The organism is Cupriavidus sp. Met-2 (assembly GCF_049843575.1).
Taxonomy (GTDB): Bacteria; Pseudomonadota; Gammaproteobacteria; order Burkholderiales; family Burkholderiaceae; genus Cupriavidus; species Cupriavidus metallidurans.
Genome location: NZ_JBBHZL010000001.1, coordinates 737,353 through 792,479, shown reverse-complemented (window position 1 = coordinate 792,479; position 55,127 = coordinate 737,353). Strand labels below are relative to the sequence as shown.

Annotated in this window: 60 protein-coding genes (2 of these 60 only partly in view); 36 read left to right on the top strand and 24 right to left on the bottom strand. The window is 65.1% G+C overall.

Going from position 1 to position 55,127, the window contains the following annotated elements; translation table 11 throughout:
- Positions 1-10, top strand: partial view of an FKBP-type peptidyl-prolyl cis-trans isomerase gene (locus WD006_RS03755; protein ID WP_008645218.1) — the 3' portion only. The gene continues 338 nt to the left of window position 1, outside the view; only the last 10 of its 348 coding nucleotides appear in the window; its start codon lies off the left edge, out of view; the stop codon is at positions 8-10.
- A 71-nt stretch (positions 11-81) separates the two neighbouring features.
- Here the strand turns inward: WD006_RS03755 and WD006_RS03750 are convergent, their stop codons facing one another.
- The 6 genes from WD006_RS03750 to WD006_RS03725 all read right to left on the bottom strand — a co-directional run bounded on the left by WD006_RS03750 (position 82) and on the right by WD006_RS03725 (position 4,370).
- Positions 82-309: a sulfurtransferase TusA family protein gene (locus WD006_RS03750; protein WP_008645216.1), complete on the bottom strand. Its 228-nt coding sequence runs from the start codon at positions 307-309 to the stop codon at positions 82-84.
- A 12-nt stretch (positions 310-321) separates the two neighbouring features.
- On the bottom strand, positions 322-918 hold the full coding sequence (locus tag WD006_RS03745) for an NUDIX domain-containing protein (protein ID WP_029308293.1): 597 nt from the start codon (positions 916-918) through the stop codon (positions 322-324).
- Positions 919-985: 67 nt separating this feature from the next.
- Positions 986-2,017 (bottom strand): threonine aldolase family protein, encoded by a 1,032-nt coding sequence (locus WD006_RS03740; protein WP_029308294.1) that lies wholly within the window; start codon positions 2,015-2,017, stop codon positions 986-988.
- 40 nt (positions 2,018-2,057) lie between these two features.
- Positions 2,058-2,246: a 4-oxalocrotonate tautomerase gene (locus WD006_RS03735; RefSeq protein WP_008645213.1), complete on the bottom strand. Its 189-nt coding sequence runs from the start codon at positions 2,244-2,246 to the stop codon at positions 2,058-2,060.
- A gap of 19 nt (positions 2,247-2,265) precedes the next feature.
- A complete protein-coding gene (locus WD006_RS03730; protein WP_029308295.1) occupies positions 2,266-3,039 on the bottom strand; it encodes a class II aldolase/adducin family protein in 774 nt (257 codons plus the stop codon).
- 86 nt (positions 3,040-3,125) lie between these two features.
- Positions 3,126-4,370, bottom strand: coding sequence for a YbfB/YjiJ family MFS transporter (locus WD006_RS03725; RefSeq protein ID WP_035832985.1), 1,245 nt, complete (start codon positions 4,368-4,370; stop codon positions 3,126-3,128).
- A gap of 197 nt (positions 4,371-4,567) precedes the next feature.
- Here WD006_RS03725 and WD006_RS03720 point away from each other — a divergent pair, with 197 nt between their 5' ends.
- From WD006_RS03720 to WD006_RS03705, 4 genes are all read left to right on the top strand, one after another.
- Positions 4,568-5,980 (top strand): NfeD family protein, encoded by a 1,413-nt coding sequence (locus tag WD006_RS03720; protein ID WP_035832987.1) that lies wholly within the window; start codon positions 4,568-4,570, stop codon positions 5,978-5,980.
- A gap of 36 nt (positions 5,981-6,016) precedes the next feature.
- Positions 6,017-6,772, top strand: coding sequence for a slipin family protein (locus tag WD006_RS03715; protein ID WP_011515639.1), 756 nt, complete (start codon positions 6,017-6,019; stop codon positions 6,770-6,772).
- Positions 6,773-6,926: 154 nt separating this feature from the next.
- Positions 6,927-7,373: a hypothetical protein gene (locus tag WD006_RS03710; protein ID WP_029308298.1), complete on the top strand. Its 447-nt coding sequence runs from the start codon at positions 6,927-6,929 to the stop codon at positions 7,371-7,373.
- 34 nt (positions 7,374-7,407) lie between these two features.
- Positions 7,408-7,545, top strand: coding sequence for a hypothetical protein (locus tag WD006_RS03705; RefSeq protein WP_017511209.1), 138 nt, complete (start codon positions 7,408-7,410; stop codon positions 7,543-7,545).
- Positions 7,546-7,594: 49 nt separating this feature from the next.
- Here WD006_RS03705 and WD006_RS03700 read toward each other — a convergent pair whose 3' ends face one another.
- Genes WD006_RS03700 through WD006_RS03685 form a run of 4 tightly spaced genes read right to left on the bottom strand, consistent with a single transcriptional unit; the run spans position 7,595 to position 11,126 of the window.
- The gene (locus tag WD006_RS03700; protein ID WP_425647958.1) at positions 7,595-8,791 is read right to left on the bottom strand and encodes a betaine/proline/choline family ABC transporter ATP-binding protein; all 1,197 of its coding nucleotides are present in this window, start codon (positions 8,789-8,791) and stop codon (positions 7,595-7,597) included.
- Positions 8,788-9,438 (bottom strand): ABC transporter permease, encoded by a 651-nt coding sequence (locus WD006_RS03695; RefSeq protein WP_008645203.1) that lies wholly within the window; start codon positions 9,436-9,438, stop codon positions 8,788-8,790. The genes WD006_RS03700 and WD006_RS03695 overlap by 4 nt, the downstream gene beginning before the upstream one ends.
- 10 nt (positions 9,439-9,448) lie before the next feature.
- Positions 9,449-10,399 (bottom strand): glycine betaine ABC transporter substrate-binding protein, encoded by a 951-nt coding sequence (locus WD006_RS03690; RefSeq protein WP_029308300.1) that lies wholly within the window; start codon positions 10,397-10,399, stop codon positions 9,449-9,451.
- 10 nt (positions 10,400-10,409) lie between these two features.
- The gene (locus tag WD006_RS03685) at positions 10,410-11,126 is read right to left on the bottom strand and encodes an ABC transporter permease (protein ID WP_011515635.1); all 717 of its coding nucleotides are present in this window, start codon (positions 11,124-11,126) and stop codon (positions 10,410-10,412) included.
- Between the two features lie 644 nt (positions 11,127-11,770).
- Between WD006_RS03685 and WD006_RS03680 the strand changes: the two genes are divergently transcribed.
- The 6 genes from WD006_RS03680 (at position 11,771) to WD006_RS03655 (ending at position 18,260) form a co-directional block, all read left to right on the top strand.
- A complete protein-coding gene (locus WD006_RS03680; RefSeq protein WP_008645198.1) occupies positions 11,771-12,694 on the top strand; it encodes a pirin family protein in 924 nt (307 codons plus the stop codon).
- A gap of 322 nt (positions 12,695-13,016) precedes the next feature.
- Entirely contained in the window at positions 13,017-14,585 is a 1,569-nt protein-coding gene (locus WD006_RS03675) for an ABC transporter ATP-binding protein (protein ID WP_029308301.1), read from the top strand.
- Positions 14,578-15,672 carry an ABC transporter permease gene (locus WD006_RS03670; protein ID WP_008645196.1) on the top strand — a complete coding sequence of 365 codons (1,095 nt, stop codon included), beginning with the start codon at positions 14,578-14,580 and terminating at the stop codon, positions 15,670-15,672. Before WD006_RS03675 ends, WD006_RS03670 begins: the two co-directional genes overlap by 8 nt.
- An 18-nt stretch (positions 15,673-15,690) precedes the next feature.
- The gene (locus WD006_RS03665; protein ID WP_029308302.1) at positions 15,691-16,611 is read left to right on the top strand and encodes an ABC transporter permease; all 921 of its coding nucleotides are present in this window, start codon (positions 15,691-15,693) and stop codon (positions 16,609-16,611) included.
- Positions 16,612-16,691: 80 nt separating this feature from the next.
- Positions 16,692-17,834 carry a BMP family ABC transporter substrate-binding protein gene (locus WD006_RS03660; protein ID WP_029308303.1) on the top strand — a complete coding sequence of 381 codons (1,143 nt, stop codon included), beginning with the start codon at positions 16,692-16,694 and terminating at the stop codon, positions 17,832-17,834.
- Positions 17,835-17,966: 132 nt separating this feature from the next.
- Positions 17,967-18,260 (top strand): YkvA family protein, encoded by a 294-nt coding sequence (locus WD006_RS03655; protein ID WP_008645191.1) that lies wholly within the window; start codon positions 17,967-17,969, stop codon positions 18,258-18,260.
- A 24-nt stretch (positions 18,261-18,284) separates the two neighbouring features.
- Here the strand turns inward: WD006_RS03655 and WD006_RS03650 are convergent, their stop codons facing one another.
- From WD006_RS03650 to WD006_RS03640, 3 genes are read right to left on the bottom strand one after another with little or no spacing between them, the layout of a single operon-like run.
- A complete protein-coding gene (locus WD006_RS03650) occupies positions 18,285-18,707 on the bottom strand; it encodes a methylglyoxal synthase (protein ID WP_008645189.1) in 423 nt (140 codons plus the stop codon).
- A 1-nt stretch (position 18,708) separates the two neighbouring features.
- Positions 18,709-19,497 (bottom strand): SDR family oxidoreductase, encoded by a 789-nt coding sequence (locus WD006_RS03645; RefSeq protein ID WP_029308304.1) that lies wholly within the window; start codon positions 19,495-19,497, stop codon positions 18,709-18,711.
- Between the two features lie 44 nt (positions 19,498-19,541).
- Entirely contained in the window at positions 19,542-20,429 is an 888-nt protein-coding gene (locus tag WD006_RS03640) for a DMT family transporter (RefSeq protein WP_029308305.1), read from the bottom strand.
- A 243-nt stretch (positions 20,430-20,672) separates the two neighbouring features.
- On the opposite strand from WD006_RS03640, the gene WD006_RS03635 reads away from it, so the two are divergent.
- The 3 genes from WD006_RS03635 to WD006_RS03625 all read left to right on the top strand — a co-directional run bounded on the left by WD006_RS03635 (position 20,673) and on the right by WD006_RS03625 (position 22,704).
- A complete protein-coding gene (locus tag WD006_RS03635; RefSeq protein WP_029308306.1) occupies positions 20,673-21,662 on the top strand; it encodes a Bug family tripartite tricarboxylate transporter substrate binding protein in 990 nt (329 codons plus the stop codon).
- A 91-nt stretch (positions 21,663-21,753) separates the two neighbouring features.
- Entirely contained in the window at positions 21,754-22,404 is a 651-nt protein-coding gene (gene upp, locus WD006_RS03630; RefSeq protein ID WP_008645177.1) for a uracil phosphoribosyltransferase, read from the top strand.
- Positions 22,405-22,551: 147 nt separating this feature from the next.
- Positions 22,552-22,704, top strand: a complete 153-nt coding sequence (locus WD006_RS03625; protein ID WP_008645176.1) for a DUF3149 domain-containing protein — start codon at positions 22,552-22,554, stop codon at positions 22,702-22,704.
- A gap of 108 nt (positions 22,705-22,812) precedes the next feature.
- Here WD006_RS03625 and WD006_RS03620 read toward each other — a convergent pair whose 3' ends face one another.
- Positions 22,813-24,348: a helicase HerA-like C-terminal domain-containing protein gene (locus WD006_RS03620; RefSeq protein WP_029308307.1), complete on the bottom strand. Its 1,536-nt coding sequence runs from the start codon at positions 24,346-24,348 to the stop codon at positions 22,813-22,815.
- A gap of 255 nt (positions 24,349-24,603) precedes the next feature.
- On the opposite strand from WD006_RS03620, the gene WD006_RS03615 reads away from it, so the two are divergent.
- From WD006_RS03615 to rng, 8 genes are all read left to right on the top strand, one after another.
- Positions 24,604-25,329: a YebC/PmpR family DNA-binding transcriptional regulator gene (locus WD006_RS03615; RefSeq protein ID WP_011515625.1), complete on the top strand. Its 726-nt coding sequence runs from the start codon at positions 24,604-24,606 to the stop codon at positions 25,327-25,329.
- 84 nt (positions 25,330-25,413) lie between these two features.
- Positions 25,414-26,682 carry a phosphoribosylamine--glycine ligase gene (purD, locus tag WD006_RS03610; RefSeq protein WP_011515624.1) on the top strand — a complete coding sequence of 423 codons (1,269 nt, stop codon included), beginning with the start codon at positions 25,414-25,416 and terminating at the stop codon, positions 26,680-26,682.
- Positions 26,683-26,816: 134 nt separating this feature from the next.
- Positions 26,817-27,728, top strand: a complete 912-nt coding sequence (hemF, locus tag WD006_RS03605) for an oxygen-dependent coproporphyrinogen oxidase (protein ID WP_011515623.1) — start codon at positions 26,817-26,819, stop codon at positions 27,726-27,728.
- 4 nt (positions 27,729-27,732) lie between these two features.
- Positions 27,733-28,440 (top strand): nicotinate-nucleotide adenylyltransferase, encoded by a 708-nt coding sequence (locus tag WD006_RS03600; protein WP_011515622.1) that lies wholly within the window; start codon positions 27,733-27,735, stop codon positions 28,438-28,440.
- Between the two features lie 45 nt (positions 28,441-28,485).
- Positions 28,486-29,232 carry a ribosome silencing factor gene (gene rsfS / locus WD006_RS03595; protein ID WP_029308308.1) on the top strand — a complete coding sequence of 249 codons (747 nt, stop codon included), beginning with the start codon at positions 28,486-28,488 and terminating at the stop codon, positions 29,230-29,232.
- A gap of 34 nt (positions 29,233-29,266) precedes the next feature.
- Positions 29,267-29,746: a 23S rRNA (pseudouridine(1915)-N(3))-methyltransferase RlmH gene (rlmH, locus tag WD006_RS03590; protein ID WP_029308309.1), complete on the top strand. Its 480-nt coding sequence runs from the start codon at positions 29,267-29,269 to the stop codon at positions 29,744-29,746.
- Between the two features lie 116 nt (positions 29,747-29,862).
- A complete protein-coding gene (locus WD006_RS03585) occupies positions 29,863-30,465 on the top strand; it encodes a Maf family protein (RefSeq protein WP_011515619.1) in 603 nt (200 codons plus the stop codon).
- Positions 30,466-30,598: 133 nt separating this feature from the next.
- The gene (gene rng / locus WD006_RS03580; RefSeq protein ID WP_029308310.1) at positions 30,599-32,056 is read left to right on the top strand and encodes a ribonuclease G; all 1,458 of its coding nucleotides are present in this window, start codon (positions 30,599-30,601) and stop codon (positions 32,054-32,056) included.
- Here the strand turns inward: rng and WD006_RS03575 are convergent.
- Both WD006_RS03575 and WD006_RS03570 read right to left on the bottom strand, forming a co-directional pair.
- Complete coding sequence (locus tag WD006_RS03575) at positions 32,043-33,299, bottom strand: multidrug effflux MFS transporter (protein WP_029308311.1); 1,257 nt, start codon at positions 33,297-33,299, stop codon at positions 32,043-32,045. The genes rng and WD006_RS03575 overlap by 14 nt on opposite strands.
- Positions 33,299-34,642: an MFS transporter gene (locus WD006_RS03570; protein ID WP_011515616.1), complete on the bottom strand. Its 1,344-nt coding sequence runs from the start codon at positions 34,640-34,642 to the stop codon at positions 33,299-33,301. Before WD006_RS03570 ends, WD006_RS03575 begins: the two co-directional genes overlap by 1 nt.
- Positions 34,643-34,922: 280 nt before the next feature.
- On the opposite strand from WD006_RS03570, the gene phnC reads away from it, so the two are divergent.
- The 5 genes from phnC to WD006_RS03545 all read left to right on the top strand — a co-directional run bounded on the left by phnC (position 34,923) and on the right by WD006_RS03545 (position 38,778).
- Positions 34,923-35,777 carry a phosphonate ABC transporter ATP-binding protein gene (phnC, locus tag WD006_RS03565; protein ID WP_024570712.1) on the top strand — a complete coding sequence of 285 codons (855 nt, stop codon included), beginning with the start codon at positions 34,923-34,925 and terminating at the stop codon, positions 35,775-35,777.
- 125 nt (positions 35,778-35,902) lie between these two features.
- Complete coding sequence (gene phnD, locus WD006_RS03560) at positions 35,903-36,883, top strand: phosphonate ABC transporter substrate-binding protein (protein ID WP_008645163.1); 981 nt, start codon at positions 35,903-35,905, stop codon at positions 36,881-36,883.
- A gap of 82 nt (positions 36,884-36,965) precedes the next feature.
- Positions 36,966-37,778 (top strand): phosphonate ABC transporter, permease protein PhnE, encoded by an 813-nt coding sequence (gene phnE, locus WD006_RS03555; RefSeq protein WP_029308312.1) that lies wholly within the window; start codon positions 36,966-36,968, stop codon positions 37,776-37,778.
- Complete coding sequence (locus WD006_RS03550; RefSeq protein WP_011515613.1) at positions 37,775-38,314, top strand: phosphonate degradation HD-domain oxygenase; 540 nt, start codon at positions 37,775-37,777, stop codon at positions 38,312-38,314. The genes phnE and WD006_RS03550 overlap by 4 nt, the downstream gene beginning before the upstream one ends.
- Complete coding sequence (locus tag WD006_RS03545) at positions 38,311-38,778, top strand: GNAT family N-acetyltransferase (protein WP_029308313.1); 468 nt, start codon at positions 38,311-38,313, stop codon at positions 38,776-38,778. Before WD006_RS03550 ends, WD006_RS03545 begins: the two co-directional genes overlap by 4 nt.
- A 152-nt stretch (positions 38,779-38,930) precedes the next feature.
- Here WD006_RS03545 and phnN read toward each other — a convergent pair whose 3' ends face one another.
- The 4 genes from phnN to phnF all read right to left on the bottom strand — a co-directional run bounded on the left by phnN (position 38,931) and on the right by phnF (position 42,296).
- The gene (gene phnN, locus WD006_RS03540) at positions 38,931-39,518 is read right to left on the bottom strand and encodes a phosphonate metabolism protein/1,5-bisphosphokinase (PRPP-forming) PhnN (RefSeq protein WP_011515611.1); all 588 of its coding nucleotides are present in this window, start codon (positions 39,516-39,518) and stop codon (positions 38,931-38,933) included.
- Positions 39,515-40,249 (bottom strand): DUF1045 domain-containing protein, encoded by a 735-nt coding sequence (locus WD006_RS03535; protein WP_029308314.1) that lies wholly within the window; start codon positions 40,247-40,249, stop codon positions 39,515-39,517. The genes phnN and WD006_RS03535 overlap by 4 nt, the downstream gene beginning before the upstream one ends.
- Complete coding sequence (locus WD006_RS03530; RefSeq protein ID WP_029308315.1) at positions 40,246-41,469, bottom strand: alpha-D-ribose 1-methylphosphonate 5-triphosphate diphosphatase; 1,224 nt, start codon at positions 41,467-41,469, stop codon at positions 40,246-40,248. Before WD006_RS03530 ends, WD006_RS03535 begins: the two co-directional genes overlap by 4 nt.
- A gap of 92 nt (positions 41,470-41,561) precedes the next feature.
- Entirely contained in the window at positions 41,562-42,296 is a 735-nt protein-coding gene (gene phnF / locus WD006_RS03525) for a phosphonate metabolism transcriptional regulator PhnF (protein WP_029308316.1), read from the bottom strand.
- A gap of 183 nt (positions 42,297-42,479) precedes the next feature.
- On the opposite strand from phnF, the gene phnG reads away from it, so the two are divergent.
- The 8 genes from phnG (at position 42,480) to WD006_RS03485 (ending at position 49,068) form a co-directional block, all read left to right on the top strand.
- Positions 42,480-42,968: a phosphonate C-P lyase system protein PhnG gene (phnG, locus tag WD006_RS03520; RefSeq protein ID WP_011515607.1), complete on the top strand. Its 489-nt coding sequence runs from the start codon at positions 42,480-42,482 to the stop codon at positions 42,966-42,968.
- A gap of 1 nt (position 42,969) precedes the next feature.
- Positions 42,970-43,587 (top strand): phosphonate C-P lyase system protein PhnH, encoded by a 618-nt coding sequence (gene phnH, locus WD006_RS03515; RefSeq protein ID WP_011515606.1) that lies wholly within the window; start codon positions 42,970-42,972, stop codon positions 43,585-43,587.
- Between the two features lies 1 nt (position 43,588).
- Complete coding sequence (locus tag WD006_RS03510; RefSeq protein WP_011515605.1) at positions 43,589-44,710, top strand: carbon-phosphorus lyase complex subunit PhnI; 1,122 nt, start codon at positions 43,589-43,591, stop codon at positions 44,708-44,710.
- Entirely contained in the window at positions 44,707-45,594 is an 888-nt protein-coding gene (locus tag WD006_RS03505) for an alpha-D-ribose 1-methylphosphonate 5-phosphate C-P-lyase PhnJ (protein WP_008643729.1), read from the top strand. Before WD006_RS03510 ends, WD006_RS03505 begins: the two co-directional genes overlap by 4 nt.
- Positions 45,591-46,367, top strand: coding sequence for a phosphonate C-P lyase system protein PhnK (gene phnK, locus WD006_RS03500; RefSeq protein ID WP_029308317.1), 777 nt, complete (start codon positions 45,591-45,593; stop codon positions 46,365-46,367). Before WD006_RS03505 ends, phnK begins: the two co-directional genes overlap by 4 nt.
- Positions 46,368-46,369: 2 nt before the next feature.
- Positions 46,370-47,095, top strand: a complete 726-nt coding sequence (gene phnL / locus WD006_RS03495; protein ID WP_011515602.1) for a phosphonate C-P lyase system protein PhnL — start codon at positions 46,370-46,372, stop codon at positions 47,093-47,095.
- A 19-nt stretch (positions 47,096-47,114) separates the two neighbouring features.
- On the top strand, positions 47,115-48,314 hold the full coding sequence (locus WD006_RS03490; RefSeq protein WP_029308318.1) for an alpha-D-ribose 1-methylphosphonate 5-triphosphate diphosphatase: 1,200 nt from the start codon (positions 47,115-47,117) through the stop codon (positions 48,312-48,314).
- Positions 48,315-48,549: 235 nt separating this feature from the next.
- Positions 48,550-49,068: a hypothetical protein gene (locus tag WD006_RS03485; protein ID WP_011515600.1), complete on the top strand. Its 519-nt coding sequence runs from the start codon at positions 48,550-48,552 to the stop codon at positions 49,066-49,068.
- A 30-nt stretch (positions 49,069-49,098) separates the two neighbouring features.
- Here the strand turns inward: WD006_RS03485 and WD006_RS03480 are convergent, their stop codons facing one another.
- Both WD006_RS03480 and msbA read right to left on the bottom strand, forming a co-directional pair.
- Positions 49,099-49,683, bottom strand: coding sequence for a peroxidase-related enzyme (locus tag WD006_RS03480; RefSeq protein WP_011515599.1), 585 nt, complete (start codon positions 49,681-49,683; stop codon positions 49,099-49,101).
- A gap of 84 nt (positions 49,684-49,767) precedes the next feature.
- Positions 49,768-51,534 (bottom strand): lipid A export permease/ATP-binding protein MsbA, encoded by a 1,767-nt coding sequence (gene msbA, locus WD006_RS03475; protein ID WP_035820263.1) that lies wholly within the window; start codon positions 51,532-51,534, stop codon positions 49,768-49,770.
- A gap of 96 nt (positions 51,535-51,630) precedes the next feature.
- Between msbA and WD006_RS03470 the strand changes: the two genes are divergently transcribed.
- The gene (locus WD006_RS03470) at positions 51,631-52,413 is read left to right on the top strand and encodes a glycosyltransferase family 2 protein (protein WP_011515597.1); all 783 of its coding nucleotides are present in this window, start codon (positions 51,631-51,633) and stop codon (positions 52,411-52,413) included.
- Here WD006_RS03470 and WD006_RS03465 read toward each other — a convergent pair.
- Positions 52,346-53,608 (bottom strand): glycosyltransferase, encoded by a 1,263-nt coding sequence (locus tag WD006_RS03465; RefSeq protein ID WP_035832992.1) that lies wholly within the window; start codon positions 53,606-53,608, stop codon positions 52,346-52,348. The two genes, WD006_RS03470 and WD006_RS03465, sit on opposite strands and share 68 nt — an antisense overlap.
- A protein-coding gene (dnaE, locus tag WD006_RS03460; protein WP_425647943.1) for a DNA polymerase III subunit alpha crosses the window boundary here: on the bottom strand, positions 53,601-55,127 show its 3' end. Its footprint extends 1,977 nt past the window's final position; the window shows 1,527 of its 3,504 coding nt (coding positions 1,978-3,504); its start codon lies beyond the right edge, outside the window; the stop codon is at positions 53,601-53,603. Before dnaE ends, WD006_RS03465 begins: the two co-directional genes overlap by 8 nt.

Genomic DNA, 55,127 nt, shown 5'->3' with positions numbered 1-55,127 from the left:
CGCGGTCTGAGGCAGAACCCGCCAATAAAAAACGGACGCCTTGGCGTCCGTTTTTTATTGCGCATGAAGCACAACCGGGAATCAACGGCGCTTCATGTAGAACACAAAAACCTTGTCGACCTCGGCGTGCGACAGCAACTCATTGCCCGTCTGCTTCGCGAATGCCTGGAAATCGCGCGTGGCACCCGGATCAGTGGCCAGCACCTTGAGCACTTCGCCACTGGCCATGTCAGCCAACGCCTTCTTGGTCCGCAGGATCGGCAGCGGGCAATTCAGGCCGCGGGCGTCCACTTCTTTCTGGAAATCCATTCCTCACACCTTCTATTTCTGATAGATGCCGTATTGTAGCGAAGCGCCGAGCAGGCTGAAGTCGGTCGGGCGACGCGGATCGGGAATGTCGTCACCGGTGGCGCGATCATAGAATCGCACCGGCATTCCGCGGCGCTCCAGGAAATCGGCCACGGCAAAGCCGGTACCTGCATTCCAGATCCGCATCTTCTCCGGTGCCACGAGCTTGTACTCCGCCAACTCCTCCGACAGCCGGATACTCCCGGTCGCCTGAACGTGGTAGGCAATGATCAACTCGTTCTTGCGCATGAAGTCGTAGACACCAATCAGCGATGCCGACACGGTATCGAGATTGGTCTCTTCCTTGAGCTCGCGTGCCACGCCCAGTTCCGGCGTTTCGTCACGTTCCATAAAGCCGGTCACCAGCGCGAACATCTTCTCGGGCCACACGGCATTGCGTGCCAGCAGCAGCTTGCCCTCGTACTCGACCACAGCCGCCAGCACCGGCAACGGATTGTCCCAATGCACGAATCCGCAGCCATCCCGCAGGCAAACATGGCGATAGCGTCCAGACATTGGCAAATGCTCAAGTTCCGAACCGCATTGCGGGCAAAAACGATAGTTATGCATCGGGGGTCTCCTGTCTTCTGTCTCGTGTCTCGTTATCGTTGGTGAATGCTGGATGCGTAACTGCCCTTCAACCCGAGCAGGCCGTGCGGATATCGGCGGCAAACGCTTCCACGGTGTCTGGCTGCAGGTCCCACGCGCACATCAGCCGGCACCCGCCTGCGCCGATGAAGGTGTAGAACAGCCAGCCCCGGGCGCGCAGCGCCTCGATGGCCGGCAACGGCAGCTCGGCAAAGACGGCGTTCGCCTCGGTCGGGAACATGATGCGCACGCCAGGAATATCGGCGATGCGCTGGTGAAGCAGCGTCGCCATGGCGTTGGCGTGGCGCGCGTTATTCAGCCACACGTCGTTTTCGAGCATGCCGAGCCATGGCGCCGAAATAAAACGCATCTTCGACGCCAGTTGCCCCGCCTGCTTCACGCGGTAGGCAAAGTCCTCCGCCAGCTTGCGGTCGAAGAAAACCACGGCCTCCCCCACGGGCAAGCCATTCTTGGTGCCGCCAAAGCAGATCACATCGACGCCCGCACGCCAGGTGATTTCTGACGGGTGCACACCGAGCGATGCCACCGCATTGGCGAATCGCGCGCCATCCATATGCACGCGCAACTGGCGCCGCTTGGCGATGGCCGCAATGGCACGCACTTCCTCCACCGTGTAGACGGTGCCCACCTCAGTGGCCTGCGTCAGCGAGACGACACGCGGCTTCGGATAGTGGATATCGGCGCGGCGAGTGACCAGCGCCTCCACCGCATCGGGCGTCAGCTTGCCGTTCTCGCCGGGCGCGGTGAGCAGCTTCGACCCATTCGAGAAGAACTCGGGGCCGCCGCACTCGTCCGTTTCGATATGGGCGAGTTCATGACAGATCACCGAGTGGTAAGACTGGCACAGCGACGACAGCGCAAGCGAATTGGCCGCCGTGCCGTTGAAGACGAAGAAGACCTCGCAATCGGTCTGGAACAGATCGCGGATGCGATCGCAGACCTTTTGCGTCCAGCTGTCGTCGCCGTAGGCCTTCTCATGGCCGCTGGCGTTGGCCTCGAGAAAATACTTAAGCGATTCCGGGCAGAAACCCGCGTAATTGTCCGAGGCGAACTGCTGCATGGTGGAGACTGCGGAGGTCATCGTTCAGCCTTGCTAGAAGTTACTTCTTGTCGGCCCAGAGTTCGCCACCGGTAGCCCAGTTCTCGCGCTTGACGTCGGTGATGATGATGTCGACCGCGCCCGAGGAGCAGCCAAGCGTCTCGCACGTGACACGGGTAACTTCCTCGACAAACTTGCGCTTCTGCTCGACGGTGCGGCCTTCAAACATTTCTACGTGGAAAGTGGGCATTCGTGACTCCTTTGGAATGTCAGTTCTTGTAAGAGGGATCGATTTTATCGAGTTTGCGCAGCAGTGCGGGCCATTCCATCGCGCCCTCGACGGCGCCACCGTCATAAAGCTGCAGAGAGGTCTTGTCCGCAATGGCCGCTGACGGCTGGACGGTAGCGCTGCCGAGCTGCGCGCCGAGCTGGATCTCGCACGCCTTGATCAGCGTGGCCATCAACACGTAGGCCTCCGCTACCGTGCGGCCCACGGTCAGCGTGCCGTGGTTGCGCAGCAGCATGGCCGGGTGCCCGCCCAGCGACCCGGTAAGCCGCCCGCCCTCGGCCGGCGAGAACGCCAGCCCTTCGTAATCGTGATAGGCAATCCGCCCGTGGAAACGCATCGCATGCTGCGAAAGCGGCAGCAATCCCTCGGCCTGGGCCGACACCGCGATACCAGCGGTGTTATGGAGGTGCATCACACAGTGTGCATCGGGGCGGGCCGCATGGACTGCGCCGTGCAGCGCAAAGCCTGTCACGTTGACGGGATGGACGGTTTCGCCGACCACTTCGCCCCGGCTGTTGATCTTGACGAGATCGGACGCGCGAATCTCCTCGAAGGCAAAGCCAAACGGATTGATCAGGAAGTGATCGGGTTCGCCGGGCACGGTGGCCGAAATATGGGTGTAGATCAGGTCATCCCAACGTTCCAGCGCGACCAGCCGGTAGGCGGCGGCAAGGTCCACGCGCACGCGCGCTTCTTCGTCGCTGATCGGGAAAGCCGGGCCCGCGGCACGGCCGGGCTGCAAGGCAAAAGACATGGGGCAAAGGCTCCGCGCCGCCCTGCAACGCCTGCGCGGGTGCGTCCGGTCGAGTGAGCGGCGGAGCCGATACTGTAGCGCAGTCCTCAGGCGCCGGCATGGGCCGGTTTGCCACCCACCGGCAGCGCGCGCCACATCCAGACGTAGATCAGCGCGCCCAGCAGCAACGCTCCGGCCGCCACCGCCAGCGACGCCGAAAATCCGCCCGTGCGGGCCACCAGCGCGGTGGCCAGCGGCGGCCCCGCGATCTGGCCGAGCGCGTATGCCGCCGTCATCAGGCCGATCAGCTTCGAGGCACGCTGGCCCCACAGGCGCCGCGCTTCACGCATCGCAAACGACACCAGCGCCGTGAACGGCAGGCCCACCAGGAGGCTGCTGAGCGCGAATCCGGCCACGGTCGGCCAGACCGCCGCCACGCCCACGCCGATGGCCTGCATTGTGTACAGCATCATCATCATGCGGCGGTTGTCGTGGTGCATGCCCACGCGCGTGACCAGATACGCGCCCACCATCACCCCTGCTCCCAGGATCGGCCAGAACAGGTCTGCCCAGACACTGCCCGGCATGGCCTGGCGTGCGATCACGGGCAGGAATGTCGCGGTGATGATGTAGCCGAATCCGGCCAGGCCGTAAGCCAGCGTCAGCGCCCAGGTTTCAAGGTCGAGTTTTGGCGTGGGCGCCGGCGCGAGAGTTGGCGCGCTGCCACCGCACGGCGTGTGTAACGCAGGAGGCGGCGAACCGAACACACGCCACACCAGCGCCAGCATGACGGCGCCAAGCACCGCGAACGTCATCCATCCCCAATTGGCCAGCCAGTGCCCCGCCACCATGCCGAACGCCGACACCCCCGTGATCACGATGCCGACCCCCGGCCCGCAGAACATCAGGCCACCAAGGGTCGGATGGTCGAGTTCGGCGAGTCGCTGCATGCACCACGCGGTCGCGTAGACCATCACCACCGCGCTGGCGATACCGGCCAGCGTGCGCCAGGCGAGCCACGCCACCATGCCGCCCGGGAGCGCCATGGCCAGCGTCAGCACCACGGTCAGCACCAGCGCGCCGCGCACCATGCGCACCGGGTCGGGCCGGATGAACAGGCATAACAATGCACCCAGCAGGTAGCCGATGTAGTTCAGCGTCGCCAGCGCGCTGCCCTCGGCCAGGGACACGGTGCCGTCGTGCAGCATCATCGGCAGCAGCGGCGTGAAGGCGAAGCGCCCGATACCCATGGCCAGCGCCAGCGAGACAAGCCCGGCCAGCGCCACGGCCCACGCGCCAGCGGTTTGCCGGGTCAGCAATCCGGAGGAAATATCGGCATTTGCGGAAGGCATGTGACGGAATCCGGGCTGGTGCCGCATTCGGCGGATTTGACAATGTCGCCAATGCTACGCCTGAATCGTCATACCTGCCGGCAGCCGGCAAGCCCGCGCCGGAACGCGCCGGCACCAATGCGCGATGGCGGAATGTGGCCGGTCGCCTACACTGGAAGTGGCGCGGCCACGGCATTCACTGCGGGCCGCTCCCCGCCATGACACTCGCACCGATCCGAGACTGGCTGGCCCGGGTGCGCTGGCTCGCACTGGGGCACGCCCTCGGGCTCACCTTGCTGGCGATTACAGGCGCGCACGCGCAGTCCGCGTCATCCGCATCCACCGCGCCTGCCGTGCCACCGGTCTACGTCATCCCCATCCGGGGCGCCATCAGTCCGGCCAGCGCCAGCTTTGCCGTGCACGGCATCGAGCACGCCAGCAAGCATGGGGCGCAACTCATCGTGATTGAGATGGATACGCCAGGCGGCCTGGACAAATCGATGCGCGACATCATCCAATCCATCATCGCGTCGCCCGTGCCGGTTGCAACATACGTCTATCCCGGCGGCGCGCGGGCGGCCAGCGCGGGCACCTACATCCTCTACGCCAGCCATATCGCCGCAATGGCGCCCGGCACCAACCTGGGCGCGGCCAGCCCCGTCGCGATCGGTATTGGCGGCCCGAAACCGGAAGCAGGTCCGGCACCCGCATCGGCACCTTCCAGCGCTCCGGCGGCCGAGGACACGATGACACGCAAGCAGATGCATGATGCGTCCGCCTACATCCGAGGGCTGGCGCAGTTGCGACACCGCAATGCCAACTGGGGCGAGCGCGCGGTAAGAGAAGCGGTGAGCCTCTCCGCCGACGAAGCCGTGGCGCAGCATGTGGCGGACTTGATCGCCGCCGACCTTCCGGTACTGCTCAGGCAAGTGGACGGCAAACGCATCGAGGCCGCGGGCGCCATGCGCACCCTGCACACGGCGGGCGCGCCCGTGGTCACGCTGGAACCCGACTGGCGCAGCCGCCTGCTCGCCGTCATCACGGACCCGAGCGTCGCGCTGATCCTGATGATGATCGGCATCTACGGTCTGATCTTCGAGTTCTCCACGCCGGGCATGGTCGTGCCGGGCATTGCCGGCGCGATCTGCCTGCTGTTGGGCCTGTTCGCGCTGCAGATGCTGCCCGTCAACTACGCTGGGTTGGCGCTGATAGCGCTTGGCGTCGGCTGCATGACCGCAGAGCTGTTCCTGCCGACGTTCGGCGCGCTGGGCGTTGGCGGCATCATCGCCTTTGCATTCGGCGCCGTGATGCTGATCGACACCGACGTGCCCGGCTTCGGCGTGCCGCTATCGCTGATTGCCACCCTGTCCACGGTGTCGGCGGTCTTCCTGTTCGGCATGTCGATGGTGCTGTTGCGCGCGCGCCGGCGGCCGGTTGTCAGCGGTGCGGACGCGCTGGTTGGCAGCATCGGCGTGGTAATCGACGATGCCCCGGCAGACGGATGGGCAACGGTCCATGGCGAACAATGGCGTATCCACAGCGCTGCCCCGCTGGTACGTGGTCAACGCGTGCGCGTGACGGCGCGGCGTGGGCTGGTGCTCGACGTGACAACCGCGGGCGACCCGTCATGAGCATTCCCACTGAAACAAGAACGGAAGGAGTCTGATATGGCTTTCGGATTCAGCTTCGGCGGCTTGATCTTCCTGCTGGTTCTGCTGGTGATCTCCGCATTTCGCGTGCTGCGCGAGTACGAGCGCGGTGTGGTCTTCATGCTTGGGCGCTTCTGGCGCGTCAAGGGACCTGGACTGGTGCTGATCATCCCCGCCATCCAGCAGATGGTGCGCGTGGACCTGCGCACCGTGGTACTGGACGTGCCCCCTCAGGACGTGATCTCGCACGACAACGTATCCGTCAAGGTCAACGCGGTGATCTACTTCCGGGTGGTCGACCCGGAACGCGCGATCATCCAGGTGGCCAACTTCCTGGAGGCCACGAGCCAGCTCGCGCAGACCACGCTCCGCTCGGTGCTGGGCAAGCACGAGCTCGATGAAATGCTGGCGGAAAGGGAGAAGCTGAACCTCGACATCCAGAAGGTGCTCGACGCCCAGACGGACGCATGGGGCATCAAGGTATCGAACGTCGAGATCAAGCATGTCGACCTCAACGAGACGATGGTCCGCGCGATCGCACGGCAGGCCGAGGCCGAACGCGAGCGGCGCGCCAAGATCATTCATGCCGAAGGCGAATTGCAGGCATCGGAAAAGCTGCTAGAAGCCGCGCAGATGCTGGCGCGTCAACCGGAGGCGATGCAACTCCGCTACCTGCAAACGCTCACCCAGATCGCTGGCGACAAGAGTTCGACCATCGTCTTCCCGTTGCCAATGGGCGTGCTGTCGGCACTTGCCGGCGGAGGGTCGAAATAGCACATTTTGATGCGATTGATTGGCCTCAAGAGTTTGCGCTGGACGCCACAATCGTTCACAACTTCCCTATTGGCATGAGCCGGATCGAGGCCTAGCATCGGCCTCGCCGTCTGCACCTTTGCTGACGGTTTCCTCCACTCATTTCAAGGGCACCATGGCAAGGACAATCGAGCTGTTCGGCTGGTTTGTGTTCAACGTCGCGATTCCATTGCTCGCGCCGTTAGCACTGCTGCCGCTAGCCAAGCTGCCCCACTTCTTCCGGGAAGAAAGTCACGGCATCGTCCGGCGTGCGATCGAAGGCGGACAGCTACTCTGGGCTGCAATCCCGATGAGCGCCAGCGCCTGCTACCTGCTGGCTTCCGCGCTGGATGAGTCCCACTGGAACCGCCAGACCATGTGGATTGGCATTGCGATGCATGTGTTCCTGATCGTCTTCGCAGCCGTGCTGGTACTGCTGGGCGCGATGGAAGCCAGCGCCGCAGTCACGCGTCCACGCGATCGACCCAACTGGGTCTTGAGGATTTCAGTCTGCCTGATGATCGTCAGTGCAGGAGCCTACTTCGGGATCTACGCCGAACTGGTTCGGCCCAGCGGCCTTTGAAAACATCGCGAATCATCAGCCAAGGAGCATCAACATGCAGAAAGCCATCATCAGATTCCTGGAAGACAACGAACTTCAGCGCAAGGTGATGACCAGGGTCTTCAAAGGGTATCTCGTCGTCTACGCGTCGTGGGTTGCCTGGGGCATCTATCTGAAGCATGCGGCAGCTTGAAGGTGATGCGAATCCTGACCGTGCCACACGGCCGCGGTCAGGAGGCTCCCTACGCGGCGTGCGCTGCCGATTCCGCGGGTGCTGTGCGCTGAGATAACGCCGAGGAAAGGCCGCCCGCCATACCGCGCGACCGGCCCGAGCTGAGATAGTCCGCGATCGATTCCTGCGTCACGTCCCCCAGGTATCCCCCATCGGCATCGAGCACGGGCAGCCAGCTCGTGTTGTGCTGATACATGCGCGACAGCACGATGCGCAGGTGTTCGTCGCACGTCGCCGTGACGGTAAGCGGGCGCATGACATCGGCACAGTGCCCGCCAGACGCCATCGCGCCCCGCACATCGCGGCGCGTGACATAGCCAAGCGGGTGCTGCGCGTCGTCGACAACGGGAAGGTGGCGCACGTCGGCATCGTCCATCACACCGAATGCTTCGGCCAGCGGCATGTCGGGCCGGCTGATCGGCGGCATCGTGGCGGCGTCGCCGGCACGCACCAGCAGCAGGCGCTTGAGCGTGTTGTCGTGGCCGAAGAAGGCCTGCACGAAATCGTTGGCGGGGTGAGCCAGCAACGCATCGGGATGATCGAACTGCACGAGCTTGCCGCCACGGAACACGGCAACCTTGTCGCCGAGCTTGATCGCTTCATCGATATCGTGCGACACCATGATCACGGTCTTGCCGAGCTGGCGTTGCATCTGGAAGAACTCGTTCTGGATGCTTTCGCGGTTGATCGGATCGACCGCGCCGAACGGCTCGTCCATCAACAGCACCGGCGCGTCGGCCGCCAGTGCCCGGATCACGCCGATGCGCTGCTGCTGGCCGCCGGAGAGTTCGCGCGGATAGCGCTTGAGCATCTTGTCTGGGTCCAACTGCACCATCCGGATCAGTTCGCGCGCCCGTTCACGGCACTGCTTCCTATTCCATCCCAACAGGCGCGGCACGACCATGATGTTCTCTTCGATCGTCATGTTCGGAAACAGGCCGATCTGCTGGATCACATAGCCAATCTTGCGCCGCAGGGTCACGCCGTCGAGTCCGGCCGTGTCCTCGCCATCGATGCGAACGGTACCGGAGGTCGGTTCGATCAGGCGGTTGATCATCTTCAGCGTGGTGGTCTTGCCGCAACCAGACGGCCCCAGGAACACGCAGATTTCGCCACGCGGCACCGCCAGGCTGACGGCATCGACGGCACGCACTTCAGTGCCATCCTTTTGGTGGAAGGTCTTGGCAAGTTTGTCGAGTTCTATCATTGACGGATTCCTTTCGGCGTCAGCGCGCGCTGCAGTGCCTGCAGGCACGCGTCCGCCACAATGGCGAGCAGGCTGACGAGAACCGCGCCCACGGCCAGCTTGCTCATGTTGCTCTGGCTGATCGCTTGCAGGATCAGCACGCCCAGGCCACCGGCGCCGATAACCGCCGCGATCGTGGCCACACCGATGTTCATCACGACGGCGGTACGCACGCCGCCCAGGATCACGGGCACGGCGAGCGGAAGATCCACCAGCCGCATACGCTGCCATGTGGTCATGCCGATGCCGCGGCCGGCTTCCTGGATGCCGGGATCGATATTGGCCAGCGCGGTGTACGTGTTGCGCATGATCGGCAGCAGCGAGTACAGGAACACGGCGGTCACGGCCGGCAGGTAGCCCAACGCGTGGCCGAAGCGCGCGAAGATCGGGATCATCAGGCCGAACAGCGCGATCGACGGCAGCGTCAGCACCACGGTCGCCAACGCCAGCATCGGCCCGGCCAGAAAGCGGTGTCGCGTGATCAGGATGCCGAGTGGCACACCGATGACGATGGCCAACCCGACTGCGGAGCCGACCAGCGCGAGGTGCTCGCCAGTCAGCCGTAGCAGCGTCGGCCAGCTATGGTGAAGGTAGGTCAGCAGATCCATGATGGGCTCCTCAGATCAGGCCATGGCTGCGCAGGAAGTCTCCCGCCACCTTGTCCACCGGCTGCTGGTCGATGTCGACCTGATAGTTCATATCGGTCATCGCCGCGTTGTCGAGCTTGGCGGCGAGCGCGTTGAGCAGGTCGGCAAGTTCGGGATGCGCGTCGAGCGCGGCCTTGCGCACCACGGGCACCGCGTTGTACGGCGGGAAGAAATGCAGATCGTCTTCGAGCAGGACCAGATCGAAGCCCTTCACTCGGCCATCGGTCGTATAGACCAGACCCAGGTCCACCTGGTTATTCTTCAGCGCCGTATAGACCAGGCCCGGATCGAGCTGGATGACGTCCTTGCGCGTGAATGGCAAGCCGTAGGCGGCCTTCAGTGGCTCGAGTCCGTCAGGGCGCGCGGCGAATTCCATATCCACCGCCAGCGGGTGCCGCTTGTCCTCGCCATCGGCACGCATTTTCTCGGCATACGCGGATAGCGTGGTGGCGGTGCCGGCGCGCTCCTTCGGCATCGCCAGCGCGTACGTATTGTTGATGGCCGACGGATCGAGCCAGACCAGCCCCTTGGCCGCGTCGAGCGCCTTCACACGCGCGTAGCTCTGCGGGCCGTCCAGCTTTTCCTCGACCTTGTTGAAGACGATCAACGCCGTGCCCGTGTAGTCCCACACGACATCGAGCTGACCGGACTCCATGGCCTGGCGCATCAGCGTGCTGCCCAGCCCTGCGGTCAACGTGGTGTCGACACCGTGGGCACGCAGGTACTGCGATGTCATCGACGACAGGATCAGCTGTTCGGTGAAGTTCTTGCCACCGATGCGCACCGGATCGCTGGCGCTTTGCGCGCGTGCCGGGGCGGTGGTCAGCAGGATCGCGGCGAACGCCGCGCCCAGCGCGACGACCAGCCAGTAGAGCCGGCTCTCGGAGAACGGCGCACGGTGTCGGTTCTTGTTGGATCTCATGGATGATTCCTCAGCGTGCCAGCCCGCGGCGGCGCAGGTAGACATGGCCAGCGGTGGCGAACAGCGCGTCCAGCGTGAGGGCCAGCAGCGCGGTGGCGCCGGCACCCAGCAGCAGGAGCGACTGGTTGTTCAGGTAGATGCCCGGGAAGATCAGTTCGCCAAGGCTGTTGGCACCGATCAGGAATGACAGCGGCACGGTGCCAACATTGATCACCAGGCTGATACGCACGCCGGCCAGGATCACGGGCAGCGCATTGGGCAGTTCCACGCGGATCAGTTGCTGGCACGGCGTCATGCCGATGCCGCGCGCGGCTTCGAGCAAGGCAGGCGACACATTGCGCAGGCCCTCGTAGGTATTGCGCACGATCGGCAGCAGCGATGCCAGCCACAGCGCCAGGATGGCGGGCCGTTCGCCAATGCCGAGCACCGCCAGCGCCAGCGCCAGCACCGCCAGCGAAGGCACGGTGTTGCCGACGTTGAAGATCTGCATCAGCCGGTCGGCCCAGCGGTGCATGCAGGGGCGGCTCAGTCCGATTCCGGCGGGGATGCCGGTGGCCAGCGCGAGCGCCATCGAAATGGCCACGAGGCGCAGGTGATCCGCCACATCGTAGAACAGGCGTTCCTGGTACTGGCTGATCACATCGACGCCAATCCAGGCGACGAGTCCCGCCAGTGCGACGGCAACGACGCCACTCCAGGCAAATGCCCGGATGGTTTGCTTTGACATATTCCCTCTCTCCTCTTCCGGAACGAAAAGCGAAAGAGATTTCGCCGCCACTTCCGAAATGCGGAAAACAAAGGGGCCGGCGGAGTTGATTGGGGGTGCCCGCCGGGGCCCGTTTCAGATTGCCTTGCCGCCATGACCGGCACGATTGCCGGCGGACGGACTTTCGGGTGTCACACCACCGATGGCAGTGGCGAATCACCCTGTTGATGGGGTTCGAGCAAGAAGCCAGAACCCGCAGATTGCGGCGCAACCCGGAGGGCTGGCCAGTGGCGGCGACTGATGTCGTGTCAAACGCGCTTCGGTGGAGCGCCGCCAGGTCAATCGGCCGTTGGCGGATAACGCTTCGCGGGGTTCAGGAAAGGTCCGAGCCCATCGAAATTCACGTCAACGGATGACAAAGAGAGCGCTATTATACACATCTTCTGCGATTTCGTCATCTTCGCGAATTCTGACGCCTCAACGACCCGATTTCACCGGCATTTTTCGGCCGCTGCGGCGTTGCAAAAATGCGCAGGACACACCCATTTTCGTCCCATGCACAGAACAATCTGTTGCCTCCTGCCCCACTACCGCTTTGGCGCCAAAGCCTTACATTGAGTGGGTAGATCCGACGGCCAGAGCGCCGTCTCAATGGAGAGAAATTCATGGACACCACCCGCATCCAGACCGTTCCGGCAACCGCCACGGAAACCGTGCAGCGCTCGCGCAGCGTGGACCGCGTGGTTCGCGGCATCGCCACATCCGACGGCGCCGGCGTCAAGCTGACCCGCGTGCTGACGCAGAACCTGCAGCGCAGGCTCGATCCGTTCCTGATGCTCGATGCCTTTGGCACCGACAACAAGGACGACTACATCGGCGGCTTCCCCGATCACCCGCACCGCGGCTTCGAGACCATCACCTACATGCTGGCCGGCCGTATGCGTCACCGCGACAGCGCCGGCCATGAAGGCCTGCTGGAAAACGGCGGCGCGCAATGGATGGTGGCGGGCGCCGGCGTGGTGCACTCGGAACTGCCCGAGCAGGAGGACGGCCGCATGGAAGGCTTCCAGCTCTGGCTGAACCTGCCGGCCGCGGACAAGATGACGACGCCGTGGTATCGCGACATGCCGGCGTCGGCCATCCCGACCGTGGCGCTGCCATCGGGCGGCACCGTGCGCGTCCTGGCGGGCGCCTCGCATGGGGTGGCAGGCGCGGTGACGCGACCGGTTACTCAGCCGCTGTACCTTGACGTGCACCTGCCCGCGGGCCAGACGTTCGCGCAGACGCTGACGGCTGGCCATAACGCGTTCCTCTACGTCTATCGTGGCGCGGTCACCGTGGGCGACGCCGATGGCGCTGTGGTCGAGGCCCAGCGCATGGGGGTGCTCGACAACGCCACCCGTGCCGACGGGGTCGTGATCAAGGCCAATGAGGACGCGCGCTTCCTGCTGATCGCAGGTCAGCCGCTGAACGAGCCGATCGCGCAGTACGGCCCGTTCGTGATGAATACGCAGGATCAGATCTACCAGACCCTGGCAGACTTCCGCGATGGCCGTTTCGCCACGATTCCGGCGAATCAGGCCAGTTGACCTGACCGTCTGAGCGCGTCGCCCGACGCGCCCGACGTGCACCCAGCCGCCGCTGGGTCGGGGTTTCCCCGGCCCAGCGGCGGTTTTTCTTTGCCACTGTGGTCGGCACGCGACTTGCAACCTTCCTGGAACCGTTGTGGGGCATGGGAAAGGGGTCAAAGTGACCCGCCGAACCCCCACGCACTTATATAATTCACCGCAAATTCCGGGCATCACGCAACCATGATGATGACGACCTGCCGCGCAGCGATGCTGCGCCACGCACAGCCGCTGTCACGTGCCTGATCTCAACGTTGCTGCCACAACAATTCGAGCCGCCTCAGTGACATTACAAACTCCCTCCAGGCTGGCGCTTGCGCATATCACCAAGCGCTATCCCGGCGTGACCGCCAATGACGACGTCAGCCTTAGCGTCGCACCCGGCGAAATCCATGCCGTCCTTGGCGAAAACGGCGCCGGCAAATCCACCCTCATGAAGATCATCTTCGGCGCGGTTCGCCCCGACGCCGGCGAGGTGCACTTCAATGGGGCGCCGGTATCGATCAACAGCCCGCATGACGCCCGCAACCTGGGCATCGCGATGGTCTTCCAGCATTTCTCGCTGTTCGACACGCTGACCGTGACCGAGAACATCGCGCTTGGGCTGCCCCCCAAGGACATCGGCAGCATGAAGCAGCTCGCCGAGCGAATTCGCGCCACGGCCGAACGCTACGGCCTGCCGCTGGAGCCGCACCGGCACGTGCACACGCTCTCCGTGGGCGAACGCCAGCGCGTAGAGATCGTGCGCGCGCTGCTGGCCAATCCCCAGTTGCTGATTCTCGACGAGCCCACTTCGGTCCTGACTCCGCAGGCCGTGGAAACGCTCTTCGTCACGCTGCGCCAGTTGGCCGCCGAGGGCACAAGCATTCTCTATATCAGCCACAAGCTCGACGAGATCCGCGCGCTGTGCCATCACGCGACGGTGATGCGAATGGGCAAGGTCACGGGTGTGTGCGATCCGCGCGAGCAAAGCGCCGCGTCGCTGTCGCGCATGATGATTGGCGGCGAGCCGCCGCGCGAAGCCCGCGTGACTGCCGAACGCGGCCCGGTCCGGCTTGCCGTGCGCGATCTGTCGCTGCCGCCCACGCACCAGTTCGCCACGGAGCTGCAACGTATCTCGCTGGATGTCCATGCGGGCGAGATCGTCGGCATCGCCGGCGTTTCCGGCAATGGCCAGCAGGAGCTGCTGGCCGCGCTGTCCGGCGAAGACGCACGCACGGCAGGTACAGCTGTGCATCTCGACGGCAAGGCGGTCGGCAAGCTTGACGCGCGTGGCCGTCGCCGCGCCGGCCTGGCCTTCGTTCCCGAGGAGCGCCTGGGCCGTGGCGCGGTGCCGGGCATGAGCCTGTCGGCGAACACGCTGCTCTCTCACCAGACGCCGCCGTTCGTCCGCCATGGCATGGTGTCGCCGAAGGCCGCCGATGGCCTGGCGGCCGGCATCATCAACCGCTTCCGCGTCAAGGCAAGCGGCCCCGCCGCGCTGGCGCGCAGCCTTTCGGGCGGGAACCTGCAGAAGTTCATTGTCGGCCGCGAGATCGAGACCGGCCCGAAGGTGCTGATCGTTGCCCAGCCAACCTGGGGCGTCGACGTCGGCGCCGCCGCCCAGATCCACAACGAGATCCTGGCGCTCAAGGCCACCGGCTGCGCAATCCTCGTCGTCTCCGAAGAACTCGACGAACTGTTCGCGATCTGCGACCGGCTACACGTCGTCGCCAAGGGCCACCTGTCGCCGTCGATTCCGGTGGAATCGGCCACGCGCGAGCAAGTGGGCCTATGGATGAGCGGGCTATGGGAAGGTGGGCCAGCCAGCGAGCATGACGGCGTTGCCGCGGAGGTGACCGCCCATGGCTAAGCTCCTCTCCCCCGTCGTGCTCGCGCCGCGCGGTGTCCCCTCGCGCCGCATGGCCTATGCGTCGCCGCTGTTCGCGATCGTGCTGACGCTGTTGTTCGGCGCCATGCTGTTTCTGTTGATCGGCAAGGATCCGATGGCCGCGCTCAAAGTCTTTCTGGTCGATCCGCTCAAGGACAAGCGGGCGATCGGCGAAGTCCTGCTCAAGACCGTGCCGCTCGTGCTGTGCGCGCTTGGCCTCTCCGTCTGCTATCGCGCCAATGTGTGGAATATCGGCGCGGACGGCCAGCTCATTCTCGGCGGCATCTTCGCCGGGGCCACCGTGCTCTGGTTCGACACGCCGGGCAACACCACCAGCGGCTTCGTCGTGCTGGTGCTGGCTTCGCTGGCGGGTGTCGTCGGCGGCATGGTATGGGCATCCGTCACCGCGCTGCTGAAGGATCGCTTCAATGCCAACGAGATCCTGGTCTCGCTGATGCTGACGTATATCGCGCAGCAATTGCTGCTGTGGGTTGTCAACGGGCCGCTCAAGGACCCGAATGGCATGAACTTCCCGCAGTCGAAGGTGTTCTCCTCGGCATTCCTGCTGCCGAACCTGCTGCCCGGCTCGCGCCTGCACGTGGGCTTCGCGGTGATGCTGGTGCTTGTGGTCATCATGACCGTGTTCGTGTTCCGCAGCTTTGCCGGATACCGCCTGCAGGTGGGCGGCACCGCGCCGCTGGCCGCGCGCTACGCGGGGTTCTCGTCGCGCAATGCGCTGTGGAGCGCGCTGATGGTCTCAGGCGGCACAGCCGGGCTCGCTGGCGCATTCGAGGTCACCGGCCCGATCGGTCAATTGCTGCCGTCGATCTCGCCGGGCTACGGCTTTACCGCGATCATCGTCGCGTTCGTGGGTCGGCTGCATCCGGTGGGCGCCGTGTTTGGCGGCATCGTGATGTCGCTGTTCTATATCGGTGGTGAGATGGCGCAGTCCCGACTGGGCTTGCCGTCGGCAATCGGCTGGGTGTTCCAGGGCATGTTGCTGTTTTTCCTGCTGGCCTGCGACACGCTGATCGATAACCGCCTGCGCTGGCGCGCCCGCGCCGCCTGATCCGGAGCCCACAAGAACATGGAACAACTCGCTCCCCTGATCGCCACAGCGATCAACGCCGGCACTCCGCTGCTGCTGGCCGCGCTCGGTCTGCTCATCAACGAACGCGCCGGCGTGCTCAACCTTGGTGCCGAAGGCATGATGCTGGTGGCCGCCGCATTCGGCTTCATGGTCGGCTACCAGACCCAATCGCCGATGCTCGGCTTTGTCGCGGGCGCCGTGGCCGGCATGCTGATGGCCACGCTGTTCTCGTGGCTCGCGCTGGTACTAGCCACCAATCAGGTGGCCACCGGCCTGGCGTTGTCGATCTTCGGCACGGGCCTGTCGGCATTCATCGCCCAGCGCTTTGTCGGTTACGCCATGCCCGCGCAGGCCAAGTCGGTCCCATATCTGGCCGATCTGCCATTCGTCGGCCCGGCGTTCTTCCAGCATCACTGGATGGTCTATTTCAGCCTGGCCCTGTGTTTCGCCATCATGTGGTTCCTGTTCCGCACGCGCGCCGGCCTGACACTGCGCGCGATCGGCGAATCGCCCGAATCGGCCCACGCGCTCGGCTATTCGGTGCGCTGGATCCGCTTCTGCGCGCTGCTGTTCGGCGGTGCGTGCTGCGGCCTTGCCGGCGCGTACCTGTCGCTGGTCTACACGCCGATGTGGGTGGAAAACCTCGTGGCCGGCCGTGGCTGGATCGCACTTGCACTGACCACGTTCGCAACCTGGCGTCCTGGCCGCGTGCTGATCGGCGCATGGCTGTTCGGCGGCGTGACGATCCTGCAGTTCTACCTGCAGGGTATCGGCGTATCGGTGCCGTCGCAGTTCCTGTCGATGCTGCCGTACGCGGCGACGATCGTCGTGCTGGCATTGATTTCGCGTAATCCGGCCTGGATCCGCCTGAACATGCCGGCCTCGCTCGGCAAGCCGTTCCGCCCCGGCAACGCGTGACCCGTTTTCAGCAGTCAAACGAAGTCGAACCACAACTCGAATCACAAACGCATCACAAGACGTTCTACTAGGAGAGATCGATGATCGTCACACGCAGGACCACCCTCGCGGCCCTGGCCGCCACCGCAGTACTGGCGCTGGCCGGCTGCGGCAAGAAGGAAGCCGAGAAGCCGGCCGAAACCGCCGCCCCGGCATCTGCGCCGGCCGCTGCGGCTGCCGAGCCGCTGAAGGTGGCGTTCGTCTACATCGGACCGGTCGGCGACGCCGGCTGGACCTATGCCCACGACGCGGGCCGCAAGGCCGTCGAAGCCAAGTTCGGCGACAAGGTAAAGACCACCTTCGTCGAGAACGTGCCCGAGTCCGCCGCTGACGCCGAGCGTGTGTTCCGGGACCTGGCCAGCCAGGGCAACAAGCTGATCTTCGGCACCACGTTCGGCTACATGGAATCCATGCTGAAGGTGGCCAAGGAGTTCCCGGACGTCAAGTTCGAGCACGCCACCGGCTTCAAGACCGCCGAGAACCTGGCGCAGTACGACGTGCGCACCTATGAGGGCGCGTACCTGGCTGGCGTGGTGGCCGGCAAGATGAGCAAGACCGGCAAGATGGGCGTGGTGGCGTCGGTGCCGATCCCTGAAGTGATCCGCAACATCGACTCGTTCACGCTGGGCGCGCGCAGCGTGAACCCGAAGGCCACGGTCAAGGTGGTCTGGGTCAACAAGTGGTTCGATCCGGGCAAGGAACGTGAAGCCGCCACGACGCTGATCGGCCAGGGCGTGGACATGCTGATGCAGAACACCGACTCGGCCGCCGTGGTGCAGACCGCCCAGGAAAAGGGTGTGTACGCATTCGGCTGGGACAGCGACATGAGCAAGTTCGGCGAGAAGGCTCACCTGGCCGCGTCCGTGATCTCGTGGGGCGTCTACGACAACAAGGTGGTCGAGGACGTGCTCAACAACCAGTGGAAGCCCAACACCACGTGGTGGGGCCTGAAGGAAGGCATGATCGACCTGAAGGGCTTCAACGCCGTGGTGCCGGATGACGTCAAGGCACTGGTGGAAGAGCGCAAGAAGGGTGTGATCGACGGCACCGCGCCGATCTGGAAGGGTCCGCTCAAGGACAACGCCGGCAAGGAACAGCTGACCAAGGATCAGGTGGCCGACGACAACTTCCTCCACAACATCAAGTTCTACGTGGACGGTGTGGAAGGGAACGTTCCGGGCTGACTGACCCGGTGACTGGCTCCCCACTCCCGTCTTGCGGGAGTGGGGAGAAAACCGAAGGAACTTGAATCGGCTCCGGGCAGCCCAACCTACCGGTTCACGCACATGCGTGACATGTGATCGAGGAGGCCCACCATGTGGAAACGATTCTCAGCCCTGTGGACGCTGGTACGACGTGACGGCCGGCTATTCTGGTTTGCCCTGCGCCACCCGGACTCGCCGCCGTGGCTGAAACCCGCCGCAGCCGGGCTGCTGCTCTACGCGATCTCGCCGATCGACCTGATTCCCGACTTCATCGCCGGACTCGGCATCGTGGACGACGTCGTGCTGATTCCACTCGCCATCCATCTGATTCTGAAACGCCTGCCGCCGCATATCCTGCGCCAGGCTGAAATGCGCGCCAGCGCGACCACCGTGCGGTCGCGCTGACTGCCGTACTTCTACCGTACTTCCTCAGGGTGCCGCGTCGTCGGCGGCTGCCTGATCTTCCTCAAAACAGATCCGCGCAAGTTCCACGACCACCAGTTCCGCCGTGGCAAGGTTCGTCGCGCATGGCACGTTGTGCACGTCACACGCGCGCACCAGCGCGTTGATATCCGGTTCGTGCGGCTGCGGCGTCATCGGATCGCGCAGGAAGACCACCGCGGTGACGCGGCCTTCCGCGAGTTGCGCGCCGATCTGCAGGTCACCGCCCCACGGGCCGGACAGCATCCGCGCGACAGGCAGCCCCGTTTCGGCAGCGATCCGGCCGCCGGTGGTGCCGGTGGCCAACAGGTCGCATTGAGCCAGGAAGTCCCGATGGCGACCCGCGAACGCGACGATGTCATCCTTCTTGTGATCGTGCGCGATCAGCGCGATGCGTGGCTTGCTGCGCATGTCAGAACGTCCCCGGATACGCACCGCCGTCGAGCAGCACATTCTGGCCGGTCATGTATGCGGCCTGGCGGCTGCACAGGAACGCGCAGGTAGCGCCGAACTCAGCCGGGTCGCCAAAGCGGCGCGTCGGGTTGGACGCCGCGCGGCGCTGCGCCATTTCATCGACGCTGATGCCGGCCTTCTGCGCGCCGCCTTCCATCGTCTTGTAGAGACGATCGGTGTTGAACGGTCCGGGCAGCAGGTTGTTGACGGTCACGCCATGCTGCGCCACTTCGCGCGCCAGGCCGGCGACGAAACCGGTCAGCCCCGAGCGGGCGCCGTTGGACAGGCCCAGCACGTCGATCGGCGCCTTCACCGCGCCACTCGTGATGTTGATGATGCGACCCCAGCGGCGCGCGATCATGCCATCGACCGTGGCCTTGATCAGCTCGATCGGGGTCAGCATGTTGGCGTCGAGCGCCTTGAGCCATTCGTCGCGGCCCCAGTCGCGGAAGTTGCCCGGAGGCGGGCCGCCGGCATTGTTGACCAGGATGTCGAGATCGCCCAGCTTCGTGGCTGCGTCGAGGGCAAGCTTGCGGCCTTCCGCCGTGGTGATGTCGGTAGCCACCGCCAGCACGCGGCGGCCGTGACGGGCGCGCAGATCGGCTGCAGCCTTCTCCAGCGCCTCGGCGCCACGCGCCACGATCACCACATCCACGCCTTCCGCCGCGAGCGCATCGGCACACGCAAACCCGAGCCCCTTGCTGGCGCCACACACCAGCGCATGCTTACCGCGCAGTCCGAGATCCATTTCTTGCTCTCCTTCCTTGGTTGATTCTTCTCGAATTTTCGAATTCAGGCTTTCTTCGTCGAAAGCAGATACATGCCGCCGAGCACCAGGGCGCTACCGATCATCTGCACACCGCTGATGGGCTCACCCAGCAGCCAGAACGCCAGCAGCAACGTCGAGACCGGACCGATCATGCCAGCCTGCGACGCCATCGGCGCACCAATCCGCGCCACCGCGATCATCGTCAGCGACACCGGCAACACGGTACAGAACACCGCGTTCACCACGGACAGCCACATTACCGGCGCCGGCTGCGCGAGTTCCGCGATCGGCCGGCCCAACGCCAGATATTGCACCACGCAGCAGAACGTGGACACGCACATCGCATAGGCCACGAGCCGCAGCGATCCCACGCGCTGCACCAGTTCACCGCTCAGGATCAGATACACACCATACGACATGGCGCTGCCAAGCACCAGCGCGCCGCCCAGCCAGACCTGCGGGCCGCTCACGTCGAGGTCGTGCGCGAACACCAGCACGATGCCCACATAGGCCAGCAGCAGCGATATCCACTGGCGGGCCGCGATAGGCCGGCGGAAGACCAGCGCGGTCGTCAGCAGCACGAAGGAGGGAGTCAGGAACAGAATCAGCCGCTCGAGGCTCGCGGTGATGTATTGCAGCCCGATGAAATCGAGGAAGCTCGACAGGTAGTAGCCGATGAAGCCCAGGAACACCACGCGGCCACGATCGGCCCAGGACAACGCGGGCAGCTTGCGCGCCTGCCACCAGCCGATTGCCATGAACAACGGCACCGCGAACATCATGCGCAACGTGATCACCATCACGGCGTCGACGTTGTAGCGGTACATCAGCTTGGCGACGATGGCCTTGGCCGAGAAAAGCACGGCGCCGATGGCCGCGACGGCAAGCCCGACGCGCTGTGCGGCAGGCACTTCGACGGGCGGAGACAAAGACTTCTGGGAGGCAGGCACGGGGGACGCAGTTCGGGCATACGCCGGGCCGGCACGTTCGATTCGTGCGGCGCGCGGCGGGAACCCGGCGATTGTATGCCAAAAGACGCAATGCTCGCCGGGGCCGCGCCAATGCCTGCTTTCCCATACAATGGCCGGCGCCTGCGCGGCGCGCCAGAGCCGCGCGCCGCGCAGGAACAACAAGAAACTGGAGATACCCGAGTCATGCCGTCCTACCGCTTCACGGCGCGCCGCCGTGCCATCCTTTCCGCCACCCTGCTCGCGTTCGCCGTGCCGTCAGCCGCCTTTGCCGCCGACAGCTTCCCGAGCAAGCCGATTCGCTTCATCGTGCCCTATGCCGCAGGCGGCACCACCGACCTCGTGGCCCGCACCGTGGGCCAGCGCGTGGCCGAAAAGCTCGGTCAGCCGGTCGTCATCGAGAACCGGCCGGGCGCCGGTGGCAACATCGGCATGGATGCCGTGACCAAGGCACCAGCCGACGGCTACACGATCGGCTTCGGCGCGATCTCGACCAACGCCCTCAACCCGCATATCTACAAGCACGTGCCGTTCGATCCGCGGCGCGACTTCACGGCGATCAGCCTGCTCGGCACCTCGACCATCGTGCTGGAGGTGAGCGAGAGCCTGCCGGTGAAAACCGTTCCGGAACTGATTGCCTATGCGAAGGCTCATCCGGGGCTGACCTATGCCACGGCTGGCACGGGTACCTCGATGCACCTGGCCGGCGCGATGTTCTCGCAGGTGACGCAGACGAATCTGACTCACGTGCCGTACAAGGGAAGCAGCCCGGCCATCAACGACATGCTCGGCGGCCACATCCAGGTGATGTTCGACAACCTGCCGGCCTCGTTGCCGCACATCCAGGCTGGCAAGCTGCGCGCGCTGGCGGTGGCTGGCAAGACACGCTCGCCGTCGCTGCCGAATGTGCCGACGCTGGCCGAAGCCGGACTGCCGGGCTACGCGGTAGAACCATGGTTCGGCGTCTACGGCCCGGCCAACCTGCCAGCGCCGGTGGTGCAGGCGCTCAATACGGCGTTCGTCGAGGCGCTGGCGCGTCCGGACGTGCGCGACAAGCTGGCCCAGGCCGGCTTCAATCCGAAGGGTTCGAGTGCAGCCGAATTGCAGACACTGACTCAGACTGAATACGAACGTTTCGGAAAGGTCGCAAAGTCGGCCGGGATCACGGTGGACTGACCACCGGGCAGGCCCGCGCATCCATTACAATCGCGCTGCACAGGGCCCTCCCGCTCCAGGGGGGGCCTTCCCGATTTCCGAGCCTGCCGCCATGAAACAAGATCCGCGCTTTCCCAATCTCTTCATCCTCGATCACCCGCTGATCCAGCACAAGCTCTCGCACATGCGCGACAAGGAAACGTCGACACGCACGTTCCGCGAGTTGCTGCGCGAGATCACGCTGCTGATGGGCTACGAGATCACGCGCAACCTGCCGCTGACCACGCGCCGCATCGACACGCCGCTGGTGCCGCTGGACGCCCCGGTCATCGCCGGCAAGAAGCTGACGATCGTGCCCGTGCTGCGCGCCGGCGTCGGCATGAGCGACGGCCTGGTGGAACTGATTCCGTCGGCGCGTATCGGCCATATCGGCGTATATCGCGACGATCAGCACCGCCCGGTGGAGTATCTGGTGCGCCTGCCGGACGTGGAAGATCGCTCGTTCATCCTGTGTGACCCGATGGTCGCCACCGGTTATTCGGCTGCCCATGCGGTGGATGTGCTCAAGCGCCGTGGTGTCAAGGACGAATCCATCACCTTCGTGGCGCTGGTGGCTGCGCCCGAGGGCGTCGAGGTGTTCCAGAAGGCCCACCCCGGCGTGAAGCTCTACGTCGCCTCGCTGGACAACCATCTGGACGACCATGCCTATATCGTGCCGGGCCTCGGCGACGCCGGCGACCGTCTCTTCGGCACCAAGAACTAAGCTCGAACTGAACTGGATTCGTCTGAATGAAATTGAGGCGCTTGATGCGCCTCAAGGTTTTTGTGGGATGACCTTTCCCCGTGCCTTGTACTGACTACACTGTCCGCGATACACGGTGAATCAATATAAAAGCGAAGGGAGTCCCACATGGAAGCCATCAAGATCCTGTTCACAACGCCCACCGGGCTCGGCAGTCTGGCCGTCATTGCCTTCATCATCGGGATGGGCGCGTTCTTTGCGCGCATGTTCGCGCGCAAGATGCGCGAGGACGCAGAGGCTGCGCGGCGCGGCGGCAACTGAGCCCCTGGCCAGCGGCGCCGGCGCTGGCCCCTGACGATCCCCATGAAAAACGCCCGCATCGCGCGGGCGTTCTATTTTGATGCATCGGCGTTGGTCCAGCTTCGCAAGCTACTTGCGCTTGCCGCCGCCGAGCAGACTGCCCAGCACGCCGCGAATCAGTTCCCGTCCCACCTGGGAACCCACCGTCCGCGCCGCCGACTTGGCCATCGACTCAAGGATCGAATCGCCGCGCCCGCTCTTGCCGGTGCCTTTCGTCAGCGTGCCGAAGATCTCGCCAGCCTGATCGAGCCAGCCGCCCTGCTCCGCGCTACCACTTGTCCCGCCTGCCGCGCCGCCACTGGCCGGCCCCGGCGTTCCCGTTCCCGACGCCGCCGCGTTGCCGCGCAACTTCTCGTACGCCGATTCCCTGTCAATCGTTTTCTCATAGGTACCCGCCACCAGTGACCCCGCGATCAACGCCCGACGCTCGTCGTCCGTGATCGGGCCGATACGGCTGCCGGGCGCAAGCACCCAGGCACGCTCGGTGACGCAGGGCGTGCCCTTGGCGTCGAGGCACGACACCAGCGCCTCCCCCACGCCGAGTTCGCCGATAACCTGCTCCAGATTGAGCTTCGGGTTCGCGCGCATCGTCGTGGCCGCCACCTTGACCGCCTTCTGGTCACGCGGCGTGAATGCGCGCAGCGCGTGCTGCACGCGGTTGCCAAGCTGACCGAGCACAGTGTCCGGGATATCGACCGGATTCTGCGTCACGAAATACACACCCACGCCCTTCGAGCGCACCAGCCGCACGACCTGCTCGATCTTGTCGAGCAGCGCCTTGGGCGCATCGTTGAACAGCAGATGCGCCTCGTCGAAGAAGAACACCAGCTTGGGCTTTTCCAGATCGCCGGCCTCGGGCAGCTTCTCGAACAGCTCGGACAGCATCCACAGCAGGAAGGTCGCGTAGAGCCGCGGCGCGTTCATCAACTTGTCGGCGGCCAGGATGTTGACCACGCCCTGCCCCTTCTCGGTCTGGATGAAGTCCTCGAGATTGAGCATCGGCTCGCCGAAAAACTTGTCCGCTCCCTGCGATTCGAGCGCCACCAGACCACGTTGGATCGCGCCGATCGACGCCGCCGAAATATTGCCGTACTCGGTCGTGAACTGGCCCGCGTTGTCGCCCACGTACTGGAGCATCGCCCGCAGATCCTTGGAATCGAGCAGCAGCAGGCCGTTAGCGTCCGCGATGCGGAATACCAGGTTCAGCACGCCTTCCTGGGTATCGTTGAGTTCGAGCATCCGCGACAGCAGCAGCGGCCCCATATGGGAAACCGTCGCGCGCACCGGGTGGCCTTTTTCGCCGAAGACGTCCCAGAGCGTGGTCGGGCATGCGCCCCAGACCGGCTCGGGCAGGCCATGCTCGGCCAGGCGGGCCTTGAGCTTGTCCGTGGGCTGGCCGGCCTGGGAAATGCCGGTCAAATCACCTTTTACGTCGGCCATGAACACCGGCACGCCCAGCCGCGAGAAGCCCTGGGCCAGCGTCTGCAGCGTGACGGTCTTGCCCGTGCCGGTCGCCCCGGTGATCAGGCCGTGGCGGTTGCCCATTTCGGGCAACAGCACGAGTTCTTGGTCGGCATTCTTGGCGATGAGGATGGGATCGGCCATGTGATCTCGGGAAGCGGGAATGAACGAGGTGGAAATGCACCCGCAGCCATCGGCGGAAGCACGATGCATGGCGCTTCGGAGCGGCGGGGGCGCGTGATAAAATCCTGCGCTGATTATAGCCAGCAGATTGGCACATCAATCACATGGCGCGGCCGCCGGATTGTCAGCAACTGTCAAGGAAGCCTGATCCACGCCCGCGCCGCGCCAACAGCGGCCGCACGCCGCACGATTCGTTTTTGCGCCACGGAGAGAAACATGGCCGGTCATTCCAAATGGGCCAACATCAAACACAAGAAAGCCGCCGCTGACGCCAAGCGCGGCAAGGTCTGGACGCGCCTGATCAAGGAAATCACCGTTGCCGCCAAGCTCGGCGGCGGCGAATTCGACTCCAACCCGCGTCTGCGCCTGGCCATGGAAAAGGCCATGGACGCGAACATGCCCAAGGACAACATCCAGCGCGCGATCCAGCGCGGCGTGGGTGGCCTGGAAGGCGCAAACTACGAAGAAATCCGTTACGAAGGCTACGGCCTGGCCGGTGCCGCCATCATCGTCGACTGCCTGACCGATAACCGCACCCGTACCGTGGCCGAAGTCCGCCACGCGTTCTCGAAGCACGGCGGCAACATGGGCACCGAAGGTTCGGTGGCCTTCATGTTCACGCACTGCGGCCAGTTCCTGTTTGCCCCGGGCACCCCGGAAGACAAGCTGATGGACGCCGCGCTGGAAGCCGGCGCGGACGACGTGGTCACCAACGACGACGAATCGATCGAAGTGACTTGCCCGCCCAATGACTTCGGCGCGGTCAAGGCCGCGCTGGAAGCCGCCGGCTTCAAGGCCGAAGTGGCCGACGTGGTAATGAAGCCGCAGAACGAAGTGAGCTTCGTCGGCGACGACGCCGTCAAGATGCAGAAGCTGCTGGACGCGCTGGAAAACCTGGACGACGTACAGGAAGTCTTCACCAACGCGGTGGTCGAGGAATAAGCCTCTCGCGCCGCGCCCCATGGCGGCAGCCCGGCACCAGCCAGCTGCCGCTTTTCGCATGCGTTTCTTTTCTGGCAGTGGATCATGAAAGTTTTGGTTGTCGGCTCGGGTGGACGTGAACACGCGCTGGCGTGGAAGTTGGCCCAGTCCCCCAAGGTGCAAGTCGTGTACGTGGCACCGGGCAACGGCGGGACGGCGCTGGACAAGCGTCTGCAGAACGTGCCGCTGACCGACCCGGAGGTGCTGGCCGCCTTCGTCGAGCGTGAAGGTGTGGCGTTCACCGTGGTTGGCCCCGAGGCGCCACTGGCTGGCGGGATCGTCGACGTGTTCCGCGCCCGCGGCCTGCGTATCTTCGGCCCGACCAAGGCCGCCGCCCAGCTGGAATCGTCGAAGGACTTCGCCAAGGCCTTCATGCACCGCCATGGCATTCCCACGGCCTATTACCAGACGTTCTCCGACGCTGCCGGCGCCCACGCCTATATCGACGCCCAAGGCGCGCCAATCGTGATCAAGGCCGACGGCCTGGCCGCGGGCAAGGGCGTGGTGGTGGCGATGACGCTGGAAGAAGCGCACGCTGCGGTCGACATGATGCTGGCCGACAACAAGCTCGGCGATGCCGGCGCCCGGGTCGTGATCGAGGAATTCCTCGAAGGCGAGGAAGCCAGCTTCATCGTGATGGTCGACGGCAAGAACGTGCTGGCGCTGGCCACTAGTCAGGACCACAAGCGTCTGCTGGATGGCGACGCGGGCCCCAACACCGGCGGCATGGGCGCGTACTCGCCTGCCCCCGTGGTCACGCCCGCGCTCCATGCGCGCGCGCTGCGCGAAATTATCCTGCCGACCGTGCGTGGCATGGAAAAGGACGGCATCCCGTTCACGGGCTTCCTGTATGCCGGCCTGATGATCGACGCCAACGGCAACCCGAAGACGCTGGAATTCAACTGCCGCATGGGCGATCCGGAAACGCAGCCGATCATGGCGCGCCTGAAGACCGACCTGGTGGATGTGATGGAAGCGGCCGTGGACGGCAAGCTGGATCAGATCGAGCTGGACTGGGATCGCCGCACCGCGCTGGGCGTGGTCATGGCCGCCTACGACTACCCGGAAAACCCGCGCAAGGGCGATGCGATCACCGGCATCCCCGCGGAAACCGCCGACGCCGTGACGTTCCACGCCGGCACCACGCTCAAGGATGGCACGCTGCTGACCTCCGGCGGCCGCGTGCTCTGCGTGGTGGGCCTGGCCGATACGGTCAAGGCAGCACAGAAGAACGCCTACGCCGCAGTGGAACAGATCCGCTTCGACGGGATGCAATTCCGCACCGACATCGGATACCGCGCCATCAAGCGTTGATGACCCCAGGTATCCGACCATTCGCCCCACGACACGTGGGGCGAAGCCAGCCGGTACAATCATGACACCGCAATGACAGCCGGAGCGCCCGCCGCCCGGCTGTCCTGCTACCGGCCTATTCAGACCCACCCATCATGATCGATTCCCAGGCAGTCCGTGACTATCTGCTCGGCCTGCAAGACCGCATCACCGACGCCATCGCCGCTGTCGACGGCCAGGCGTTCCTGACCGATAACTGGGAGAAGCCCCCCACCGAGCGCCTGCGCGGCAGTGGCCGCACGCGCATCCTGGAGGGCGGCGCCGTGATGGAGCGGGCTGGCGTGGGGTTCTCGCACGTGCGCGGTGACACGCTGCCGCCGTCGGCCAGCGCCAACCGGCCTGAACTGGCCGGCCGCAGCTTCGAGGCGATGGGCGTCTCGCTGGTATTCCATCCGCGCAACCCGTACGTGCCCACCGTGCACATGAACGTGCGCTGCTTCATCGCCGTGAAGCCCGACGCGGAACCGGTCTGGTGGTTCGGGGGTGGCATGGATCTGACGCCGTACTACGGCAACGCCGACGACTGCGCGCACTTCCACCGCACCTGCAAGGATTCGCTGGCCCCGTTCGGCGACGACCTGTATCCGCGCTTCAAGCAGTGGTGCGACGAGTATTTTTTCCTCCGCCATCGTGGCGAGGCACGCGGCATCGGCGGCATCTTCTTCGATGATTTCTCGGCGCTCGGCTTCGACCGCAGCTTCGAGATGCTGCGCTCGGTCGGCGATGCGTTCCTCGCCGCCTACCTGCCGATCCTCACCGCACGCAAGGACGCCGCCTATGGCGAGCGCGAGCGCGATTTCCAGGCCTATCGCCGCGGCCGCTACGTCGAATTCAATCTGGTGTTCGACCGTGGCACGCTGTTCGGCCTGCAGTCGGGCGGTCGCACGGAGTCGATCCTGATGTCGATGCCACCGCAGGTATCGTGGCGCTACGACTGGCAGCCCGAGCCGGGCACCCCGGAAGCCGCGCTCTATACCGATTTCCTGCCGGCGCGGGACTGGGCCTGAATCGATGACCGATAAGAAGCCGGCCACCGCCAACCGACAGCAGCGTCCCTACCGCCTGGGTATCCTCGGCGGCACCTTCGACCCTCCGCACCGCGGCCACGTTGCGCTGGCCCAGTTGTGCATCGATCACCTGGATCTGGACGAACTGGTCTGGATTCCCACCGGCCACTCGTGGCAGAAGGGCGACCACGTCACCCCCGCCGCCGACCGCCTGGCCATGACGGAACTGGCCGCCGGCACGCTGGATCCGGGCCGCGCCAAGGTCCGTGTGAGCCGCATGGAGGTGGAGCGCGAGGGCCCGAGCTACACGATCGACACGGTGCGGCAGCTGCGTGCCGAATACGGCGCCGACACGTCGATGTCCTGGCTGATGGGCGCCGACCAATTGCTGCGCCTGCACACCTGGCACGGCTGGGAGGCCCTGTTCGAGCAGGTGCACCTATGCATCGCCACCCGCCCGGGTTTCGACCTCGCGGCACTGGACGGCCCGGTGCTCGACGCGATGCAGCAACGGCTCGCGGACACGCACCTGATACAATGCACGCCCTCCGGCCATATGTGGATCGACCAGACGCTTGCCGTCGACCTGTCCTCCACCGGCCTGCGCCAGCGCCTGGCCGATGGCCCGATCGCGAATGATCCGGCGGATGACCAGTTGCCCGCCGGCGTGGCACACTACATCGCGCGTCACGGCCTGTACCAGCAGGCCTGAGCCGACGCGCCCCCCTACCGAATGAAGCTGAACAAGAAAGACACCATGGATATTCGTAAACTGCAGCGCGCGATCGTCGACGGGCTCGAGGATGTGAAGGCGCAGGACATCAAGGTGTTCGACACCACTCACCTGACCGAACTGTTCGACCGGGTGGTGATCGCCAGCGGTAATTCGAACCGTCAGACCAAGGCGCTGGCGGCGTCGGTACGGGATACGGTCAAGGATGCCGGCGGCCACATCGTGGCGGTCGAGGGCCTGGAGACCGGCGAGTGGGTGCTGGTGGACTGCGGCGATGCCGTGGTGCACATCCTGCAGCCGCAACTGCGCCTGTACTACAACCTGGAAGAGATCTGGGGCGACAAGCCGGTGCGCGTGAAGCTGGCTGCTGGCAAGGGCCTGGCCAAGGCCAGCGAGCCGATGGACGACGAGGATGCCGAGCCGGCCCCGCGCGTGCGTCGCGCATCGAACCTGCGCCCGGCGCTGGCCCGTTTGCCGGAAGGCATGAAGGAGCCGTCGCCGCCGATGGGTCACGAGGACACCGATCCGGACGCGATCGCCACGATCCGCAAGCCGGCGCGCAAGACCAGCAGCACGGGCACCGCAGCCAAGGCACCGGCACGCAAGACCACAACGGCTCGCAAGACGACGACCGGCACGGCCGCCAAGACGCCGGCCCGCAAGTCGGCAACAGGCACCGCCACGAAGACGACGGCTCGCAAGACCACTGCGACCAAGACGGCTGCTGCCAAGACCGCCGCACCGCGCAAGCGCGCAACGCGTTCGGCCTGACCCTTCCAGACGTACCGACCACCGGGCATCTCTCATGCAACTTGCCATCGTGGCTGTCGGCAACAAGATGCCCGCGTGGATCGAAACCGGTTTCAACGAGTACACCAAGCGGATGCCGCCCGAGTTGCGCATCGAGCTTCGCGAGGTCAAGCCGGAAACCCGTTCATCGAGCAATAATGCCGCCACGGTGATGCAACGCGAAGCCGCGCGCATCGAGGCCGTGCTCGGCTCGCTGTCGAAGCAGTGCCGGATCGTGGCGCTCGACGAACGCGGCAAGGACTGGACCACCGTGCAACTGGCCGAGCAACTGACCGGCTGGCAGCGCGAAGGCGGCGACGTCGCCTTCCTGATCGGCGGTGCGGACGGCCTCGATCCGGCGCTCAAGGCACGCGCGCACACACTGTTGCGTATATCGAGCCTGACGCTGCCACACGGCATGGTGCGCGTGCTGCTGGCCGAGCAGCTTTATCGTGCCTGGTCGGTCACGCAGAATCATCCGTATCATCGCGCCTGAGTCATTGGGCCTGGATCATCGGGCCTGAACACCGGCGGCGGTTGGCCCGCTCTCCGTGATAGCGAAAAGGCAAGCCAGTACAATCGGGGCAACCGTTTCTCTCGCCTCGATTTCCCATGACCTCCATCCTCTATCTGGCTTCCCAGAGCCCGCGCCGCCGCGAGTTGCTGACGCAGCTCGGCGTGACCTATGAACTGCTGCTGGCCGATGCCGGCGAGGATGCCGAAGCGCTCGAGGCCGTCCGGCCCGGCGAGTCCCCCGATGACTACGTCCAGCGAGTCTGCGCGCTGAAGGCCGACGCGGCACTTCAACGCCGCGCGCGTCGCGGGTTACCCGACGCGCCGATCCTGACTTCCGACACCACGGTCTGCCGTGGCGGCGACATTCTCGGCAAGCCCGCCGACGCGCGCGACGCCGCTGCCATGCTGGCGTCGCTTTCCGGCACCACCCATCGCGTATTGACTGCCGTGACGGTCGCGACGTCCGCCGGTCAGCGCCATGCGCTGTCGATCTCCCACGTCACTTTCCGCCCGATACTCGCCCCCGAGATCGAGCGCTACGTGGCCAGCGGCGAGCCGCTCGGCAAGGCAGGCGCATACGGCATCCAGGGCCGCGCGGCGGAGTTTGTCGAGCGGATCGACGGTAGCTATTCGGGTATCATGGGCCTGCCCTTGTTCGAGACGGCGGCACTGCTGCGCGAGGCCGGTTTGCACTTCTGACCGGCGCTTCCAGCCCGGCCTTCCGACCCAACCTCTCCGACAAGGCCACTGGGGTCAAATGCCCGGCCACGAGCCGGGCCACAACAACAAGCGCCAACGGATCGGCGACGCGAGATTAAGCGTATCCATCGCTATGACCGAAGACATCCTCGTCAACATCACGCCGCAGGAAACACGCGTCGCCATCGTGCAGCAGGCGGCCGTTCAGGAACTCCATGTCGAACGCACGCTAACGCGCGGGCTGGTCGGCAACATCTATCTGGGCAAGGTCGTGCGCGTGCTGCCGGGCATGCAATCGGCATTCATCGACGTCGGCCTGGAGCGCGCCGCGTTCCTGCACGTGGCCGACATCTGGCATCCGCGTGACGGCGACAAGAACGGCCACCTCGCCATCGAGAAAACGCTGTTCGAGGGCCAGGCACTGATGGTTCAGGTCATCAAGGACCCGATCGGCACCAAGGGCGCGCGGTTGTCCACACAGGTCAGCATCGCAGGCCGCACACTCGTCTATCTGCCGCAGGATCCGCATATCGGCATCTCGCAGCGTATCGAGGGTGAAATCGACCGCGAGGCGCTCCGTGCCCGCGTGCAGGGCCTGGTGCCCACCGACGAGCGCGGCGGCTTCATCGTGCGCACGATCGCCGAGGAAGCCAGCGACGAGGAACTGGGCAACGACATCGCCTACCTGCGCAAGATCTGGGCGACGATCCGCTCCAACGCCACCACGCTGCCCGCGCCGAGCCTGCTCTATCAGGACCTGAACCTGGCCCAGCGCGTGCTGCGCGACTTCATCAACGATGCCACTGGCGTGATCCAGATCGATTCGCGCGAGAACTACCAGAAACTGGTGGAGTTCGCGCAGGAATACACGCCCGCCGTGCTGCCGCGTCTGTCGCACTACACCGGCGAGCGCCCAATCTTCGACCTGTTCAACATCGACGCGGAAATCGAAAAGGCGCTGTCGCGCCGGGTGGACCTGAAGTCCGGCGGCTACCTGATGATCGATCAGACCGAAGCGATGACAACGATCGACGTCAACACGGGCGGCTATGTCGGTGCGCGCAACTTCGACGATACGATCTTCAAGACGAATCTCGAAGCCGCGCACACCATCGCGCGCCAGCTCCGGCTGCGCAACCTGGGCGGCATCATCATCATCGACTTCATTGACATGGAGAACGTGGAGCATCGCGACGCGGTGCTCTCCGAACTGAAGCGCGCGCTGTCACGCGACCGCACGCGCATCACGGTCAACGGCTTCTCGCAACTCGGTCTGGTGGAGATGACGCGCAAGCGCACGCGCGAATCGCTCGCGCATGTGCTGTGCGAGCAGTGCCCGGTCTGCACCGGCAAGGGCCAGGTCAAGACGCCGCGAACGGTCTGCTACGACATCTTCCGCGAAATCATGCGCGAGTCGCGCCAGTTCAATCCGCGCGAGTTCCGGATCCTGGCCTCGCAGGAAGTCATCGACCTGTTCCTCGAGGAAGAAAGCCAGCATCTGGCGATGCTCGGGGACTTCATCGGCAAGCCGATCTCTCTCCAGGTGGAATCGACGTTCCACCAGGAGCAGTACGACATCATTCTGATGTAACCCCCACCCGCCGGCCACGCAGGGCCACGTGGAACGCCACGAGCCCTGCGATCTGCAAGCCGGCCATGCCGAGCGCCATCTTCATCGTGGAGTCCAGCAGCAGCGGCACCAGCAACGCGGAAGACAGCAAATTGCCGATCTGCTGCGCCGTGACGTAGCCGCTGGAGGCCAGACCCCTCCGCTCCGGAAAGCAATCCAGCGCCAGCAGTTGCAGGCTGGGCTGCGTCATCATCATTCCCGCCGCGAAGACCGGCAATGCGACCAGCGCCCAAGGCATCGGCGGCAGGTGCAGCGCGGCCACCGCGAGATTGAAGACGCCGGCCGCCATCATCACGACATGGCCCCGATTCACGCTGGACTCCGGACTCGTGCGGCCGGCAATGCGATGCGCCACCAGCGCACCCGCGATGATGCCCGCCACGATCGGAATGAACAGCCAGCCAAACGACTGCGCGCCGAGCCCCAGATGCTGATAGACGAAGCGTGGCGCCGCGAAGACGTAGATGTAGATCGCCAGGTTGACACCGGCATTGGCCAGCGCGAGCGACATGAATCTTCGGCTCGACAGCATGGCGAAGTAGCCCCGCGCGAGCACCTTTGGGTGCATCGGATGCCGACACGCTGGCGGCAATGTCTCCGGCACCCAGATCCAGCAGGAAACCAGCAGGCTCCCCGAGATCAGCGCAAGGAACACGAAGATGCTGCGCCAGCCCATCCAGACCAGCAGCCAGCCGCCGCAGATCGGCGCCAGGGCCGGCGCCAGCGCGAAGATCATCGCGATCAGGGCCATGACTTTCTGGGCCTGCATGCCGTCGAACGTATCGCGCACCATCGCGCGCCCGACGATGACGCCGATCCCTGCCCCCACGCCTTGCAGTGCCCGCCCGACGTAGAACATGTCGATGCCGGTCGCTCCGGCGCAGACCAACGATCCGGCTACAAAGAACACGCAGCCCGCAAGAATCATGCGGCGGCGGCCAATCGCGTCCGAAATCGCACCGTGCCAGGGCAGCAGCAATGCAAACGGCAACAGGTAGGCCGTCAGCGATTGCTGGACCTCGGCAGTGCTCGCATGAAGCGCGTTCGCAATTGCCGCGAACGCTGGCAGGTACGTCGCAATGGCAAACTGCCCCAGCATCGACAAGCCAGCGGTCAGTGCCGCCATGCTGCCGACGCTGGGGCGCCTGGGGCCCGCTTCCGCGCCCGCTGCTACGACTGCCCCAGGCACATCCACTTCACTCATCACGCTGTCATCGAAGCCGCGGCCCCGGCGGGTTGTTCGGCGATGGCGGACTGGATCTGCGCCACCTCCTGCAGATCGCGCTCATAGGTGCGCGATGCGCGCAGCAGGCACAGCGCCGCGAGCAGGCCAAAGACCGGCATTGCCGTCAATGCCGCTTGCAGGCCGAATGCGTCGGAGAGCGCGCCGCCTACGAACGGACCGATGGCGAGTCCGAACAGGTTCTGGAACAGCGACAGCAGCGCAGCGCCGGTGGAGCGCAGCCCCGGATGCACCACGTCGAGCACCACGCTCGAAGCCGGCCCAACCGTGCATGTCATCAGGAAGCCACCCAGCGCGATCAGCAGGAACTGCTGGTTCATGGACTCCGCGGCGCTGAATGCAACCACCAGGATCGGCGCGGTCACCATGCACAGGAACGACACCGTCTTAAGCTTGTTGCGCGGCTGCTTGGTGCCGGCGACATCCGCAACAATGCCCCAGACGAAGCAACCCACCGCGCCGCACAGCACGATCAACGCCGACTGCATGGCAGCCTGATCCACCGGCGTGCCGTGGAGGCGATTGAAGTAGCTCGGCAGCCAGGCCCAGATCGTCGATACCACGACAAGCTGCAGCGCCGCACCCAGGCAGGTCCACCACAGCGTGCGCGAGCTGGTCAGCGCCGACACCATGTGCGCGAGCAGGCCCTTTGCTTGCCCTTGCTCATGGGCCGGACGCGTGTCCAGCGCCGCAGTCTTGTAGTCCGGCACGAACATGTAGAGCAGCGCCAGCAGCAGGCCGGGCACACCCACCACGCCGAACGCGGCCTGCCAGCCCCAGCGTGCGGTAATCACGCCACCCAGCACCACGCCGAGCACCGCGCCAATCGATCCGGCCGCAAAGAACGCGCCGAGCAGCATCGAACGCAACCTTGCCGGGAACAGGCTGGCGATCAGCGCCGCACCGACGGAGCCGTAGCCGGACTCACCCACACCCACCATCGCGCGCGCCATAAACAACTGCGAGTAGTTGCGGGTAAACATGCAGGAAATCGTGGCCAGGCTCCAGACCACGCCCATGACCACCACGCTCTTGACGCGGCTGACGCGGTCGGCCAACAGCGCAACGGGGATGCCGCCCAGCGCGACCACCACCGAGATGATCGACACCAGCGCGCCCAGTTGCTTGTCGGAAAGGTTCCACTCGGCCTTCAGGTGCGGAAACAAGGACACGATCACCTGACGATCGATGTAGTCGAAGAGCATCAGCGCGAAGGTCATGGCAAACGCAAACCATGCGCGGGATTTGCTGACCAGATAGTCGTTGTTGTTGGCCTGCTGCGTGTCGGCGGAAAGATGGTGCATGAGCGGTGTCTCCTGTGCAGGCCGGCTGTCGGGCCCTGTCACAACTGCCTGGTTTTCTATCGGAAGCCCGCCGTTTTTCCCTCCAGAATCCGGCGGTGCGTCAAGCAGTATGGGGGCTCACCGAATGTCGATTTGACTGCTCGGGACATCAATTTGACATGCCGGGACACTAAGGGAATGTTCTATCCGTGATCGGCCATTGGGAATGACGCCGACCGGCGTCATCGTTCTGTCACTGTCGGCCCCCAGAATGCGCCTGTCATTCAAGGAAGGAGTCGACATGACGCATGCAATTGAAGTCCGCGGACTGAGCAAGTCGTTCCGCGCGGACCGCAAGGCGCTTGACGATGTCACGCTGCAAATCGCCCCGGGTGAAATGGTTGCGCTGCTGGGCGCATCGGGCTCGGGCAAATCGACGCTACTGCGCCATGTGGCCGGTTTCGTCACGGGCGATGCCGGTTCGGGCGAGATCCTCGTCAACGGCCGCACGGTGCAGCGTAACGGACGTCTGGCCCGCGATGTGCGCCGTGTACGTGCGGACATCGGATTCGTATTCCAGCAGTTCAACCTGGTCGGCCGCCTGCCTGTGATCACCAATGTGCTCGTGGGAATGCTGACGCGCGTGCCGAAATGGCGCAGCCTGCTCCGCATCTTCAAGGCCAGCGAAGTACAAGCCGGACTCGATGCGCTTGCTCAGGTTGGTATAGACGACTATGCGTTTCAGCGTGCCTCGACCCTGTCGGGCGGGCAGCAGCAACGTGCCGCGATCGCCCGCACGCTGGTGCAGAACGCGCAAGTGATCCTGGCCGACGAGCCGATCGCCTCGCTCGATCCGGAATCGTCGCGTCGCGTGATGTCGCAACTGGCGCAGATTAACCGCACGCGCAAAGTCGCCGTGGTGGTGTCGCTGCATCAGGTGGACGTGGCGATGCGCTATTGCCCGCGCGTAGTGGCATTGCGTCACGGCAAGGTGGTCTATGACGGGCCCTCCGCCGCGCTGACGCAGCAGATGCTGCGCGACCTGTACGGCAGCGAGGCCGACGAGCTACTGCACGACAGCGTGCCAGAGGCCCCCTCTTGCGCCGAAGGCGTGCCCGCGCCGGTGATGGTCAGGATGGATCTGGCCGCGGCCTGAGGCTTGCCTCGCACGCCTCACCACGCCAGCCCATCGCATCGCATCGCCGGCCTCGCACTGTCAGACCCGAATACCCGATTCACCCAACCCGCATTTACCTTCAGCCTTTCCAAACGGAGTCATCGATGCTTCGCAGAACTTTCCTCGCCGTGGTCGCTTCGGGTGTCGTCGCGCTGCCCGCCTTCGCCCAGGACGTCAAGACCCTGAACATGGGCATCATCTCGACGGAAACGTCGTCGAACCTGAAGTCCGCCTGGCAGCCCGTGATCGACGACCTGAGCCGCGCACTCGGCGTGCAGGTCAAGCCGTTCTTCGCCTCGGACTACGCCGGCATCATCGAAGGGATGCGCTTCAACAAAGTGCAGATCGCCTGGTACGGCAACAAGTCGGCCATGGAAGCCGTGGACCGCGCCAACGGCGAAGTATTCGCATCGGTGATCGACAAGGACGGCAACCCGGGCTACTGGTCGCTGCTGATCGCTCGCAAGGATAGCGACCTGAAGTCGGTCGAGGACGTCATCAAGCGCGGCAAGGACCTGACCTACGGCGCCGGCGATCCGAACTCCACCTCGGGCACCGCCGTGCCGGGCTACTACCTGTGGGCCGCCAACAAGGTCGATCCGAAGACGCTGTTCAAGGCCGTGCGCATCAGCAACCACGAAACCAACCTGCTGTCGGTGCTGAACAAACAGGTGGACGTGGCCGTGAACAACACCGAGAACTTCGAGCGCTATCGCATCAACACGGGCAAGAACGCCTATGACGACGTGCGCGTGCTGTGGAAGTCGCCGCTGATCCCGGCCGATCCGCTGGTCTACCGCAAGGACCTGCCCCCCGAGCTGAAGAAGAAGATCCAGGACTTCTTCGTCAACTACGGCAAGGGCGCCGACGCCGCGCGCGAAAAGCAGGCGCTGGCTACGCTGACCTACCAGGGCTTCCGCGTCTCGACCGATGCCCAGCTCGTGCCGATCCGTCAGATCGAACTGGCCAAGGAAAAGGCCAAGATCGAATCCGACAGCACGCTGGCCGCTGCCGACAAGGAAAAGAAGCTGGCCGACGTCTCGCGCCGTCTGGCCGAACTCGACCGCGCCAGCAGCACGCAGTAAGCCTCGCCTGAAGCCGATGGCGCCACTCGGGTCGCCATCGGCTTTGCATTTTCCGCTTCAGCTTTACCTCTTCCGACTGCCCATGACCGCCACCGCCAAGCCCGGCCTGCCGCCCACACCCCAGAGTACCGTCCGGCCGCCGCGCAATTCCCTTTCCGTGATGCTGATCTGGGCAATCGTACTGGCCACGCTCGCCATGTCCTGGCAAGGTGCCGACATGCGTCCGATGGACCTGTTTCGCGACTCCGGCAACATGGCCAAGTTCGCCGCCGACTTCTTTCCGCCTGACTTCCGCGACTGGCACACCTATCTCGACGAGATGCTCGTCACCGTGCAAATCGCGCTGTGGGGCACCGCGCTGGCCGTCGTCATGGCCGTGCCGTTCGGCCTGCTTTGCTCGGCCAACATCGTGCCGCCCTGGATCTATCAACCCGCCCGCCGTCTGATGGATGCCTGCCGCGCGATCAATGAAATGGTCTTCGCGATGCTGTTCATCGTCGCCGTGGGTCTGGGACCGTTCGCCGGCGTGCTGGCACTCTGGATCCACACCATGGGCGTGCTGGCCAAGCTGTTCGCCGAAGCCGTGGAAGCGATCGATCCGCGCCCCGTCGAAGGCGTGCGCGCCACGGGCGCCGGCCCGATCGAAGAAATCGTCTACGGCGTGATTCCGCAAGTGTTGCCGCTGTGGCTGTCGTTCGCACTGTATCGCTTCGAGTCGAACGTGCGCTCCGCTTCGGTGGTCGGCATTGTCGGCGCAGGCGGCATCGGCACCGTGCTGTGGGAGATCATCCGCAGCTTCCAATATGCGCAAACCTGTGCGGTGATGATCATCATCATCGTGTTCGTGACCGGCCTCGACATCGTCTCCGCCCAGATCCGCAAGGTGCTCGTATGACCACGCTGACCCTGTCCAGCATCGCCGCGCTGTTTGAAAACCATGGCACCGCGTACTACGGCGGCGAGGCCATCAGCCAGACCGCCCACGCGCTGCAGTGTGCGCTGCTTGCCGAGCAGGCTGGCGATCCGGAACCGCTGATCGTCGCGGCGCTACTGCACGACATCGGCCACCTGATGCTGGCCGAAAGCCTGACCACCGACATGCGCCACCAGGAAACCGGTGCCGACGCGCTGGCCAGCCTGTTCGGCGAAGACGTCACCGAGCCGGTGCGAATGCACGTGGCGGCCAAGCGCTATCTGTGCGCAGTCGATCCCGCGTACTTCGACACGCTCTCGCCGGTATCCGTGCACAGCCTCTCGCTGCAGGGCGGGCCGTACGACGGCGAACAGGCCAGCGTGTTCGCCGCGCAGGCGCACGCCGACGCCGCTGTGCGTCTGCGCCGCTACGACGACCTGGCCAAGGTGGTGGATCTGCAGACCCCTACCCTGTCCCACTATCTCGACATGGCGGCACGCTGTGTCCGCGTTGCATGAGCGAAGCCGATTTCTCCACAGCGCTGAAGCTCCGCGAAGTGCAAGGCGTCGACGCAGAGCTGCTGCACCTGTCCGCCCTGCTGGCGACGATGGATAACGAGACACCGCTGCCGCTCGCGACCATGCGCGAGCGCTTTGCCGCGATGCGTCGCTACCCGGACTACCGCGTCTATCTGATGTTCGATGCGGACGGGGTGCCGCTCGGCACGTTCAGCCTGCTGGTGTTTCCGGTGATGGTGCACGACGGACGGCCCGAGGCGATACTCGAAGCCGTGGTCGTCGCACCGGCTGCGCGAGGCCGTGGAATCGGCAGGCAGATGATGCAGGAAGCCATGCGACTGGCGCGTGAAGCCGGCGCGGCCAAACTCATGCTGTCATCGAATGCGCGGCGCCTGCAGGCGCATCAGTTCTATCGGCAGCTCGGGTTCACCGAGCACGGGATCAGTTTCAGTACGGCGCTTTGAGTCGTACCCGGGGGCATCGCTCAAACGCGTGCCCTCTCCTCCGGGCACGCTCCCACATGTGCGGAAAGGGTGCAAGCCACCAGGATTCGAAGCACCGTTGATGTTCCCCCTCTCCCGCGTAGTGGCGAGAAGCCGGGGGACACAGGCTGTGCTCAATCCCCCACAGCGCCAACCAACCGCGCGAATGCATCGGCCGAATCGGCCAGTTCGCCACTATTGTCGATCTCGACCACCCGGCAGCCAGGCGGCACATCGAACGGCTGCGCCGCGCGTGCCAGCCTCCGGGCAATTCCCTCTGCCGACTCACGCCCGCGCTGGCGCAAACGCGCGGCCAGCACTTCGGGTGTCACGCGCACATGCACCGCGCATAGATGCGGATAGCGTGCCACGGCCTGCGGCAGGTACTCTCGGGAGCCATTGACGACAACCTTGATGCCCTGCGCCAGCCACTGCTCGATCTCCACGCCAATGCCATAGTGCAAGCCGTGGCTATTCCAGTGCAGCGCCAGGCAGCCAAGATCCGCGCGGCGGTGAAACTCGTCCGCCGACAGCGCGACCGATGCCTCGTTTTCGTCGGCGGCACGCGTGATATAGCGATGCGCCACCACGATACGATCATCGCGCTGCAGCCGTTCGCGCAAGGTCCGCAGCAGCGAATCCTTGCCGCTGCCGGACGGGCCCATCACATAGAACAGCCCGCTGCCATCAGGCGCGGAGCCGGAGTGGAATCGTGTGGTCATGCCGAAAGATAGCCGACACCCGCGCCGTCGACAGTGGTGCCATCGAAGCCGTAGTGACGTGCGACGATGAAATCCGCGCCGGGCTCGGGTTGGACGAAGAGACTGATGGCATCGACATGCAGCGGGCCCTCAAGCAACCTGCCGCTGCTGGCCGATAGCTGCGCGAACGCGGCGGCCTCGTTGTCGGCATCTAGCATGCCGCTCAGCGTGATATGGAACGTGAACGTATCGAACGCGTACGGATAGCCCCAGGCGTCGAGCATCTCGCGCTGCGCGGCCGTGAGTTGGTCGGGCCGTCGCCGGCTCACTTCCTCCGGCGTGGCCGGCGCGCGGAAATGGTCGAAGGCACGCATGCAGTCGTCGGCAAGCTCATGCATCCGCTTGCCGCCCTGCGCCCGCGCATCGTCAAGGCACCAAGCCAGGAACCCGCGCAAGGCACACAGTGTCAGCGGCGCGTCAAACGCGGCGCGCTCCCGTGCGAACGCGCGGGCGGCGGCGTCGAGCATGGGCGCATCGGTACCATCGGCCAGCCGGAATGGCGGCTTCAGCGTGGCGTGCAGCGCATAGTGCGCCGGGGCCTTGACCCACTCGGCGGGACGCGATGCGATGCCCGCCGGCAACGGCGTTGGATTTCCGGTGTCGGCATCGCGGCCGAGCCATTGCGCGCCGAACGTGCGAAATGGCTCGGCGGGCGCGAGATAGATCGCGTAGCGGTGCGCCTGCATCGTCATGCCGCCAGGCTGCCGCGAGCGCCGGCTACGTCGGCGAGATCCGCCAGGTCAGTCATCGACAGCGCGCCGGACGCATGGCGCACCTCACCATTCACGATGGTGGCGCAGACACGCGGCAATCCCAGCTGGCTGTCATCGACGAGAATCGCATCGGCGCGCATTCCCGGCGCGAGCACGCCACGGTCGCGCAGACCCGTCGCACGTGCCGGATTACGCGACACCAGGTGCCACGCCTCGGGCAGCGAGCACACGCCAAGCTGCGCGAGCTTGAATGCGGCCTGCAGCAGCGCGGGATAGTAGTAATCGGAAGCCAGAACCGAACACAGGCCGGCGGCCACCATTTCCGTGGCGTTAGGCGCGCCCGTATGGCTCTTGCCGCGCAGCACATTGGGTGCGCCGAAAACGGTCTCGTCGCCGATCTGGCGTGCCAGCGTCGCGGCCTCCACCGTCAGCGGGAACTCCGCGATCCGGCAGCCCTGGGCATGATAGTGCTGGCGCGTCGCCACGTCGGGATCATCATGCGATGCAACCGGCAGGTTCGCGGCCAGCGCCGCGGCGATCAGGCACGACATCGCGGCAGGCACTTCCTGCGCATTTCGGCTGGCTGCGCGCAGACGGTTGCGGAATGTCTCGGTATCGCACTCGGCGCGTTCCGCGTACTGCACGAGCTTGCGTTCGTCACTCATGCGGCGAGCCATGGTCGGCAGGTGATCGTTGATCGCCAGCAGGGCCACACGGCCATCCGCCATCCACGACAAGGCCGTCTCCACGCCAGCGAGGTGATAGGCCTCGAAGCGCAGATGCACCTTGTGCTCCGCGCCCAGCACGGGCCGCAACTGGGCCAGCGCATCGAACATGCGCAGCGCGTAGGCCTCGCCACGCAAGCCGCCCTCCCACGACAGGGTCACGCCATGAAACTCGGTCGTGATGCCGTGCGCGAGCAACTGGCGGTCGACGTCGAGCAGCGCGGCTCCGTACGGGAAGCTCACGCCGGGACGCGGCATCACGGAACGCTCGAACGCATCACCATGAATGTCGACAATGCCCGGCAGCACCAGCAGGTCGCCCGCGTCGATGCAGGGGCCACTTGCGGGTGGCTGCGCCATCACGCTGCCGTTATGAATGCCCAACGTTGCCAGGCCGATGCCGTCGGCGCCCATCACGCGGCGGCCGGTGATCCCCGCGAGCGGGGTCGATGATGCTTGAGAGATCGTATGCATGGGCAATACGTTAGCTTTGGTAGATGACAGACGGATGTCTAGACCAATACGTACGCATCACCCCGCGTGCAACCGCGGGGTGATGCGTCATTTCAATCCTGATCGGAGACCGTGAGTTGCACCCAGTCGCCGGCAAAGCGCGTCATGCTGTATTGGACGGGGGCGCCGTCAATATCGATGTTCAGTGCCTCCACTTGCAGGATAGGCCGCGTCTTCGGCTGATTCAGCAATCGCGCCACCGGGGCGCTCGGCATGGCCGCCGTGATGCGCGACCACTTGCGGGTGTAATCGGCAATGCCGTACTTCGCCAGCGTGCGCGAGATCGATTGTGTCTCGTTCACCTTGTCTTCAAAACCGGGAAAACGCTTAGGATCGAAGTAATGCTCGGCCACGTCGACCGTGCGCCCTTCGGCCTTGCCGAGCATCTGCACATGCAGAATCTCCGCCGTACGGGACAGACCAAGATGTTTGGCGATTTCCGGCGCGCGCAGGATCTGGCTATTGACGAGTTCCGCGTGCCCGCGCATCCCCTGCGCGGCCAGGTTCTGCGAGAAGCGCGTGCGACGCCCGATGGCGTAATCAATGGCGTGCTCCTGCACGAAGGTGCCTCGGCCCTGCTCGATCCGCACCAGGCCGCTCAGTTCGAGCTCACCCATCGCGCGCCGGATCGTATGGCGGTTCACAGCGAAGCGCGAGGCCAGTTCCGGTTCCGGCGGCAACTGCTCGCCCGGCCCATAGAGTTTGTTGCGGATGTCCTCCGCAAGCGCCTCGCCAATCTGCCGCCATACGGCGACGCCGGAACCCCGTTCGACTTCCCGATCAGACATCTTGCCTTGCCCTGTTGTCATCAAGCATTCACCAATAGCGTGCGATTGTGCCTCATGCCTTGGCGCCGATGTTGCGTGTCCGAGGAAAGGCCCGACCCGTCACGAAACGTTCATGTGCCTGTGTTCTAGTATCGCCGTGTTGTGTTAGTGTACATCTAAACGTATAGACGTATAGGGGTGATCATGCAAAGCGAAACCGCCAACCAGGCCAACGCGGCACGGGCCGCGTGGCTGAGGATTCTGGCGCTGGCCCAAACGGATGCGCTCGATGCGGCCTACTCGCGGCTCGGCGACGTGGCGGCACTGCCCGGCTACCGACTGCTGCGCAAGCCCGAATCGGGCATGGCGATGGTCCGGGCCCGCGCGGGTGGCACCGGTGCCCAGTTCAATCTGGGTGAGATGTCCGTCACGCGCTGCGCCGTGGTGCTCGACGAGACCGAAGGCCAAGCCGCCACGGCTGGCGTGGCCTACATACAGGGACGCGGCACGCGCCACGCCGAACAGGCCGCCGTGCTCGACGCACTGCTGCAGCGCCCGGCCTGGCACCAGCGCGTGCATGACGTGGTCATCGCGCCACTTGCACAGACCCTGACCGAGCGCGCGGCCCACCAGGCCGCCACCGCCGCGCAAACGCGCGTCGAATTCTTCACGATGGCCCGCGGAGAGGATTGAGATGCCATCCACCCAGTCAATGACCACCGCCCCCGCCACATCGCTGCTGCCGGGTTTCGATAATCCCGTGGACGACGCGCAACAGGTGTTCCGAGCGGCGCTCGAAGCATTCGCCCATCCGGGCCGCCTGGAAACGCTGCCTGTGACGAGCGGCCAGCCCGAGGGCCTGTCCCCCGCGCTGACCGCCCTGCTGCTGACGCTGGCGGACCCCGACACCCCGGTCTGGCTGCCCGCCGATGTGCCCGCGGCCGCGCGCGCGTTCCTGCGCTTCCATTGCGGCTGCCCGCTCGTGGATAACCTGGGCGAAGCCACCTTCGTCTGCGTCCCCGCCGGCCATGCGATGCCCGCGCTCGCCGATTGCGCGCAGGGCTTGCCCGCCTACCCGGACCGCTCCGCCACGCTGCTCGTGGAAGTCGCCTCGCTGCACGCGGGCGACACGCTCACGCTGCGCGGCCCCGGCATCGAAACCACGCAATCGCTGTGTGTGACCGGCCTGCCCGCGGACTTCCGCGCAAGCTGGCGCGCCAACAACGCGGGCTTTCCGCTCGGCGTGGACCTGCTGCTGGCCAGCGGCGACGAATTCTGCGCGATGACGCGCACCACGCACGTGGAGGACTGAGATGTACGTAGCCGTCAAAGGGGGCGAACGCGCCATCCTGAACTCCTACCAGATGCTCGACGCCTATCGTCGAGGGGACACGTCGGTACCGGAGATCACACTCGAACAAATCCGCGAACAGATGCCGCTGGCGGTATCGCGCGTGATGGCCGAGGGTTCGCTCTATGACCCACACCTGGCCGCGCTCGCGCTCAAGCAGGCTGCCGGCGATCAAATCGAAGCGATCTTCCTGCTGCGTGCCTATCGCACCACGCTCGCGCGCTTCGGTTATACCCAGGCGCTGGATACCGGCAAGATGTGCCTGCAGCGCCGAATCTCGTCGACGTTCAAGGACGTGCCCGGCGGACAAGTCCTCGGACCGACCTACGACTACACGCAGCGGCTGCTCGACTTCACGCTCGAAGCGGGCCGCGACCCCGCGCCGCTACCGCCCTCGCCAGAACCGCTTGCTCCGAACATGCCGCGCGTCACCAGCCTGCTGGAAGCCGAATCGCTGGTGGAAGCCGACGCGATTCCTCCGGGCGACCCCGCCCCGCCGGACCTGACACGCGAACCGCTGACGTTCCCCGCCGAGCGTCCCGCACGCCTGCAGAACCTGGCGCGCGCCGATGAAGGCTTTCTGCTGTCGATGGGCTACTCCACGCAGCGCGGCTATGGCAATTCGCACCCGTTCGCCGGCGAGATCCGCTATGGCAGCACCGAAGTCGAGATGTTCATCGAGGAACTCGGCTTCGCCATCACCATCGGTGAAGTGGAAGTGACTGAATGCCAGATGGTGAGCCAGTTTGCGGGCAACGCCGACGAAGCGCCGCGACTCACGCGTGGCTACGGTCTCGTGTTCGGCTACAACGAGCGCAAGGCGATGTCGATGGCGCTGGCCGATCGCGCGATGCGCGCGGAAGAACTCGGCGAGGCAGGTGACGCACCGGCCAACAATATCGAATTCATGCTGTACCACAGCGACAACGTCGAAGCGTCCGGCTTCGTGCAGCACCTGAAGCTGCCGCACTACGTGGACTTCCAGGCCAACCTCGAACTGCTGCGGCGGCTGCGCGCCGAGCAACAGGGCGCGGCCACCGATGCGCCGGCCGAAGACCAACCCCAGGAGGAGTCGCTGGCATGAACGCCACCGCTACCGTCGCACGCGACGAACACTACAACTTCGCCTATCTGGACGAATCGACCAAGCGGATGCTGCGCCGGGCGCTGCTCAAGGCCGTTGCGATACCCGGCTACCAGGTGCCGTTCGGCAGCCGTGAAATGCCACTGCCGTATGGCTGGGGCACGGGCGGCATCCAGGTGACCGCCGCGATCATCGGCCGCCAGGACGTGCTCAAGGTCATCGACCAGGGATCGGACGACACCACGAACGCGATCAACATCCGCCGCTTCTTTGGCCGCGTGACCGGCGTGCAGACGACCGAGCGCACCACCGACGCCACCATCATCCAGACCCGTCACCGTATTCCGGAAACGAAGCTGAGCGCGGGCCAGACGATGGTCTACCAGGTACCTATTCCCGAGCCGCTGCGCTGGCTGGAGCCGAGCGAAACCGAAACGCGCACGATGCACGCGCTGGCCGAATATGGCTCGATGCACGTGAAGCTCTACGAAGACATCGCCCATCACGGCCATATCGCCACCACTTACGACTACCCCGTGATCGTCAACCAGCGGTACATGATGCGGCCTTCGCCGATCCCCAAGTTCGACAACCCGAAGCTCGACCGTAGCCCCGCGTTGATGCTGTTTGGCGCCGGGCGCGAGAAGCGCGTCTATGCCGTGCCACCGTACACCACGGTCAAGAGCCTCGACTTCGTCGATCATCCGTTCACCGTGGAAAAGTGGTCGAGCTGCTGTGCGCAATGCGGCGCCACCGACAGCTATCTCGACGAGATCATCACCGACGATGCCGGCACGCGCATGTTCGTGTGCTCGGACACCGAGTACTGCGCCGACCGCCAGGCCGCGCAAGCTGTGAAGCAGGCCGCAGGAGGTGCCCAATGAACGCGACGCCTCTGCTCTCCGTACGCAACCTGACGCACACCTGGGACGGCGTGCATGGTTGCCACGATGTCAACTTCGATCTCTATCCGGGCGAAGTGCTCTGCGTGGTCGGTGAATCGGGCTCGGGCAAGAGCACGCTGCTGCAAGCCCTGTCGATGCAGGTCAAGGCGCAGCGCGGCAGCGTCAGCTACGACATGCGCGAATCGGGGCTGACCGATCTGGCCGGACTGTCGAGCGCGCGGATGCGTCTGCTGGCCCGCACGGACTGGGGCTTCGTGCGGCAGCACGCCCGCGATGGTCTGCGGATGCAGGTGAGCGCCGGCGCCAATATCGCCGAGCGCCTGATGGCCGTCGGCAATCGCCACTACGGTGACCTGCGCGAGATCGCGGGCGCCTGGCTCGAGAAAATGGAGATCGACCTCTCCCGGCTGGACGATGTGCCGACCACGTTCTCGGGCGGGATGCAGCAGCGTCTGCAGATCGCACGCAACCTGGTCACCCATCCACGCCTGGTGTTCATGGACGAGCCGACCGCATCGCTCGATGTCTCCGTGCAGGCCCGGCTGCTCGACCTGATGCGCCGCCTGGTCACCGACCTGGGCCTGGCCGCGATCCTTGTCACGCACGACCTGGCCGTGGCGCGCCTGCTCGCGCACCGCACGCTGGTCATGCAGGGCGGCCGCATGGTCGAACAGGGCCTGACCGATCAGATCCTCGATGACCCGCAGCATCCGTACACGCAGTTGCTGGTCTCCTCCATCCTGCAGGGATGATCATGATGCAAGCCAACAACCAGAAACTGATTGAGGTCCGCGGCCTCGGCAAGATGTTCACGTTGCACAACCAGGGCGGCATTCGCCTGCCCGTGCTGCGCGCTATCGACTTTGACGCCTCGCGTGGCGAATGCCTCGTGCTGTCCGGCCGTTCCGGCACCGGCAAGAGCACGCTTCTGCGCTGCCTCTATGGCAACTACCTCGCAACCGAAGGCACGATCCGCCTGCGCGACACGAGCGAGGCCAGCGAGCCATGGGTGGAACTGACCAACGCCCCGGAACAACGCGTGCTCAAATTGCGCCGCGATGTGATCGGCTATGTCTCGCAGTTCCTGCGTGCCATCCCGCGCGTCTCCGCGCTCGACGTGGTGGCCGATCCGCTGCAGCAACGCGGCGCCAGCCACGAAGAAGCCCGCGCCCGCGCCGCGACGCTGCTCGAACGGCTGAACCTGCCACGCCGACTTTGGGACTTGCCACCCGCCACGTTCTCCGGCGGCGAGCAGCAACGCGTGAATATCGCGCGCGGCCTGATCGGTGGCCACCCGATCCTGTTGCTCGACGAGCCCACCGCATCGCTCGACGCCGACAACCGGGCGGTGGTGATCGAACTGATCCGCGAAGCGCTGGCCGAAGGCCGCTCGCTGATCGGCATCTTCCACGACGAGGCTGTGCGCGATGCGGTGGCCACGCGCATGCTGCCGCTGCAGCCGGCCACGGCGCTTGCCTGAACCTGAACTGGAACCGGACATGTCTACCACCTACCTCACGCACGCGACGCTGGTACTGCCGGATCGCGTCCTGCACGACAGCGCGATGCTGATCGCCGACGGCCAGATCGCCGCCATCGAGCCAGCCTCCGCCCCAGCCGACACCGAGGTCATCAACCTGCGCGGCCACACCGTGATGCCCGGGCTTATCGACGTCCACTGCGACGCGATCGAAAAGGAAGCCGAGCCCCGCGCCAATGTGCTGTTTCCGCTCGACTTCGCGGTGGCGCAGGTCGACCGCCGCAATGCCGCAGCTGGCATCACCACGCCGTACCACGCGTTGTCGTTCGCCAGCAACCAGTTCGGCGTGCGCAACAATGAGACCGCCGCGACGCTGGTGCGTACCGTGGCCGCGTATCGCGCGCACAGCCTCGTCGACAATCGCATCCACTGCCGCTATGAAGTCACCGATAACGCCGCCGTGCCAGTGCTCGAGATGCTGATGGCCGAAGGCGTGGTCGACCTGCTGTCGGTCATGGACCACTCGCCGGGCCAGGGTCAGTTCAAAACGCTCGATGCTTACCTGTCGTACATGATGGGCAATCACGGCATGAGCCGCGAGGAAGCCGCCGACGCGGCTGCGAAGAAATCGGCTGAGTTGGCCGGCGCAACCGAGCGCGTCAACCGTCTGGTCTCGAAGGCGCACGAACTCGGCATCCCCACCGCCAGCCACGACGACGACTCTCCGCAACGCATCGCCGCAATGCACGCGCTGGGGGTTCGCATGAGCGAGTTTCCGATCAATGTGGAGACGGCGCAGGCCGCCTCGGCCCACGCGCTCCCGACGATCCTCGGCGCGCCGAACGTGCTGCGCGGCAAGAGCCAGAGCGGTTCGATGCGTGCGATCGATGCGATTCACGCCGGCGTCGGCCACATCCTCTGCTCGGACTACCAGCCGTCCACACTGATCGCGGCGGCATTCGCCGCCTCACGCCTCGCCGACCTTCCGCTCGACCGGGCGCTGGCACTGGTCACGTCCAATCCGGCAGATGCCTGCCTGCTGGACGATCGCGGCCGGCTGGCGCCGGGCAAGCGTGCCGACGTCATCGCCGTGGGCAGCGTTGCCGGGCAGCCGCTGGTCACCCATACGTGGTCGGCCGGGCGTCTGGTGTTCGCGGCGGGATATCCGATGGTGCAGCCTGCTGCGCCGCGTGCCGCCGAGATGCGAGCGGTGGCTTGAAATGTGATCGGCCAATGCGAGGCCTCGCCCTCTCTCCCGACCTCTCCTCCGGCCTCGCTCCCGCAGGCGGGAGAGAGGCCGGGGGCGATGGCGGGTGCCCCCGACGCGGGCACATCTGTTGAGTATAGGTTCCGCTCCACCGCCCATGCGCTAGGACTTCCACGGAACATATCCTGCTGGTCTTTGCAGCGGCATCCCCTACAGTAGATGAACGGGTCGCGTGAAGGGGGCCGATATGACGTTAAGAAATGCAATGCCAGCCATGCTGGCTGTTTTTTTGTGCGCCGCCTGCGTCGAACCGTTCGCTCCGAAAGGGCCGCCCACCTACACCGGCCAGCTGCCCGCACCCTACCCCTCGAAGACCCCCGAAATCGCCGTGCGCGCCACACCGATCGCGGCGCACGAGATCGACATCTCTGGCATCTGCCGACGCACCGAGGAAGATGGTTTCCGCGAGGACGCGACAGTGCGTGTCTCGCACAATGCCGTGGAAACGCTGACCTGGAAGCTGTGGGTATCGCGCCGTGGCTGGTGCCACTTCGACCTGTCGGAATTCAAGCAGGTACAGCAGACGCCACACATCGAACTGCATGCGATAGATGGCAGCGGCTGCACGCTGATGGTGTGGCAGGACCCGCGCCGTATCACGCTGGCCCATGCCCGATGCGAGAAGCACTGCACGCCGGGCATCTACGACCAGGCGTGGCCCGTGCTGTTCGACCCGAAGAACGGCGGCTGCGCGCAGATCCGCTGAGCCGCTGAGCCGCTGAGCCGCCGAATCGCCCTACTTGGCCTTCGGCACGCGCCCCATCAGGAAGAACTGCTCGTTCGGACGCATCCCGATCGTGTTGGCCATGCGGTTGGAGAGCCCGAAGAACGCCGTGATGCCGGCGATGTCCCACGCGTCCTCGTCGTCAAACCCATGGGCGCGCAGTGCCTCGAAATCGGCTTCGCCGATCGTATGCGAGTCCGTGCAGACCTTCATCGCGAAGTCGAGCATGGCACGCTGGCGCGGCGTGATATCTGCCTTGAGGTAGTTCACCGCGACCTGATCGGCCACAAGCGGCTTTTTCTCGTAGATGCGCAGGATGGCACCGTGGGCCACCACGCAGTAGAGACACTGGTTCACGCCCGACGTGGCCACCACGATCATCTCGCGGTCGCCCTTGGTCAGGCTGCCGGTCTCCTTGAGCATCAGCGCGTCGTGATAGGCGAAGAACGCGCGGCACTCGTCGGGACGATGGGCCAGTGCCAGGAAAACGTTGGGAACGAAGCCTGCCTTCTCCTGGACTTCGAGCACGCGCTGGCGGATGTCGTCCGGCAGGTTCTCGATGGCGGGAACCGGATAACGGCTGATGGGTTGGGTCATGTCTGTCTCCTCAGCGGGGTATGTTCCCCTGTTGGTACATGCCCGGCCGTGACCCCTCGTCACGGCCGTCGAATCACGAACAGCTTATGCCTGTGACGCGAACTGGATGCGATGCAGGCCCGCGTACAGGCCGTTCTTGCCGATCAGCTCGGCGTGGCTGCCCTGTTCGGCTACACGACCCTGCTCCAGCACCACGATCCTGTCGGCGTTCTCGATCGTCGACAGGCGGTGCGCGATCACCAGCGTGGTGCGACCGACCATCAGCGATTCCAGCGCGGCCTGCACCTGACGCTCCGACTCTGAGTCAAGCGCCGAAGTCGCCTCATCGAGGATCAGGATCGGCGCATCCTTGTAGATCGCGCGGGCGATGGCCAGACGCTGGCGCTGGCCGCCAGACAGCTTCATGCCGTTGTCGCCGATGTTCGTTTCGAGCCCTTCCGGCAGCCCCTTGACCACGTCGGTCAGGTAGGCAGCCGCCAGCGCGCGTTCCACGCGGGCCATATCGATTTTCTCGCGCGGATGCACGCCATAGGCCACATTGGCGGCCACGGTGTCGTTGAACAGCACCACATCCTGGCTGACGAAGGCGATCTGGCGACGCAGGTCGGCCAGCGCGAAACGGTCGATCGGCTGACCGTCGAGCAAGATGTGACCCTCGGTCGGATCGAAAAAGCGCGGCACCAGGTTCACAAGCGTGGTCTTGCCGCTACCCGACGGCCCCACCAGCGCCACGACCTCGCCCGGTGCGGCACGCAGGCTGACATGGTTCAGCGCCGCGCGCGCGGCATCGCCATAGCGGAAGCCGACGTTGTCGAACACCAGATCGCCACGGGCCCGCTCCAGCGGCAGGCCACCGTTCTGCGGCTCGATCGGCTCGTCGATCAGGCCGAAGATCATCTCGGCCGCGGTCAGGCCGCGTTGCAGCGGCTGGTTCAGGTCGGCCAGATGCTTGAGCGGCGAGATCAGCAGCAGCATCGCCATCACGAAGCCGGTGAAGCCACCGATCGTGGTCTGGTTGCCCTGCGCCTGAATCATCGCGATCGTCAGGATCACGGACAGCGCCAGCGATGCCAGGAACGCCGTCACGGGCTGATTCAGGCCACCGGCCACAGCCATGCGCATCGAGTAGCCGCGCAGCCGCTCGGCCATCGCCTCGAAACGCGACATTTCGTACGCTTCGCCACCGTGCAGCTTGACCACCTTGAACCCGCCCACGGATTCCTCCACCACATAGGCGGCGGTGTTGGTCAGCGCCTGATGCTCACGGTTCAGGCGACGCAGGCGGCGGTTGACCTTCGACATCACGAAGCCGATCGCCGGCAGCAGCACTGCCACCACCAGGGTCAGCTTCCAGTTCGTGTAGAACAGGTAGATCAGCAGCGCCACCACGGTCAGCGAGTCACGCACCAGTGTGATCAGCACGCCAGTGAGGATCTGCATCACCTGGTTCACCTCGAAGATCACGGCATTGATCAGCGAGGCAGCGGTATTGCGGTGGAAGAACAGCGCCGGCGCGTGCAGCATCCGGTCGAACATCTGCATACGCATCTTCAGCAACACGCCGTTCGATATCTGCGAAAGCAGGTAGCCCGAGGCAAACTGCGCCAGGCCGCGCACCAGCGCCACGCCCACCAGCAGCGCGGGCACATGCCAGAGCTTGCCCGCGTAGCTGCCGCCGAAGCCCTTGTCGAGCAGGTCGTTGACGACCTTCGGAATAATCCCTTCGCTGGCCGCCACCAGGCCCATGGCGATGATGGCGAGCACGAAGTTGCGCTTCTCGGGCTTCAGATAGGCCCAGACGCGCTTGAGGGTATCGGATTCCTGGGGCGTTTGTTGTTTGTTGTCGGTCACGTTCGCTCCACTTGCCAACGGGAAAGGGACGCCGGGGCGACTGCCGCTAGAATGGCGGGCAGCGTCGGCGTGCGGAATCCCATTGCAAGCATCTCTATGAAAATCTCTGTCGTACTGATCACTAAAAACGAGGCACACAATATCCGGGAGTGCCTCGAGAGCGTCTCCTGGTGCGACCGCGCGATTATAGTGGACTCCGGCAGCACGGACGGCACGGTGGAAACTGCCCGCGCCATGGGCGCGGAGGTCCACCAGACCGCGACGTGGCCCGGCTTCGGTCCACAAAAAAACCTCGCCCTGTCCAAGGCACAAAGCGAGTGGGTACTCTCCATCGACGCCGATGAGCGCGTAACGCCAGAACTGCGCGACGAGATCCTGGCAGCCATCGCATCGGGTCAGGCCGACGCCTACGACATGCCCCGCCTGTCACGCTTCTGCGGCCGCTTCATCCGGCACAGCGGCTGGTACCCCGACCGCCTGACCCGCCTGTTCCGCGTGGGAAAGGCCAGGTTCACCGACGACCTCGTGCACGAGAACGTCGTCACCGACGGCCCGATCGCGCACCTCCGGAATCCGCTGCTGCACTACACCTACGACGACTTCTCGCAGGTGCTGCGCAAGGTCGACCAGTATTCGACGCTGGGCGCCACGCAGGCATTCCAGCGTGGCAAGACCGCCACGCCGGCCAGCGCGTGGCTGCATGGCAGCTGGGCATTCCTGCGCACCTACCTGCTGCGCCGCGGATTTCTGGACGGCCCGCAGGGCTTGGCCATCGCGCTGATGAACGGTCAGGCCAGCTACTACAAGTACATCAAGCTGTGGCTGCTGCAACAGTCGGCACGCCAGCCCGCCGCATCAGGCGATCCGCAAGCACACTGAACGCCTCGGCCGTCGGCCTGAAGCCCATCTGCTCGATATGGGTCGCTGCGTGGGCCAGCAGTGACTCGCGCAGCGCGGCGTCCTGCAGGCCACGCCTGATCGCCGCCGCAAGCTGCGCGGCATCGCCCACCGGCACCAACAGCCCGGCGCGGCCATCGTCGAGGATCTCGCGCGGCCCCGTCGGACAATCGGTGCTGACCACCACTTGCCCGACTGCCAGCCCTTCGAGCAGCACATTGGGCAAACCTTCCATCTTCGAACTGAACGCCAGGAGCCGCGACTTGCGAATCCAGGCATGGGGGTTCGACTGGAAGCCAGCAAAGGTCACGCGATCGGCGATACCGAGCGATGCGGCCAGCGCCTCGAGTTGCGGCCGCGATGCACCATCGCCGACCAGCACCAGATCCTCGTCGATACCTTCCTTCGCAAGCTGCGCATAAGCGTGCAGCAGCGTCGTGAAATCCTTTTGACTTTCCTCGAGCCGACCGACGGACACGATGTACGGTCCCGCCGGCTGCGCGGAAGGATCGAGCGGCGCGTTCGCCCTTGCGCGGATGCTGTCGAGATCGATGGTGTTGTAGAGCCGCACGAGCTTGTCCGCCACATCGGGAATCAGCGCCCGCGCATCGTTCAACATGCTGTCGGTCAGCATCACCACGGCTGCGTAGTCGGTTCGGCACTGGTGCCGAAGCTTGCGCAGCTTGCGCCGATGACCCCGCTCGAGGTGCGCCACGCTGAAGTGCTGGTATCCCATCATCGGGACCGGCAGCGGACCGGTGATGCGCGACAGCGACATGTCGTAGTCGACCACCACGTCGTAGCCCTGCGCCAGCACCTGCCGGAAGCGGCGATTCATCAGCGGCTTGCGTACGGGCGGCAGCAGCACTTCCTCGTAGATCTTGCCAAGCGGCCCGAGCTTGCGCGCCTTCTTGAGCTGGCGGCAATGCGAGAGCCAGCGTTCGGGCGCCAGCACCTGAAGCTTCACGCCGGCCGGCAGCCGCGCGCGGAAATGGGTCTCGAGCGCCTCGGACGGATACGTCACCGTCAGGCCGATCTCGAACCCTTCCCGATCCAGCGCGGTGATCAGCGACACCAGCGACGTTTCGATCCCGCCGTGCAGGAAGTGCGTGACGTGAAACAGGACGCGCGGCTTGCGCTCGCCCTGCGCGGCCAGCGCCTTCGTCGGGTCAGCCATACAACACGCGCACGGTATCGCCCAGGGCGGTACGCAGGCTCGTCAACGCTTCCTCCGAAGGAGTGATCTGCCATTGGTCACCCAGCATCGCCTCGCACTGCGCGGTCTTGTTGACATAGCTGATGCGAACCGGCACGCCGGGGGTCTGCGACACGTGGGCCAGGTACGGCGTCAGCAGCTCGCGCAGGCGCTCCGTCGAGGCGTTGCCATTGAAGCCGAGGCAGACGGCATCGGCGTAGCGGGCGCGCGCGGCAACCAGGTCCTGCACCGAATCCGCCGTAAAGCGCACGCCGCCCGTGAAGGTGTCGTGGCGCGCATTGCCCTGCGCGATCAGCAGTTCGTCCTCGCGGAACATGTGACGATTGGCGTCGTACAACTCGTTGAACACCGTCATTTCGATCTGCGCGGTGCCATCGTCAAGCAGCACGATGATCAGCTTGCCGCGCTGGGTCATCTGGGTACGGATGCCGGTGATCACACCGGCAATCACCTTGCCACGCACGTCGCGGCCGTAGCCACCGCCATTGCCCTGCACTTCCTTTTCGAGCGCGGCAAGCGTGCCCTTGACGAACCGGCGCACCTCGTCGCGCGACGCATCGAACAGGTGACCCGAGAAGTAGTAGCCGAGCGCCTGCTTCTCTTCCTGCAGCGTGCGCTTGGGCGTCCAGCGCGGCTCATCCACCAGTTCGGGGCGATGCGACGCGCCGGCGTCATCCATCAGGTCGAACAGCGACACCTGGTTGGCCGACTCGGCCTTCTGGTCGGCCGCCTCCATCGCGATCGATACCGAGGCCAGCAACTGGGCACGATTGTCGTTGAGACTGTCGAACGCGCCGGCGCGAATCAGCGCCTCGATCGTGCGGCGATTGACCTGGCGGCGGTCCACGCGCTCGCAGAAATCAAACAGGTCGTCGAATGGCCGCTCTTCCCGCGCACGCAGGATGTCCTCGATCGCCCCCTGGCCCGAACCCTTGATGCCACCCAGGCCGTAGCGGATGGTCTTCGCATCGGTCGGCGCGAAACGGTACTCGCTGGCGTTGACGTCCGGCGGCAGCACTTCGATCTTGTTCAGGCGGCAGTCCTCGTAGAGGATCTTGACCTTATCGGTGTCGTCCATGGCCAGCGACATGTTGGCTGCCATGAATTCGGCCGGATGATGCGCCTTGAGCCAGGCCGTGTAGTAGGCTAGCAGCGCGTACGCAGCCGCGTGCGACTTGTTGAAGCCGTAGCCCGCGAACTTCTCCATCAGGTCGAAGATGTCGTCGGCCTGCTGGGCGGTCAGCCCGTTCTTGTCAGCGCCCTCGCGGAACATGTCACGGTGCTTGGCCATTTCCTCGGGCTTCTTCTTGCCCATGGCACGGCGCAGCAAGTCGGCGCCACCCAGCGAGTAGCCGCCGATGATCTGCGCCATCTGCATCACCTGCTCCTGGTAGACCATGATGCCGTAGGTCTCCTTGAGCACGGGTTCGACGCGCGGATCGGGATACTCGACCTTCTCGCGGCCGTGCTTTCGGGCACA

Coding starts and splice junctions, on each gene's coding strand:
- WD006_RS03510 (WP_011515605.1), top strand. CDS start 43,589: ATGTACGTAGCCGTCAAAGGGGGCGAACGCGCCATCCTGAACTCCTAC.
- phnL (WP_011515602.1), top strand. CDS start 46,370: ATGATGCAAGCCAACAACCAGAAACTGATTGAGGTCCGCGGCCTCGGC.
- WD006_RS03585 (WP_011515619.1), top strand. CDS start 29,863: ATGACCTCCATCCTCTATCTGGCTTCCCAGAGCCCGCGCCGCCGCGAG.
- WD006_RS03650 (WP_008645189.1), bottom strand. CDS start 18,707: ATGCGCAGCAAGCCACGCATCGCGCTGATCGCGCACGATCACAAGAAG.
- phnF (WP_029308316.1), bottom strand. CDS start 42,296: ATGTCTGATCGGGAAGTCGAACGGGGTTCCGGCGTCGCCGTATGGCGG.
- WD006_RS03480 (WP_011515599.1), bottom strand. CDS start 49,683: ATGACCCAACCCATCAGCCGTTATCCGGTTCCCGCCATCGAGAACCTG.
- phnE (WP_029308312.1), top strand. CDS start 36,966: ATGACCGCCACCGCCAAGCCCGGCCTGCCGCCCACACCCCAGAGTACC.
- WD006_RS03600 (WP_011515622.1), top strand. CDS start 27,733: ATGACCGATAAGAAGCCGGCCACCGCCAACCGACAGCAGCGTCCCTAC.
- WD006_RS03715 (WP_011515639.1), top strand. CDS start 6,017: ATGGCTTTCGGATTCAGCTTCGGCGGCTTGATCTTCCTGCTGGTTCTG.
- WD006_RS03550 (WP_011515613.1), top strand. CDS start 37,775: ATGACCACGCTGACCCTGTCCAGCATCGCCGCGCTGTTTGAAAACCAT.
- WD006_RS03690 (WP_029308300.1), bottom strand. CDS start 10,399: ATGAGATCCAACAAGAACCGACACCGTGCGCCGTTCTCCGAGAGCCGG.
- phnH (WP_011515606.1), top strand. CDS start 42,970: ATGCCATCCACCCAGTCAATGACCACCGCCCCCGCCACATCGCTGCTG.
- WD006_RS03620 (WP_029308307.1), bottom strand. CDS start 24,348: ATGGCCGATCCCATCCTCATCGCCAAGAATGCCGACCAAGAACTCGTG.
- WD006_RS03570 (WP_011515616.1), bottom strand. CDS start 34,642: ATGCACCATCTTTCCGCCGACACGCAGCAGGCCAACAACAACGACTAT.
- WD006_RS03705 (WP_017511209.1), top strand. CDS start 7,408: ATGCAGAAAGCCATCATCAGATTCCTGGAAGACAACGAACTTCAGCGC.
- rng (WP_029308310.1), top strand. CDS start 30,599: ATGACCGAAGACATCCTCGTCAACATCACGCCGCAGGAAACACGCGTC.
- WD006_RS03530 (WP_029308315.1), bottom strand. CDS start 41,469: ATGCATACGATCTCTCAAGCATCATCGACCCCGCTCGCGGGGATCACC.
- phnD (WP_008645163.1), top strand. CDS start 35,903: ATGCTTCGCAGAACTTTCCTCGCCGTGGTCGCTTCGGGTGTCGTCGCG.
- WD006_RS03745 (WP_029308293.1), bottom strand. CDS start 918: ATGCATAACTATCGTTTTTGCCCGCAATGCGGTTCGGAACTTGAGCAT.
- rsfS (WP_029308308.1), top strand. CDS start 28,486: ATGGATATTCGTAAACTGCAGCGCGCGATCGTCGACGGGCTCGAGGAT.
- WD006_RS03505 (WP_008643729.1), top strand. CDS start 44,707: ATGAACGCCACCGCTACCGTCGCACGCGACGAACACTACAACTTCGCC.
- phnG (WP_011515607.1), top strand. CDS start 42,480: ATGCAAAGCGAAACCGCCAACCAGGCCAACGCGGCACGGGCCGCGTGG.
- WD006_RS03655 (WP_008645191.1), top strand. CDS start 17,967: ATGTGGAAACGATTCTCAGCCCTGTGGACGCTGGTACGACGTGACGGC.
- phnC (WP_024570712.1), top strand. CDS start 34,923: ATGACGCATGCAATTGAAGTCCGCGGACTGAGCAAGTCGTTCCGCGCG.
- WD006_RS03695 (WP_008645203.1), bottom strand. CDS start 9,438: ATGGATCTGCTGACCTACCTTCACCATAGCTGGCCGACGCTGCTACGG.
- WD006_RS03700 (WP_425647958.1), bottom strand. CDS start 8,791: ATGATAGAACTCGACAAACTTGCCAAGACCTTCCACCAAAAGGATGGC.
- purD (WP_011515624.1), top strand. CDS start 25,414: ATGAAAGTTTTGGTTGTCGGCTCGGGTGGACGTGAACACGCGCTGGCG.
- WD006_RS03685 (WP_011515635.1), bottom strand. CDS start 11,126: ATGTCAAAGCAAACCATCCGGGCATTTGCCTGGAGTGGCGTCGTTGCC.
- WD006_RS03660 (WP_029308303.1), top strand. CDS start 16,692: ATGATCGTCACACGCAGGACCACCCTCGCGGCCCTGGCCGCCACCGCA.
- WD006_RS03730 (WP_029308295.1), bottom strand. CDS start 3,039: ATGTCTTTTGCCTTGCAGCCCGGCCGTGCCGCGGGCCCGGCTTTCCCG.
- WD006_RS03635 (WP_029308306.1), top strand. CDS start 20,673: ATGCCGTCCTACCGCTTCACGGCGCGCCGCCGTGCCATCCTTTCCGCC.
- WD006_RS03645 (WP_029308304.1), bottom strand. CDS start 19,497: ATGGATCTCGGACTGCGCGGTAAGCATGCGCTGGTGTGTGGCGCCAGC.
- WD006_RS03535 (WP_029308314.1), bottom strand. CDS start 40,249: ATGACGATGCAGGCGCACCGCTACGCGATCTATCTCGCGCCCGCCGAG.
- WD006_RS03740 (WP_029308294.1), bottom strand. CDS start 2,017: ATGCAGCAGTTCGCCTCGGACAATTACGCGGGTTTCTGCCCGGAATCG.
- hemF (WP_011515623.1), top strand. CDS start 26,817: ATGATCGATTCCCAGGCAGTCCGTGACTATCTGCTCGGCCTGCAAGAC.
- WD006_RS03725 (WP_035832985.1), bottom strand. CDS start 4,370: ATGCCTTCCGCAAATGCCGATATTTCCTCCGGATTGCTGACCCGGCAA.
- WD006_RS03545 (WP_029308313.1), top strand. CDS start 38,311: ATGAGCGAAGCCGATTTCTCCACAGCGCTGAAGCTCCGCGAAGTGCAA.
- phnN (WP_011515611.1), bottom strand. CDS start 39,518: ATGACCACACGATTCCACTCCGGCTCCGCGCCTGATGGCAGCGGGCTG.
- rlmH (WP_029308309.1), top strand. CDS start 29,267: ATGCAACTTGCCATCGTGGCTGTCGGCAACAAGATGCCCGCGTGGATC.
- WD006_RS03710 (WP_029308298.1), top strand. CDS start 6,927: ATGGCAAGGACAATCGAGCTGTTCGGCTGGTTTGTGTTCAACGTCGCG.
- WD006_RS03490 (WP_029308318.1), top strand. CDS start 47,115: ATGTCTACCACCTACCTCACGCACGCGACGCTGGTACTGCCGGATCGC.
- WD006_RS03720 (WP_035832987.1), top strand. CDS start 4,568: ATGACACTCGCACCGATCCGAGACTGGCTGGCCCGGGTGCGCTGGCTC.
- WD006_RS03680 (WP_008645198.1), top strand. CDS start 11,771: ATGGACACCACCCGCATCCAGACCGTTCCGGCAACCGCCACGGAAACC.
- WD006_RS03625 (WP_008645176.1), top strand. CDS start 22,552: ATGGAAGCCATCAAGATCCTGTTCACAACGCCCACCGGGCTCGGCAGT.
- phnK (WP_029308317.1), top strand. CDS start 45,591: ATGAACGCGACGCCTCTGCTCTCCGTACGCAACCTGACGCACACCTGG.
- WD006_RS03575 (WP_029308311.1), bottom strand. CDS start 33,299: ATGAGTGAAGTGGATGTGCCTGGGGCAGTCGTAGCAGCGGGCGCGGAA.
- WD006_RS03750 (WP_008645216.1), bottom strand. CDS start 309: ATGGATTTCCAGAAAGAAGTGGACGCCCGCGGCCTGAATTGCCCGCTG.
- WD006_RS03470 (WP_011515597.1), top strand. CDS start 51,631: ATGAAAATCTCTGTCGTACTGATCACTAAAAACGAGGCACACAATATC.
- upp (WP_008645177.1), top strand. CDS start 21,754: ATGAAACAAGATCCGCGCTTTCCCAATCTCTTCATCCTCGATCACCCG.
- WD006_RS03485 (WP_011515600.1), top strand. CDS start 48,550: ATGACGTTAAGAAATGCAATGCCAGCCATGCTGGCTGTTTTTTTGTGC.
- WD006_RS03615 (WP_011515625.1), top strand. CDS start 24,604: ATGGCCGGTCATTCCAAATGGGCCAACATCAAACACAAGAAAGCCGCC.
- WD006_RS03465 (WP_035832992.1), bottom strand. CDS start 53,608: ATGGCTGACCCGACGAAGGCGCTGGCCGCGCAGGGCGAGCGCAAGCCG.
- WD006_RS03670 (WP_008645196.1), top strand. CDS start 14,578: ATGGCTAAGCTCCTCTCCCCCGTCGTGCTCGCGCCGCGCGGTGTCCCC.
- WD006_RS03665 (WP_029308302.1), top strand. CDS start 15,691: ATGGAACAACTCGCTCCCCTGATCGCCACAGCGATCAACGCCGGCACT.
- WD006_RS03735 (WP_008645213.1), bottom strand. CDS start 2,246: ATGCCCACTTTCCACGTAGAAATGTTTGAAGGCCGCACCGTCGAGCAG.